This window comes from Micromonospora sp. WMMD1082, assembly GCF_029626175.1.
Taxonomy (GTDB): Bacteria; Actinomycetota; Actinomycetes; order Mycobacteriales; family Micromonosporaceae; genus Micromonospora.
Genome location: NZ_JARUBM010000002.1, coordinates 3069099 through 3126769, shown reverse-complemented (window position 1 = coordinate 3126769; position 57671 = coordinate 3069099). Strand labels below are relative to the sequence as shown.

Here is a 57671-nt window from a genome sequence, read left to right as displayed (position 1 = left end):
GCATGGTCCAGGCAGTCCGGGATCCGTTCGCTGCGGGCCTACCGGCCGCAGACCAGGGTCACCGCTGATGCGACACCGTCTGTTCGCGGTACTCGTACCCGCCAAGGCCACTGCGATCATCGACGCCCACCTGGCCCGGACGCTGATGCCCCTGTTGAGGGCGCACACCATCACCGGGTACCGGCTCGGCGGGCAGATGACCGGGGCGTGGGATCCCGGCTACGAGCCCACCGCCGACCCGAACAACTGGGCCGTGTGCCAGGCATGCGACGGCACCGCCAGCCACGACGGCGCCGCATGCCCCGACTGCGCCGACGCCGCCCCGAACGGACGGCGGCCGGGCACCGTAGCTGTCCTCGACCCCACGAGATGGGTGCGGCATCCCGGCGACATCGTGCGGCTGCCGCGGCTACTCGCGCCGGACTGGCGGTTTCCGCCAGGCAGCACACCGACCGCCTGGGTCGACCCCGCCGGCGTGGTATGGCTCCGGACGACCGACGAAGACGTACCCGCCGGAGAGGACACCGGCGCAACTCCGCCGCTCCTGCGGCAGGTACTTCGTGACCTGCGCAGCAGGCGCCGCGACGTAGAACCCGCACCACCCTCGCCACGGCGCAGACCTACCGCCGCCGACATGGCGGCGCCCTGGCGGCCCCCGCGGCACCCGCCGCGGGACCCGTTCAAGCCGTCGGCCTGGGCGGTGGCGGTGGTCGACGCCCACTGCTGACCACCCGCACCGTGAGGGCGCCGCCCGGCGCACACGCCGGCCGGCGCCCTCGACCACCCCGGCCGGCCAGGGCGGCCGCCTCTCAACTGGCCATCCGCTCCTGACGAGCAAGGCATCACCGCCTCGACGCAGCGGCGACGCCACCGGGGTGGCCCCGGCGCCGTGATCGCGGGTGCCCAGACCCCGCCGCACGCCGCCCACCACCGACCGTGGCGGGCGGCGTCGCACGCACCCACCCACTCGCCTCCAGCGATCGGGCACTGCCCCGCGTCGACACATCCACCGGGAGACACCATGAAGAGCCGCTCGCTGATACCCGTCGTCGTCGCCGTGGCCGCCGTGCCCGTGCTCTGCCTGGGTGGACTGGGCGGACTGCTCGGCGGCGCCGCCGCCGAAGCATGCCTGCCCTTCGACGCACCGCCGGCGACCCCCATCGCCTCACCGTCGACGCCGCCCCACGCCTGGCCGGCCACCGAACAGTGGACCGCAGAGCAGGTCACCAACGCGGCAGCGATCATCACCACCGGCGCCCAACTCGCCGTACCCGCCCGAGGCTGGGTCATCGCGGTCGCCACCGCCATGCAGGAAAGCAGCCTGCAGAACCTGGCCGGCGGGGACCGTGACTCCGTCGGGCTGTTCCAGCAGCGCCCCAGCCAAGGCTGGGGCAGCCCCGCCCAACTCCGGGATCCGATCTACGCCAGCACGAAGTTCTACCAGGCGCTGTTGCGCATCGACGGCTGGCAGGCGATGCCGCTGGCCGAGGCCGCTCAGGCCGTGCAGATCTCCGCCTACCCCGACGCCTACGCCAAGTGGGAGGGCCCCGCCACCGAACTCGTCACCGCGCTCGCCGAACCCACCGGCCTACCCACAGACGGGCTGGCCCGGTGCGGCGCGACCGGCCCGTGGACCCAACCCGTCCTCGCCCCGGTCGGCAGCGGATTCCGTACGCCCCAGCGGCCGAGCCACGACGGCGTCGACCTCAGCGTCCCCCGGGGCACCATCATCCGCGCCGCGTCCACCGGCATCGTCCGCACCGTCGCCTGCAACGCCGTCTACCAGAACAGCCGCGCCGACTGGGGCTGCCACCGCGACGGGCACCCCGACCTGACAGCCGGCTGCGGGTGGTACGTCGACATCGACCACGACGGCGGAGTCATGACCCGCTACTGCCACATGGACCAGCCCCCGAACGTCTCGGTCGGCCAACAGGTCACGGTCGGCCAGCCCATCGGCGTTGCCGGCTCCACCGGCCGCTCCAGCGGACCGCACCTGCACTTCGAAGTGCACGTCCACCCCAGCGGCCCGATTGACCCGGTGCCCTTCATGGCCGCACAGGCCGCGCCGCTGGGCGCGACCGGGCGTTCAGCAGCCGCATTCAACTAATCCGAATAAGCAGGCTAACCCAACAAAATCCGGAAAGGACAGCGATGGCATCGGAGAGCGATTCCCTAGACCGATACGACAATCCACTCCGATCCGTTCGCCGCGCTGGTGCGTGAACTCGTGAATCTGAGATGGCCCGTCCGCACAGATATGGATAACCGATACTTCGACGCCCCGACGGGCGCGCATCAATCAGACTCCGCGGCAACTCGCCGTCACCTCGCGAATTTTGAATGCCAGATCTGCCGACGGTGGAATCCGGTGGGGAATCAACTGGTCGCCCAACCTTCCAGCCGCGCCGCAGATCCATCTCCTCCACGCCGCAATCGACGACCTCGACGCACCGACCGGCACCGCGACCGTCGGGCGCAGGTCGGCGGCGGATCCGGCGGACGCGTTCATAGCTCACTACGTTCACTGCCGCCGACGAAATCAAAGTGGCCCGTCGTGACGTGCCGGAACTCACCGCCCGGACGCCATCGAATCGCGAGCGGACTCTTGTACACCAGCCGACCACGGCCCGCTACCTCCGACCACAAAAGGCAAGCTGTCCCGAATTGGAAAGAGTGGACATGTCAGATAGTCGCGATACGTGCCCTGCTACTGGGCACCCGAACAACGTCAAGCCCGGCCCACTCGTCGGCCGACGCCCGGTACCGTGGGTGACGCGCTGGTCAGGAGAGACCCTTCCCGACGAATCGATGCGTTTACTCCACAATCATGCCACTGGCAGAATTCGATACGCCATACCGCATTTGTCCGACCGCGACTCCAACGCCGTGCTGTGGCTGCGCGAGGGCAACGCCATCGGTGAGGGCGAACCACGGTGGTCGCAGATCCATAGCGGACGTCAGCGGCTGGCCATGCGTAGTCTCCGCTGTCAGGTATGCGGTGGCCAACTAGACCGAGGACGGCCGGCGCCCTGGCTGTTTCCCGCCTCGGAGATGCGGGCGCTGCGTGAATCCGAGGTGCGAGGGCTGCCGGTGGTGACGACCACACCGCCGTGCTGTCAGTCGTGCATTCCGATCGCCGCCAGGTTGTGTCCGCGCCTCATACGAGAGGGCTCAACCCCATGTCTGGTCATGTCGGTCATGCCGTGGGGCGCATTCGGCGACCTCTACACGCCCGGTGTGCGAGCACCCAGACACGCGGCTGTGCGATACGGCGACTCCCGGATAAGGAATCTGCTGGGCAAGCAGGCCCTGGTCGCGGTCGCTGGAATCGAAGAACTGTCACCAGCGTCCCGCCGGGGATCGTCGGGGAAACATCAATAGGACCGGCGCCGACGCCCCGCTGGCCCGCCGCATCGAGTAACCGGCTCGACGCGACAGCGTCCTTTCCCCACAGCCCCGCTTCCATATTTCCGTATGCCGATTCGGCTGATTGTCGGCCAACCGCCGACAGCTGTCCGACTTGCTCACGCAACACAGTCGCGCAACATCTCGTCAGGCAATCCCTGGAAGGAGCAACATGGCAATCACGGTGTCTACGCTTCGGCAGTTCACCGAAGCGCAAGGAAACTCCTGGCGCGCGTTGGCCAGTGCCTTGGAGGCCGCCTCGCCGGAGCCCGACGACTTAGCGGCTACCGTGGCGGAATTCGCCAGCGCCCAAGGGCAGATGTGGCTCGCGTTGGCGCAGGAGGCGGAACGCGACCTGCCGGTGCCCGAACGTGCCACCACCGGGCAGGTGGAGGTGCTGGTCGTTCCCGGCCGGCGTCAGCGACAGGTCCTTGAAATGCCGGAATTAGCCACCGAGGAGGGGATGACGGCGAAGGAGATAGCGGCAGCGACGACGTTCGGATACAACAACATCTACACGCTCCTCAACCTGCTGGAGCAGAGAGGTTTCCTTGAGAGACGCGCAGACATCTGGCCGAGACGGTGGCGTTTGGCTTCTCGCTTTCGCTCCGCACACTCGGTGTACGCGCGCCTTGCCTCGTGGCTACAGGCGGGTGAGTGGACGACCAGCAGCGACATCTCCGTCGCCATGCGCGGCGACACCGCGGCTGCTGCGGAAATCGGCCGTGTCGCGGCGACGTCGGCGACGTTTCCCCATCCCGAGCGAATCCTGTTAGACGGCGGCCGTATCAACCCGCGGTGGCGGCACGGCCCAGACGGTGGAATCCAACGGTGCCGGGAACTGCTGGAGCAGCAGGGCGTCCGGTTTGCTGGGGGGATCGCCGACCGCACCCAGCGTGTCCTGTGGGATGAACTGCGCCGCCGGGACGCAGAGCACCAAGACGGTGGGGCGGGCGTCTGAGTAGTCGAGCTGACCGGGAACCACCCTCAGCCGCCCGCTGCACACCGCGCTGCTGGCCTCGGGCGAGCCCACCTGCGCAGGCGCCGGGCGAAGGCCATCCCCAGCCATCGGATCGGACGTTAGCCCGCCCCGCTGAGCGCGACCGCACAGCCCCACCGCAACCGGACGGCATGGCGACCCTAGCCCGACCTCGGCCCGCATAACCCGCGCACCGGCGACGTGGCGCGCTGACCAACCGACACCGGACCTAACGCCGTGGCAGGGAGCGGGCGGCTCGCCTGCTTCCTCGCCGTCTCGCCCCGACGGCGACCGCGTTGGGCGGCACCTTTACCGCGGGCACCTGGTCAACGGACCCGCAGGTGACGGTGTGGTTCCTCGATAGCCGTCGCCGCCGTCTGGCTCAGCCTCGATGACCAGAGGCCGTAGCCACCACCGTCTCTTCCCGCATACCAGGTTGACGCGAGCGTCCCGGCCGGGACACCAGCACCGGTCGCCGTCGGTCGGGTGCCGGTCGATGTCGCTAACCCCTCCCACCCCGGCCGGGACCCGTGTCCGTTTCGCGCGCTACGCCGCGCAGGAAGGCCCGACATGTTCCCTAAACCGCCCTCTGGCGGCCCGATCCGGCTGCTGCCCGAGGCGAGGCGGTGACCGCCCATGGATGACACGTTTCTACAGCGGGCGGCCGGCGCCGCCGGCTACCGGTTCGTGCCGGAGCGGCTGCCGTACACCGCTGTCACGCAGCCCGAGCACGTCGCGCAGTGGATCGCCGCCGCCGGACGGTACGCCGCGACGAACGCGCTCCGCCGTCTCCTGGCCGACGCCATGCAGACCCTGCGGGATCGTCTCGCAAGAACCCCGCTGGCGCCGCTCACGGCAGACCTCGATGCGCTCGACACCGTTGCCCGTCTACTCATCGCCCTTGACGACGACTTCGACACCGCTATGCGTGATCTCGGCCGGCACGGTGCCGCACTCGCGGAGCTGGACCTGCCGGCGCTCGTCGACGACTCCGCCGTCACCTCCCGACCCGCCGCCATGGCGCAACGGCAGGAGACCCACGACCGTACGGACTCCACCCCAGCCCGTCGTGGCAAGCAACACGCAGGCAACCCGTTGCCCCCGAGCAGGCGCAGGCGCCGCCCTCGCCGCTAGGACACCGCGACAAGCCCAACGACCAGCCCACCTTCGAAGGCCACCCACCGCCTGAACCGGCGTCCGGGGTGGCCTGTGCGCATCCAAAGGGAGATCAAAGGACCATGACGCGTCGACTCTGGTGGTGGGTGGCAGACATCCACCCATTGGCCGAACACGCCGCCGCAGCACCTCAGAACTTCACGCCCGGCCTGACGGACCATAACGGCCGATGGGACCTACCCGCCCTGGTCTGGTCCCGCGACCGCGACGGAGACTGGCTGTCCTCCAACGGGCTGCCCACCTGGTACCACGCGGACGGCGCCGTGCACAGAGCACGGGCCGCAGGCTGGATCCACACCGCGACCGGCGCCACCGGCAACCCTCCGCCCCCGCACGACGGAGACCACATTTTGCCGCTGCACACGGTGCACCCCGACGGGCGGCGCGGCCTGCTCGACCTGCTGCGCTTCGCCCGTGAGCACAAGGTGCCGTGGCTGGGCGTGCACCCCGACGCAGCCCGGGACGATCCGCACAGGTACGTCTTGTCACCCACGCAGGGTGACGTGCTCCCACCCGACGCGACGTGGGTGCCGGTGACGGTCACCTGCGGCACGGTAGGCGGCGGCTCCTACCCCGCACTCGCCGCCCACGGCTACACCACCCGCGACGGCACACCGCTGTGCCGCTTTCCTCGGGAGGCGGTGACCCGCATGGCGCGCGACCTGGAGGCGCTGAGGTACGACTACCCGCCCGGCGAGCACCCCCTGCTGGGTGTCCTGGACGACTGCGTCATCGTGTACCGGGAGCAGGAAGACGATGACGAGAACCGGCGGTGGGTCGAGGAAGATCGGGTACCGGTCGACGCCGACGGCCACTTTCCCGTCGGCGCGCATCAGTGGCGGTGGATCGAGGTGGGTGCGCCGTCGGGTAACAGTGGTGGCGCCGCGGCGAGCCTGACCGAATCGCATGATCCAGCAGCCGCGCCGACGACCGTTTACCTGGCCGGGCCGATGACCGGATACCCCGACTTCAACCGCCAAGGGTTCGCGGTGGCCGCGCGGTACGCCCTCGCCCACGACTGGAAGGTCAGGAGCCCGCAGGACACCGACCCCACGCACACCGGGCCGTGCCCGGACGGCGAGCGGCAGACGACGGCCGGATCGCACCCGCACCCCTGCTGGGTGCGCGCCAGCCTCCGCAAGATGCTCGACTGCGACGGCGTGCTGCTCCTGCCTGGCTGGCAACAGTCCGCGGGTGCCCGGCTTGAGCGGGCAGTCGCCGAAGGGTGCGCGATGCCGATCGTCGAACTCGACGCAGGCGAGCTGGCGGCGTTCCAGGACCGGCAGCCCTAGCGCGGCAACTGCCCACTGCGCAGCGACCTCTGGGCGGCAGGGGTTCGCACGGCCCGCTCATCCCCAAGGTGAGCGGGCCGCGCACCCGTGGGACCGCCGGACGTGCGGTGGTGGCTGCCAGCTCGATTCGCGCCGTGGGGCGGGCAAGTATCCGCAGGCGGCTGTCCGTCACTTGCGCGGGCGGGTTCAGATCTCGCACAGGTGAGGCTCCGACCGACAACCCCGTCACCGACTTGATCTTTTCGCGGAGTCGAGCGTCCATTGCGATGGTCACCATCGCGTGGGCCGCAACGGCGGGCAGGACATGCTCCCAGGCCACGGGCCGGAAGCGGGCCGCGGGGTGGTGGCCGCCGAAACCTCGGTCGCTGAAAGGGGAGTCCGATGTTGCCCGCTACCCGTGCCGACGTGCCGCGGGATGTCACTGACGTCTCGCTGTGGCGCATGGCCATCCGCGTCGAAGCCGACCACCAACCGGACCCGCATCACCCTGGACGGTGCGTCAGCCTGCGCTGCGTCCACGACGAGTATCCGTGTCTGCCGCTGCGTGACGCGCAGCGCGCCCGACGGGCCGCGACCCGTGCTCCCCGCTTCACGCCCGGACGCGCCCGTGTTCCCGCCGCCGCACAGCGGTTCGTCGGCTGGTTCGCACCCGCGCGTCCGACAGCGCCGCCGGCACCACCGGTACATGCGCCGCGGCCTCGCCGGCAGCCACTGGCCGCATCCCGTCGAGCGGCCTGAGCACCGGCACACACCGAACATGATCGCCAGCGGCGTACCCCCGCCCGTTCCTCCGGTCTCCGTCCACCGCACCCGGCCTCGTCAGCAATGTCGGGGCGTCGACCCTAGACGCGACACCGCGATGCGGGGGCCGCTACCGGCTCCGCGATCGCGGCCGGCGCGGCCGTCACACACCCTGTCGCTGGATCCCTACCAAACGGTCCGACGTTCGTTTCCGTTCCGATCGCGCCGCCACCCCGTAGGCGACCCACCTGAACATCGCTTCCCGTGGCCGAGCACGGTTACGTGCGCTCTTTTCGACCGCTGCGGATTCACTTCATCAAAGGCATGCACAGCCACACCCGTCCCCGGCGCTTTCGTGGACGGCTCCTCGCCGTCGCCGCTGGAGCGTCAATTCACGCCAGGATCCATCGGTGTCCCCCAGCCCGCATACAGGACGGCACTCACCGCCATCAAAGAGATGATCATGACAGCCTCTGAACCTGCGTCGCCACCCTCCGAGCCGATCTTCATGGATCGCTACGACCTGCCCTACGTCGAGCGTCCCTGGGGTCTGATGTACCTGTCGCCCTGCTGCCTCGCCGCTGTCACCGTCTTCATCGACGACGGCGTCCTCTACTGCAAGAAGTGCTACGAACAGGTCGAGGAACGCTTGGCTGCTGTTCCCGAACCGCGCCAGCCAGCATCGCGCCCGCTGAAGAATGACGACCGCCAACACAAAACCGCCGCGCAGCTGGATTGACAGTTCCACTCGACAATGCCCTCTACACGATCCCGCGACAATGGGGGGCTGGTTCATTCGGTGGTCAAGGAATGGCACAGTAGCCCGGGCGTCAGTCGCAGGGGGACAACGAGTCCCGCGTCCAGCACGGTTGCCATCGGCCCCGCCCGCGGCCCGGACGATTTCACCGCGCTGGTGTTGCCCGATTGGATCCGACGCGCACCCGCGCCGCAGCGCCTCGCCGAGAATCGACGCGCTGCGAACCGCCCACGACCGCGGCGACCGGTGGCTGCATCTGCGCGTGGAGACCGACACCTACGAGATCCGGACCAGCCGCACAAAGTCTCACCAGCCCTGACACGCCTCGGCGCTGGCCCGCCGCCCGGTCTCAACGCAGCGGGGCCGGCGCCGTCTACGAAACACCTGCGACGGCACGACACATCACACCTCGTCGTCGCCCGATTGCCGATGCCCAGACCAGCGTTTCGACGCGCACGGTGCCTGCATCTGCCCAGCACACGGCCCCGACTCACAGCCGGGACGTCTCCGACTGGAGCGTGGGCCGTACCAGCAGTGCTCGCCGTGACCCGTCTCCCCCTGGTCCGGCGCTCTTCCGGGCCTGACTCATCCGAACCCCGGTACCTGATCGGCTGTCTCGCCGGTCGCGATCCCCGCGCGAGTTTCGGCAGTTCGACGGGGTGCCCGGGCTCACATCAACAGGAGGAATCACCGTGTACGACATCCCACCGATGGCTTCCGGCCCCGCCACGGCGCGAGTTTGGTTGCATCAGCCCGCCGGCGCCGGGCGGCGATGATGGCCCGCCTGCTACTGGCGGTCCTGGTCGGGCACACCGCCACTGTCGACAGCATCGACGCGCATCTGGCCGCCCCGATGCGCCCGCTGCTGGTCTCCCGCACCGTCGACAGCTACCGCTTCGGCGGTGGCTGCACCGGCGGGTGGGATCCCGGCTACGACCCCAGCCTCGACCCGCGCAACTGGCGCCCCTGCAGCAGCTGCGGCGGCAGCACCCGGCTCGGCGCCAGCCGATGCAGGGACTGCCACACGGCCATAGACGCCGGCCGCGACCTAGGCACCGTCCTGGAGTGGGACGTCACGCAGTGGGCGCCGCACCCCGGCGACATCGTGCCGCTGCCCCTGCTACTCGACCCCGGATGGCGCTACCCGACAGGCCACACCCCCGACGCCTGGGTCGACCTCGCCGGCATCGAGTGGCTCGGCACGACCGATGCGAAGCTCACCGGCACCGACACCGGCCAGACGCCGTCACGGCTGCGGCACGTCTTCGACGCCCTGTGCGCCGGGCGGCGTAACCCCGGGCCTGCACAGTCCCGGGCCGGATTCGACCCGACCCGGTGGGCGGTGGCGGTCGTCGATGCGCACCACTGACTACGCCCTGTACGCGCTGCAGCCGGGGGCGCTCGCGGTGTTCAGTGGGGACTGGCTCGGTTACCTGCCCGACAGGCGCAACCGCGTCGACGTCCGCTATTACGAGGGCTACCGCGGGGTGCTGCACGGGCGGTGGAACGGCGGGGCGGAGTTCACCGTCGACGCCGCCACCGCCCGCGCCATCGTCGCCACCTTCGCCGAGACCGCCGAGCACGTCAGCACCAGCTGGCGCACCGTGGCGTTCGACGGCGAGGTCCTGATCGTGCGGACTCCGTGGTCGCTGGGCGGTGGCGTCACGAGTTTGCCGCCGGCCGGCGGCCGGTACCGGATCGGCTGGGGCCTGCCCTGGTGCCCGGTCGACCCGTCCCGCTGCGACCGCATCGTCGGCCACCACGACACCTAGCCACGGCCTGCACTTGCGCAAGCCGCGCCTTCGCCGCGGAGCCTCGCCGCGCGGATCCGCCCAACCCTATCTGGCGCGGCCGGGTGGCGAAGCCATCCATCGCCCCCGGTCCGCGCCACCCACCTGCAGAAGGTGAGTCATGTCCGACAGCAGCACACCGCACCCCAGGACGCTCAGCATCAGCGGGTACCCCGCACCCTCTGGGCCCACATCGAGGCATACACCGCGCGTGGGCGCACGACCCGCCTGTGCACCCGCCGGCCCGGACCGGCCATAACTGGGCACGGCTGGGTGAGCGGTTCTCCCCGGCCGTGGACGCGCACCCATCCAGAGGCTCGCGGAGTGCATCTGAGCCCGCAGCCGCCGAGCCCTGCACCGCCCATCCGTTGGTGACGCTGCCAGCGACAGCGGCGCACCACCCGGCGGGTCCCCTTCCGATGGCTTGCCCGGGCCGCCCTGCGCCCCCGGCGAGCCGCAACCACCGACACCCTCACGTCCCTTGGAGTAGTCCATGAGCAATTTCCTGGTGGCGGTCCTGGTCCCCTCGACCGCCACCATCAAGACGATCGACACCTACCTGACCCGCCCGATGCGGATCCTCATGCCGTGGGCCGCCGACCGCTACCGCTTCGGCGGGGAGTTCACCGGGGCCTGGGATCCGGCCACCGACCCGGCCAACTGGCGGCCCTGTACCGCCTGCTCGGCGACCGGCCGGACCGCCGGTCGGCCGTGCGACGAGTGCGGCGACGCGCCGCGGCACGGCCGGCCCCCAGGCACCATCGTCGTCGGCTGGGACGAGTGGGCGGCCCACCCCGGCGACCTGGTGCCGCTGACGGCGCTACTCGACCCGAGCTGGCGCTTTCCGACCGGCTACCGCCCGCCCAGCGCCGCCGCCGACGTCCGCACCGGTGGCGCCTCGCCGGACCTGTGGGTCGACAACGCCGACATGCAATGGCTCAACCTCGATGTCACCCACGACGGCGCCCTCACCGGCAAACTGCCGGCCGACCTGCGGGACATCCTGCGCCGGCTGCGCTCCGGTGACCGTGTCGCCGACCAGGACCACAGCGGCGCGTTCGCCCCCAAGCACTGGCAGGTGGCGATCGTCGCCGGCCACATCGCCCCCGACGACGCCAGCCTCGACATGCCGACCGTCGGGTCCGTCGTGGCCGTCACCGACCCCGACCACACCGACGACGACGCGGCGCCCGACCAGCTGTACGTCGTCACCGACGACACCGACCGGCCCTACTACCTGCTCGCGCGGCTCGGCGGCGGCTACAGCCGCCTGATTCCCGGCTACGCCATCACCGAAGTCGACCCGGCGCGGGTCGCCCTCGCCGCCGTGCCCGACGGGACCCCGCCGTACCGGCGCAGCCAACGCCGCGAACCGCGGTAGCCGCACGGCCCCGCCCTTCCGGCCGCCGCCCGTCGCTGATCCTCGTGCTCCGGCCGCGCGCCGGCGCACGCCGTCGGCGACTTGCAGACCAAGCGCGGGGGAAGCGTTCATCAGTGCACACCTTCCTCAGACCCGTTGCCGTACAACAGAAGAGGAGCAACCCATAGTGGATACCAAGACCGCCAAGCCCGACCCGATCGAGGTGGTCGCCCAAACGTTGCGGACACGCGGTCAACTCACCGCCGCCGCGATCGCGGAAGAGACCGGGATGGCCTACTCGACCGTCACCCCGAAGCTGCGGGCACTCGAAGACGCCGTCCGCGCCGAGCGGGTCAAGATCAACGGCCGCACCTTCTGGCGGCTGACCACTGCCCCGGCACAGGCCCCAACCGCCGACAGCGGCGACACCGCCAGCGTGCCCGACGCAAACATCGACACGACCACGACCACCGAGCCGCCGCCCCCCGCCGAGGCCGCGCCGACAACAACCGATGACGGCACGTCCGATCCCGGTCACACCACCGACGCCGACCCGACGCCCACCCCGGACGCCGCCTCGCCGGCCGACACCCCGGACCGCGGACCCGACGCCCCGGCGGGCACGCCCGCCGCCAACCCGGCGCCGGACCCGGCGCCAGCGTCGGAGCCGACCGCGACGGCACCAGGCGACCAGGCAAGCGGCGACAGCGCCTCCGCTGCGCACCCCACCCCGGAGCCGGCGCCAGGCACCTCTGCGGCGGACGGCACGAACCGCCGGCCCTCAGGCGCGCTCGGCAGCACGGCCCTGCGCGTCATGCGCGCCAACCCGGACACCCCGTACAAGGTGACCGAGCTGGCCCGGCTGATCGACCGGGCCGACGCCGCCGACGGGCACACCTACCCCAAGGCCAGCCCCGGCGCGGTCGTGCTCGTCTGCGACCGGCTCGTCGGCCAGGGCTATGCCATCAAGGTCGTCGAGAAGCCCGCCACCTACCAGCTCGCGGCGACCCCGCCGGCCAACCCCTAACAACCACCGGCCCCGCCGAGGGGTCGCACGCGGGCCGCACCTTCCCTCTGCTGCACCGGTGCCCGGAGGCGGGCGTGAGGCGTCCAAACTTCGACGCCCGCCTCCGGTGCTCCTTGACAGGCAAGGAGCCCCAACAGTGTCTCCCACCCTTAGCCACCTCGCCGCCGGGCTCTGCGGCATCCTGGCCGCTCTCGCCCTACTCGGCCCGCACCTACACCGCCTGCGCCGCCGGTGGGCGGCGGCCGAACACGACGCCACCCACGACGCGCTGACCGGCCTGGCCAACCGCCGCGGTGTCCTCGCCCACCTGCGCGAGGCGACGCGCCGCACCGACCAGGTCGGCGTCATCCTGTTCGACCTCGACAAGTTCAAGGCCGTCAACGACACGTGCACCCACGCCGGTGGGGACGCCCTGCTACGGCAGATCGCCCGCCTGCTGCGGGCGCTGCCCGCGCCGGTGCGACTGGCCGCCCGGCTCGGCGGCGACGAGTTCGTCATCGTCGTCGACGGCGACGCCGACACCACCGGCGCCCTGGCCCACGAGATCTGGGTACTGCTCACCGGCGCACCGTTCACCGTCGCCGGCCACACAGTCGACATCGCCGCCAGCGTCGGCCACGTCAGCAGCCGACTCGGCTGGACCGCCCGCACGCTGCTGCACCACGCCGACCTGGCGATGTACGACGCGAAGAAGGCCGGAGGCGGTGTCGCCGCCTACCACGGCGTGCCCGCCCAGCGCGAGGTCGTCGACCGGCCCGCGCAGCGCTGCCGCGACCGCCGCCCCGACGACGTGGCACCACCCGACACCTGACCGGTGCCTGCGGACGTTCACGCCCCACGCATTGCACACGTGCGGGTGCTTGACCGACCGTGCGCCCCCTCACTGGGCGGCCCAGCTACCGCGCCACGCCGCCCCGTACACCGAGTTCCCTCGCCCCTACACCCCACGCTCGTCAACGTTCTGGAGACGCCCATGCTCACCGACATGCAGCAGCAGGCGATCGTCCGCTGCCTGACCTTCCTCGACGAAGGCGCCCACAGCGTCTACTGCGAGCCAGCGCCGAACCTTGTCGCCGTCCTCATCGAGCGGCCCCTTCCCGGACACCCAACCGCTCGGCACCTCGTGCCATATCCCGCCCCGGTCCCGCCCAAGGTCTGGGACGACCCCGACGGCCCGGTCGCCGCACTGCGCAAGGTCAGCAATGCCCTGCACGACCCAGTGATCCAGGCCATATTTGCCACCGTCACTGGCGATGTCCGGGCGCTGGCCTGGGTGTTCCTGCACACCGACACGATCATCGACGACGAACTCGGTCCGCAGCAGGTGCGTTACATCGACGCCGTGGACATCGACGACCGGACCTATGTCCTCACCCGGCTACCCGAGGAACCCGCCGGCGTCGTCACCGTCTACGCCTCCGGCGCGAGCGACGCCAGCGGCGCCGTCGAGATCCTGCGCTCCCTCGCCCGCATCCTGCGTACCCAGTGACCGGCGGGCGTGACGTCCGCCATGTCCGATCGGCGACGGCCGCACAGGAAGCAGCCGTGTTGCCGTGCGCACCACCCGCGCGATCACCGGTGAGTTGATCGCCCCCAACCCGCCCACGGGCGCCGCACCCGCGGCCAGAGCGGAAACCCCTGCGTACCCGCCGCGTCAGCGCGCCCCAGACCAGCAACCAGCGCCTTCGAGGAGAACACCGTGAACACCGGCAACCCAACCATCCAGAACCGAGCCGAACCCTCCGGATCGAGCACCACGGTCCCCGCGCCGGACCCCACCATCATCGACACGCTCGCCTACCCCATTTCCCCGGACTACGTGAAGTCGTGGACGCCGGTGCGGGCGCTGTGTGAACTCATCGCCAACGCCCTCGACGAGGACCCGCTCGCCCAGGTCGGCTGGGCCGACGGTGTTCTTACCATCACCGACGACGGCCCGGGCATCCCGGAGGAGGGTCTCATCCTCGGCTACTCCCTCAAAACCAAACAGCAGATCGGCCAGTTCGGCGAGGGTAAGAAACTCGCCGCGCTCGTGCTGGCCCGCAGCACCGAGATCGGTGCGGTGCGCTGCGAGACCGTCGGGTACGGCTTCACCCCGACGGTCGAGGCGCGTCGTCTGCTCGGTGGCCTGATCCCGTCGCGCTCCGCGCAGGGTCCCGAGGTTCTCGTCTACCACCTCTACCGCACCGACCGTGCCCGCGGCACGGTCTTCACCGTCGTATGCCCGCAGGCACTGGCTGAGGAGGCGATCGGACGATTCCGCGCCCTGGCCGAACCCGGCTACCGCCCGCCTGCCGCGCCGGGTGCCTGCGTGCTGGACGGTCCACTCGGCCGGGTGTGGATCGGGGGCGTGCTGGTCAGCACCGTCCCGGGTTTCCTGGCCTCCTACGACCTGCCGCTGACCGACAAGGCCCTGCAGAACCGCGACCGCACCGTCATCGAAGCCGGCGCGCTGCGCGACGCGGTCCGCGCGATCCTCGCCGCCAGCGAGGACCAGCAGGTCATCGACCGGTTCGCCCGCCACGTGCTGGCGGGCGGCCGGCTACGGGAGCAGGAGCAGTTCTTCGCCCAGGTCGTCGCGCCCCGGGCTCGTGCCGCGTGGCGGACCTGGGCGCGGGCCCATCTGCCCGCCCAGGCGTACTACACCACCTCCGGCAACGAGGAAGCGGCCCTCAACCTGGTCGACCTCGGCTACACCGAGGTCGCCGCCCGCGGCCTGGCCGACTACCAGCAGCGGCATGTCATGGGCCTGCTCGGCGTCGAGGTCGCCAAGGCGCGGCAGACCCGCCACTACGAGCGGACCCGAGGGAAGACCACCTGGGTGGCCCAGCGGTCCCTGAGTGAGCAGGAACGGACAGTACTGGCTGAGGCCAGCCAGCTGGTTCGCCGCGCGATCGGACCGTTCGCGCTGGACCGCATCCGGGTGTATTCCGACAGCGAGGAAGAGCCCTGCGCGCAGGGCTTCTACAGCCCACGCACCGGCGACGTGGCTATCCACCGCGACGCCCTCGCCGACCGGCACGAGACCCTCGCGACGCTGGTGCACGAGGCGGCGCACCGGATCGGGCACCGTGGTGGTGGCCGCTGGGTCGCCATCCACGACTACCGCGACCGCAGCCGCGGCTTCGAACGGCTGCTCACCGACGTCGCCGCGCTGCTGCTGGGCTACCTCGCCGACGGCGGCAACCTGCCCGACCTGGCCGACCAGCCCCACCCGGCACCGCAGGAGCGGCGTCGCGTGTCCGCCGCGGACGACCCCGCCGTCCCGGCCGTGCGCCGCGAACTGGCGCACCTGCTCACGGACCGGCTCCCGCACGCCCTGGCCACTGGCGGATTCACCAGCGAGAAGGACCTGGTGGCCTCCACCGCGGTCTACCCCGGCTACTGGCACACCCTGACCCATCCGAGGACCGCCGGCTACCGCAAGACGCAAGGCGGCGTTCCCTGGGACTACGACAAGGTGGCCCTCCTCGCCGAAGCCGCCGGCGTCCACCCGCCGGTCGTCTGGCTCGCCTACCACCTGTGCGAGGGCGCCATGCACGGCCGCAGCCGGTCCACGTGGGGTCAACCCGGGCCCTGGGCCAAGAAGATGCGCGACGCGGTCCACCGCGCCTGCACCGGCCTGGAAGCCCTCGGCGGCGGCTACGCGCAACAGATCCCCGCCCTGCAGGCCCTGGCGGCCGGGAAGACACCCGCCCCGACCGGTGACGACAGCTGGCAGGCCCCCGCCCGGGCCCTCGTGGCGCTGGAACGCCAGCGCCTCGGCCTCGACGACGAGGCATCAGCCTGACCGACATCAACGCCTACCCCCGACCAGATGTCGACGGCGCCATCGCCGCCGACCTGGCGCCCGGCCGGGTGCCGCACCTCCGGTGACCTGCACGACTACGTCGACGCCACCGACTACCCATCGCCGCCCAGGTCCTGCACGACGGCACACCAGCCGCCATCGGCATCATCGCCCGAGTCCAAGGCGATCATGCCGCCGACTGAGCGCACCCGGCCGCCCTACTGCCACCAACACCGATCCGCAGCACGACCACACCACCACCGGCGCCGACGGTGACACCCTTGCCAGCGCCCGCGCCGACGCGCTGCCCGCACGGCCACCAGGGCGCGCACGACGGCGAGAAGCTGCACCGCCACCGGCACAACGCCACCCACGCGTCGGACCGCTTCCTCATCCGCGTGCCCAACCCGCCCCGTTAACAGATACCGCAGCCCACGGTCGACCCGTACGGCGACCTCGGCGCCACGCGGCGATCCCGTAGCCGGCCGGAGGCGGCACGCCGCCCCCGCGCATCGGTGCGTCAACGGGTCCAGCGACGCGCGTCGAGCCACCTCCGCCGGATCCCGGCGTACCTCACCCAGCCCACATGGTGCACGCCGGATCGTCCGGCGGCACCGTCCTGCGTAGAAAGGAACTCCACCCCCATGACCGAAGCCATGCACGGCATCCAGCTGGTGATGGTGGCGGCCGCGGCGCGTACCGGCGCCGACGCCCGCCTCGTCGCCATCCGCGCGGTGCCCGCCACCAGCGGGCGGTCGACCACCATCACCGGCCTGCCCGCCGAGTCCGCCAGGACCACCCTCGACCGTGTTCACGCCGCCATCGTCAACTCCTCCGGCTGCGACTGGCCCCAGCAACCGGTCACCCTCAGCGTCGAACCCGCCGCCCTGCCCACCGGCGACAGCGGCCTCGACCTGGCGTTCGCCGTCGCGCTGCTCGCCGCCAGCGGCCAGATTCCCAACCGTCGGCACGCCGCCACGCTGTATCTCGGCGAACTCGGCCTGGACGGCGCCCTGCGCACGACGACCGGGGTGACGGACCGGCTCGCCGCCGCAGCGCATGCCGGCCTGCCCCACGCGATCTTCGCGCCCGGCAACCTCACCGAGGCGGCCCTCGCCACCACCAGCCAGGTGTCCGCCGCCCGTACCCTCACCGAACTGGTCGCCGGACTGCGCGGCGAAGCACCGCTGGTCACGCCGCAGGCGTGGCCCACGGCCCCGCCGATCGCCGACCTCGCCGACCTACCCGCCAGCCACACCCTGGCGCGGCGCGTCCTCGAGGTCGCCGCAGCCGGCGGGCACCACCTGCTCATGACCGGACCACCTGACCAGGGGACGCTGATGCTCGCCGAGCGGCTGCCCGGCCTGCTGCCGGACCTCGACCCCGCCACCGCCGCCGAGGTCGCCACCGCCCACCGCGCCGCCGGCACGCTGCCGCCGCACGCGCCGATGCGGCACCGGCCGCCCTGGCAGGCCCCGCACCACAGCATCAGCCCCGCCGCCCTCACAGGCTCCCGACGCCAGCCCGGCGTCGTCGGCCTGGCCCACGGCGGGGTGCTCTTCTGCGCCGACGCCGACCAACTCCCGTCGCCGGCCCGCTACCTGCTGGGGTCGGTTCTGGACGAACGGCGTGTCACCGTCGTCAGCGCCGACGCGACCGCCAGCTACCCGGCACGCGCGCAGCTGCTGCTCGCGACCCACCGCGGCGCGGCACCGATCACCGGACCCGGTCTTCCGTCACCGGCACACCGCCGGGCACTGCATCGGATGTCAGCGCTGCTCGATCGGATCCACATCCGGGCCGCGCTGCCGTCGATGCCCGAAGGCGGCGACCCGTCCGGTGGGGAGTCCACGGCGGTCGTCGCCGCACGCGTGGCAGCCGCCCGCGACGCCGCCGCGGCCCGGTGGGCCGGACAGCCCTGGGTCACCAACGCGGAGGCCACTCCGCAGGAACTTCAGCACGCCGTCGACGGCGTGCCCGCCAACCGGTTCGCACAGCTACGCAGGCTGCTCCAGCTGGGGGCGGTATCGACGCGCGGCGGCGTGCACGTGCTCCGGCTGGCCTTCACGATCGCCGACCTCGCCGGCCACCGCCGGCCGACCGCCGATGACGTGGACGAGGCGATCCGACTGCACACGGGACAGGAGGCGTGATGAACGACCTCGGCCCAAACCGGCGAGCGCGGGCCTACCTGTCCTGGCTGTTCGAACCCACCGACCCCTACCCACGCGACCTGCTCGTCGGCGCCAACCCCGTCACCGCTCTGCAACGACTGGCCGACGCGAACCTCACCGCGACCCAGCTGCGCGCCGAGGTCCGCAGCACCCCCCACCACCTGCTGTGGGACACGTTCGTCGAGGCGATCACGAAAGCACACCGCGCGGGCATCCGCGTCGTCGTCCCCGAGGACGACGAGTGGCCCACCGATGTCGCTGACCTCGCCGCCAGCCCGCCGCGCACGGACGGCGAGCAGATCCCGGGCCTGCTGTGCCTGTGGGTACGCGGCCACAGGCCGATAGCCGACACGCTGCGCCGCTCGCTCACCGTCACCGGCGCCAGGGCCGCCACCGACTACGGCGCGCACGTGGCCGCTCAACTCGGCCACGACCTGACCGGCGCGGGCTGGACCGTCGTCAATGCTGGCGCGTTCGGGATCGACTCCGCCGCGCTCCGCGGCACGCTGGCCCACGAGGGCACACCGGTGGTGGTGCAACCCGGAGGGCTGGATAGCCTCCACCCCGCCAGCAACAGCATGCTCTTCGACCGGGTCGCCGAGACCGGGCTGCAGATCAGTGCCTGGCCACCCGGCGCGCTGCCGAACCGTACCCGACCGGCCGCCAACGCGAACCTGCTCGCGCAGCTAACACGCGGCACCGTGATCGTCGAGGCCGCCCTCGCCAGCCGAGCCCTACGCCCGCTGCACCGGGCGATCAGCCTCGGCCGCCCAGCGATGCTCGTCCCCGGACCGGTCACCTCGAGCATGTCCGCAGGCTGCCACGACGCTCTGCGCCACTGGCCGCAAGCCCGGCTCGTCACCGGCGCCGCGGACATCATCAACGAGCTCGACATCGCCACGCGGCCCGGGACCAGCCGCGACGGCTGACAGGAGTAACCACGCCAGCTCCGAGAAACCCCGCGCCGACAGCAGAACCGCGTCGGAGGGCCCAAGGAGGTACCCGCTGCCCGCACTCACCGGCGACCACGCCCGACCGTTGCCGCATCCGACAGTCCGACACAGCGGGTGACCTGGGCGGTACGGCCACGAACCCGTACGCGAACCAGTCTGCTACTCGCCGTCTCTAAGATCGTCAATCACCGCGATGCGCAGGCCCGCCGCGCCGTCGTCCGCTCGCAGAGCCGACCTGGTAACTCGGCAGTGACGACGGCGTGGCGGCCCGCGCACACCTCGCTGCGGTCATCCGAGCGGTGATCCGCCGCGACCCGGCCCTGGAGCCCTACCTCTCGCCGACCCGCCCGGAGTGCGGGCAGATACCGCAGCCGCAGGACGACGACCACACCGCGCGGGGAGCCACCGTGGTGATCGGCTGCGAGGGCTACTAGCTGATCAACCCGAACGTGGGCAGGATCCACCGCCCGAACTGGCAGCCGCAGGACTAGCCCAACCACCGCCCAGCACCACACGCCGCCTCCGGCACCTCGCCGCCGGACTACGAACGCGCGCCGGCTTGGCATCCCGCAACCAGCAACGACTTGCGTGTCGCGGAAAGTCGAGCATCGATCTGTCCTGGCCACCACCCAGGCCGAGGCCGTCGGGACCGTCTCCCTGCTCGAACCCGGCCCCGCGCACCAGCCGGGTGGCGACCACCGCAGACCGTGCCGACCGCCGCGAAAGGGCCTCCGTCATGCACGCCCCCCGCTCGCATCCCTCTACCCGCCTGCCAGTCCCCGCCGGCGCCGATGACGTCCTGCTGTGGCGGCTGGCCGCCGACGTCACCGCCACACACCAACCCGGCCACGACGGCCGCTGCACCAGCCCGCTCAGCGCCGACACGCCCACCTGCCCCTGCCCGCCCGCCCTCACCGCGCAGCAGGCGGCACACACCGCCCGACGCCGCACGCCGAGCGCGCGAGGCCGCGCCACGGGACCGCCCGCGCGGGTATCCGGCCGGGCGCCGCTGATCGACCACGCGGCGGCCGTCGGGCAGCCGGTCACCGCCGCGCCGTCCGCGTCCACGCCGGAGGCCAACCCACCATCGTCCGCCTCTGACCGCACACCAGCCCCAACCTCTTAGCGCCGCCCCACACCGCTCCACCGGCGGCGCACCCCGCGCCGCCGGACACCACCTGCCCGGAGGTGGCCCGATGAGCTTCCACACCGGAATGTCCCTGGCCAGCTGCAGACACGCCTTCGCTCTCCGCATCCGACTGGCCGGGATCGCGCAGGCGACGCACACCTACCTGCACACGCCGCTCGCCGATCTAGTCATCCCCGCGCTGCTCGAACGTGACGACATGTCGACGCTTGTCGGCTGCGCCGCCGTCTCGGTCGACCGCGCAACCACGACCGAGTGGGCGCACGGCGATCGGTTCCTGCTCACCCCGCCGGTGACCGCGATCGCCCCCGGGCAGCCGCACCGACGCGACAATCCACGCCGGCCACTCGCCACGCGCGCCCGTGCCGGTGTGCCTGCGCTGCTCCGCGATGTGGACCGGCGGCAGAGCCGCGGTGGCAGGACATGAGCGCGACCGCCACCACGATGCCGAACGCCCACGGGTGGCAGGTATCCGCTGTTGAGGCGGCGTCGGCCGCGCTGCAATCCGGCGGCCGCGGGCAGATCATCGCCGCCTGCGGGACCGGCAAGACCATCACGGCGGCGCACGTGGCGCTGCAGACGTGCCCGGCCGACGGCACCATCGTCGTGGCGTGCCCGACAGTCGCGCTTGTTGCGCAGGTCATGCAGGTGTGGGACGGGGCCTGCGACCGCGTGCTGGCCGTGTGCGGCGATGATGGAACATCCGAGCCAGAAGTCGCCGGCGCGGACCTGCCGGCCGTCGTCACCACCGACCCCGATGTGATCGCCTCCTGGCTCATCGAAAGGCCCCGGGGGCGGCGGTTGATCGTCACCACGCACCGCTCCGCCGGGCTCCTCGGACAGGCGATGCGCCGCGTCGGCCGGGTCGCCGACATCCTCGTCGTCGACGAGGCCCACCACACCGCCGGCCGCGACGACAAGCACTCCGCCCTGCTGCATGACGACACGACGCTGCCGGCCCGCCGTCGGCTCTACCTGACCGCCACCCCACGGCTCGGCGACACCGCCGACGACACCGCCGCGCTATCGATGGACGACCCGGCGGTGTTCGGACCGGTCCTCTACCGCTATCCGTTCGCCCAGGCCATCGCCGACAAGTGGCTCGATGACTACCGCATCGCCATCGTGGCGGTTACCCGCGCCGAGTTGCTGCCCCTGCTTCGCCGCCTCACCGGCCCCGGCCGGCCACGCGCGACGAACGGCACCGAGGCCGCCGACGGGCCGCTGCGTACCGCCATGGTCGTCGCCGCCATGGCGCGCGCCGCCGCCGAGTTCGATCTGCAGCGCACCATCGTCTACCACCCGCGCATCGCCACGTCCCGTGCCTTCGCCGAGGCGATGCCAGACATCCTCGCCGCGCTAGCCACCACCACGGAGCCGGCCCGGCCGGTGACCTGCCACCACGTCGACGGCCGCCACGACGGCACCTACCGCCGCGAGGTGCTGGCCGACCTGGCCGATCCGCCGGGCGGCGGCTGGACGGTCGTCTCCAACGCCCGAATCCTCGGCGAAGGCATCGACATCCCCGCCGTGGACAGCGTCGTGTTCGCCCGCCCCAAGACGTCACCCATCGACATCATTCAGACCATCGGCAGGGCACTGCGCCGTAACCCGGCCGGCAGCGGAGTCGCGACCATCCTCGTACCGGTCCTGGCAGCCGATCAACCCGACGCCGCCACCCAAGCCGACCTGGTCGGTTATGACACCATCTGGGAGGTGGTGCGTGGGCTGCGCGCCCACGACGAGACCCTGGCCGCAGCGCTCGACCTGCAACGCCAGTCCGGCACGGCCGACCGATGGACGCTCCCGGACAACATCGTGGTGCGGGTTCCCGACGGCTACGACGTCGAGCAGTACCTACAGCACCTCACGATCCGACTGGTCACCGCCACCACCTCGCCGTGGTGGGGAGGCTACGGCGCCGCCGTCGCCTACCACGCCGCTTTCGGCCACCTCGGCGTCGCCGTCGACTACGTCACCGACAGCGGCTACGCCCTCGGCCGGTGGCTGGCTCACCAGCGCGAGGCCCGTCGCAAGGGACTCTTGGCCGCTGCCCGCATCGCCGCGTTGGACTCCCTCGGCATGCAATGGGATCCGCGGGGCGTCCGCTGGCAGGTCGGGCTCGCCCACGCGATCGCCTTCCGCGAGCGGGAAGGCCACCTCAGGGTCTCCCCCGAATACATCGCTCCCGACGGATATCCGCTCGGCCAGTGGATCCGCACGCAACGCAAGACGTATCACGCCGGCCGGCCCGACCCCGACCGTACTGCCATCCTCGAGGCGCTCGGCATCGAATGGTCCCCGTACGAGGAGATGTGGCGACGCGGCATCACCGCCGCCACCGCCTACCATGCCCGCCACGGCCACCTGCGGGTCCCCGGCGGGCACGTCGAAGCAGACGGCTACCGCCTCGGCCAGTTCATCATCGCCCAACGCATGCTCTACAAACGCGGCACTCTCGCCCCCGACCGCATCGCCGCACTCGAAGCACTCGGCATCATCTGGGGCTACCGCGAACAGCGATTCAACCTCGGCCTAGCCGCCGCCGCCCACTACCACCGCGCCCACGGCAACCTGATCGTCTCCAACGGGTACAAGACCGCCGACGGCTACCCCCTCGGCCCTTGGCTGAAGACACAACGCGCCAAACTTCGGGCCGGCCAACTCGCGCCCGACCGGATCCGCGCGCTCGACGAGATCAGCCCGACCTGGCGCATTGGCCAGTAACTCCCGCCATGGTCGACCTCAACAACGCGCCTCAGATCGACGAGCGGCGAGGTCACCGCCTCCTCGACCGGATCGTAGGCAGACCCGCAGCGTCGCCCGACAGCCCGCCACCGGTGACATACGCAGCAGCCCGGCCATCGGGGTACCGCACGAGCTGCGAGGCGGACCCGCACCACGAACGAGCACTGCCTTCGGGCCTCACGCCTGGACGCCCCCGCTGCCCGACGACGGCACACCACCGCCAGCCCAACCAATAAGTCAATACCTCACCAGCCTGCTGAAGGAGCACCCGTGGGTACCAATTGCCTCGTCGGGATCCTTGATCCCAAACAGCCTGATACTGTCCGTGTCCGCTACGTCCACGTCGACGGTTCGCCCGACTACATCCTGCCGACGCTGGACTGGATCTGGTCACACACCTACTTACACGACACCACGGCCCTGGTCGACGGGCTGCTCGCCCACCAGTGGTCGTACCTGGGCGGCGACGTCACGACGGACACCGCCATCACATTCACCGGCGAACAGCCCGTACCCGGCATCGGCATGGCCAGCGAATTCGACGCCGGCAGCCAGGTGCAGGTTCTGCCCTTACCAACAGCGGTCGACGGTGTCAGCTGGGTCTACGTCATCGATCCCGAACACGCGACGGTCACCGTCCACGGCCCGGGCGACCCCAGCCGGCCGCTCACCCGGCACCACCTCACCGACCCCGCACAGCAAACGTCCTACACCGAGGAGCCTCGACCGGCCGACCTGGTCACGGCGGCGCGCGGCGCAGGCGACACGCACGGCCGGTCCCTCGCCGACACCTGGGCACAGCACGCCCTCGACGGCCCCCGCGCGCAGGCTCGCATCGCGGCGATGCGGATCCTGACCGGCGCCCCCGACGCCCTGCAGGCCCTGCCCGATACCGAACCCACCCCCGATCTGCGGATCTCGGCACCGGCGAAACTCGCCCGCGTGTTCGATTCGCCGGCCTGGTCACGGCTGACCCCCACCCGCCGATCCGAGGTCATCGACGCGTGGCGGGCCGCCGCTTCCGCCGCGCTGGCCGACCGGGTCGTCGAGCACTGCCGCAACCTGCTCGGCGCTACCGACAGTGCCGGCCGGAATCTGTCGCATCTGCATCCGGACCAGTTGCGCATCGGCGGCGTCGGCGTGTTCGCCGGAGATTGGTCCTATCCCACCGACCCCTCCGGTGAGGTGCCCCTGCCGGTCGGGTTCGTCGGCGTCCTGACCGGCACCTGGAACGGGTACGCCGTGTTCACCTGCTCTCGCCAGGTGGCCGAGGCGATCGTCGCCGACCAGCAGGTACAGCGCGAGCGCCACCGCGCGTGGCTGATCGACCTGGGCCGAGGCCCGGCCGACGCCGACGGTCACGTGGCCGAGGTGTTCGCCACGATGCGATTCGACGGCGACACCATCGTGGTCGACGAGTCAGCGGTCAGCGGTGACCCCGACGCGGTGACCCGGATCGAACCGGACCAGGACGGTCAATACGTGATGATGGGCGGCTCGTGGGCCTGGCAGGCGCTCGACCCGCACGACTGCGAGCACGTCGTCGGAGTCCTGCCCGCCCCGAGCGCCCAGCAGCGGTTCGTCGACCTGCCTCACACCGGCCTGCGGGCTCCGCATGACCGGCTACACGTCACCGACCTGCAGGCCGCTCCCGGTGTCCCGTCGACGTCCGTGGTCACCTTGGCTCTGGACGACGCGCCGGTCGCCGAGGCCCTCACCAGCGCCGACGGCTCCCACCTGTCTCGGCTCAGTGCCGCGTTCGACCACAACGACTGGGCCGCCTATCTCACCGGCTGCCGCCAGCACGGCCAGCCGGTGTCCGAGACGCAGGTCCTGGACGCCCTGATCACCGAGTTCCAAGTCGGGCAGGCGGCACGCCGGGCCGCCGCCGACCGCGCCGTGCTGACCCGGCTGCTCGACGCCGACGGCACCATCCTGCGGCTACTCCCGGTGTGGCCCGCCCCGCGCGGACACTTGGCGCGCAGCCAGCTCGGTCAGCGGCTGCGGCTGGAGAACCCGCACCCGCGGGACCACCTGTGGCAGTGGTGGAACGGCACGGCATGGCGGCCCCTGGCCAGCAACAGCGGCATGCACACCGTCACCGAGCGGAAGCCCAACCCGGGGCAGTTTCTCGCCTTCGTCATCGCTGACTCGCTGTACGAGCGCTTCGACCGCGGCGAACTGATCGAGCAGGCGGCCGGCGATGGGATCCCCCTCGACCCACAGATGACTGACGACCAGATCCGCGCACTGCTGCGCGCCGTGCTCCGTGAACTCGCCCGGGAGATCGGGCTGCCGGTCGACGGCCTGCCGACGCTGACCGCCGCCCAAGGCCTCGAACTGGGCCGCATCGCCGCTGGCGGCGCCCTCACCGACAGCCCGGCCACCACCGACCATCCCACGCCGTCCGGCCCCGACCAGCCGCCCACCCACTGACCCCCTCACCAGGAGCGCACCCGGGATCGGCATCGAACGACTCACCGACCAGTACACCGACGAACGGATCACACTCGAGGTGCTCGCTGCGCGGCACCGCAGGGGCGCATCGCCACCGCGTTGGCCGACGCCCTGATCCGCGCCGCGGCAGCGGATCGACACCACAGAAAGGGAACTTGGCCAGATCGTCGCCGCGATCGACCACGCCACCGCGGCGGGCGCCCCGCAACCTCACCGCTGACCCCGCCGAGCACGTCCCCAGCCTCAACGCGCTCGGCGAACTGCAGCCGCGCGGATCCCGTTGCGATGCGCTCATCACGGTCCGCGCCACCGGCATCGACCACCTCAAGCAACTGGTGTGGCTATGGCGGCACCTGGCCCCGGCAGCCACGCACCGACCGGTCCCTGACGCCACTCCGGCCGTCCCGCCCGTAACCGGCGGATCCCCGGCCAGCCGCATCGCCCACCACCCGTTTGTGCGCACCGTGCTGGCCGAACCCGGCCAGCACGGTGCGCGCCCAGCCCAAGGGAAGACCACCATGGCCACCGATCGGCTTTCCCGCCGCGCTAGCACCAGCAGGTTCGAGGTGCACAACGTCGGCAACACCATGCTCACCGTCGGCCCCCGCCATCATCCGCCCCTGTCCGACGATCTCGTGCTGGCCGTCGGGCACCGCAGCTACTTCCAATCCTCGTCCCGGTCGGTGCTGCTGACACGGGCACAGGTCCGTGAACTGCTCGACTGGCTGAACGCCTGGTACGAACACGGCTGGGACGGTGTCCCCCGCGAAGAGGGGCCCACCACCGCCGACGTCGTCGAGCACTACCACGACATCGCCATCCGAGAGCGGATCCGCGCCGACCACGAACGTATCGACGCCCACCGGCTGCTGCACGCCGCGATCGCGCTGATCCCCGCCGGCTACCGCAGCCAGGACCTCGACGAGGTCGCCCTCGCCGAAGGGCGCGCCTGGATGCGGCTGCAGAAGGAAAACGACCACCTCGAAGGCATCCGCCGAGCTCTCGTCCAGGGCCTCTGGGAAATCGAGCAGTCGACCACACCGTCGGCGGACGCGCTGCGCAACGCCGCCACACGCCTGCTGAAGGCCAACAAGCCCTTCTCGGGCGAGGTCAGCGACGCCGAGGCCGCCGACACCCCACTGCACCGTCACCCACGGCTGGTCACCGCAGCCGACCTGCTCCCGCCGCGGTGCTGAACCCCGAGAACAACGCCACACCGCCGGTCGATCGGACGCGGTCCACGCCCGGGACTTTCCGAGGCATGACCGCCTCCCCCCGGCCCCATTACACGACGAGAGGAACACCCCTTGTCCGAACCGGCACTCGTCGGCGCGATCACCGCCGACGGCACGTTCACCGCCCGTTACCTGCACTGGGCGGGCCATCCCAGCGACACGGTGGCCGCCCTGCGCGTCATCTGGGCGGACCACTTCGGCCGCGACACCACCGCCACGGTGGACTGCCTGCTCAGCCGCGACTGGCACAGCCTGTGCCCGACCTGCCGGCACCGCCGGCCACCCGCGGCCACCGTCGCCGTCGCCGGTGTCGGGCACGCGCTGGCCACGCAGCAGCTGGTCGCCCGCGGTCCAGTGGTGCGTGGCCACGTCGCCACCGCCGCACGGCACCACGACACAGAATGGATGTACCTCATCGACGCCGCCGCGCACACGATCCGGGTGTACGAGGCCACCGTCCATGACCGCTGGCTACCGCACAGCCTGCACCCGCTGGACTGAACTCGGCGCAGGCTACCGGCTGGCATAGGTGTGCGCCGCGAACACCGATCCGGCCGCTGCCCGTGGTACCGCCGTCCTCGCACCCGCCGACGCCGGCGCGTCTGGCCGGTCGCCCCCAGCCACTGCCCCATGATCACCACCGGTGGTGTGTCACACCATCGCCGGCCCCGGTGCTGCCGGCCCGACTCGGTGGTTCCGGGACCGCCGACCAACCGGTGTCGACGCTCACCGCCGAGCAGGGCGCCGCCGCGGGCGCCCGACTTCTCGGCGGCCGGGCACCAGCCCACCTGAGCACTGCTGTCTGTTCCCTCACTCACTGCCGTGTGTGGCGGCGCCCCGCACGCCGGGCGCGGATCCGTGCTGCCCGCAGGGCAGCCCGCAATGCGCGCGGCGGCGGGGCGGCCCCGCGACACCCCTCGTCGGGAAGGAAACCAATGCCATCCACTGCCGCCCTGTCCTGCCCCGAATGCGGGCGACCGGCCATCGGCCGGCCCGCCGGCACTACCCGACCCCGGCGCGGCACGATGCCCGCGTTCCTGCACGCCGACGGCCGGCCGCTGTGCTCCACCACCCTCCTCGGCCAGCCGACGCGAGCCTGGCCGGTCGACCCGGCCGCCACGGCGGCACCCACCGTGGCGGGCCTGCTGGCCCGGCCGGTGCGGCACCCCTGCCGCACGACCGGCACCGCGATCGGGGTGACCCTGCTCGCCGGTGGGCCGGTCATCGCCGACGCTCGCGGGCTGATCGACTGCGCCGCCACCGGCGGCTGCGGATGGCGCACCGGCGGCCCGGACCCGGCCGGGACACTGATCGCGGTGCCCGCCGGGCGGGGCTGCTGGCTCGACGCCGCCACCGTCCAACACCACGTCGTCGCCCTGGCGGGCGCCGGTCACCTGCTGCCGTACCAGGTCAGCGGTCTCGTTCCCGGCTACCTCGACCCGGACCGCTGCCGCGCCCTGGCCGCCTGGCTGCACCGGCACACCACCAGCCAGCCCGCCCCGGACCCGGCCCGCCGGCCCGTAGTTGGCTCCGCCGTCGCCACCGGCTACGCCAGCCGCTGTTTGGCCTGGGTCGCAGACCACGGCGGCGCCCGCGTCCTGCGCACCGGCCCCACGTCGGCCGACACCCGGATGCGTGCCGGCAGCGGGCATCCCGACTCACCGGTGTCGGCGCCGCCGGTACTCACCGACCTCGTCGCGACCGGCAGCCGCGACGGGGCGAACGCCGCCGACTGGTGGGCCCAGGACACGGTCGGTGGTCGCAGCACCGGTGACGTGACCACAAAGGCCCGCACGCTGCTCGCCGGCATCGACGACGGCGACCCGCGCGTCCTGGACCTGCTGCCCCGGCTACCCGAACCCACCATGGAGGACGCCGGTGAGCTCTACCGCGAGGCCACCGGCGCGCACGCGCCCCGGTGGGAAGACCTCGACCCCCTCCGACGGCAGGAGGCGATCGCCGTGTACCGCGACGCCTACGACACCGCCGCCGAGCAGCGCGCCGCCACGCACTGCCGTACCGCCGCCGAGTTGGCCGCCTAGCCACCACTCGACCGTCGAGCCGGTGCCCGCATGACCAGGACCGGCGTCACGACCGCCGCCCCTCGGCCCAGCCGCGCTGCGGCACGTTCGCAAAGCCCCCAACCAGCCTTGGAGGACCTCGCATGCTGACTCCCGCCACCCCCACTCTGATCGCCCACGTGCTCGGGCCCGTCCTGGGGCCGGACACCGATCCGCAGACCCTGCGCCGCCGCCACAGCGAGGGCAGCGCCGAAGGGCACCTGGTCGGTCTTGTCCTGGACGCCGCACGGCGGCTGTCGACCCTCGAGCACAGCCTGCGCCAGCGGGTCGGATCCGCCGCCGGCATCCTCAGCCGCGTCACCGCCACGCTCGACACCGGCGCGGCCGGTAACCCCAACGGCGAACTCCAGTCCACCGGAAGGGACCTCGACCTGCTCGCGGCCCGGCACGCCGACGCGCACCACTGGCTCATCGAAACCCTGCACGCCTACCGCGACACCATCGCCCCGCAGTAGCGCACGACCAGCCGCTACCGCCCCAGGGCACCGCGTCGTGCCGGCAGACGGCGTCGGACCTGCTCGCGAGGATCGCCCGCACCGGCGCGACCGGACAGGCGCGGCTGGCCGCGCTGGCCGCCGACGGCACGCGCCGGTGGGAGGTGACCTGCACGGCGGCCACGCCACCGCAGGTGCAGATCCTGCTGCTCTACGCCGTCCTGCTCGCCGACGCGCGCGACGAGCAGGAGGTGCTGCGGTCGATGGCCGACGCGCTGCGCGTCGACCTGGGCACCGAGGCACCCGAACCGGCGGGACCACCGGCCGGCTAGCAGCCCGCGCCTGAGGGTCCCGCGCATCCGGGGGCGCCCGAGCCGAGGGGGATCGGGGCGCCCCACCCCGCCCGCATCCGATCGCACGCGCCGGCGACCGCACCGCCACGGCCCGTGATCCGCGCTGCCCACATCAGACGGCACACGATGCCGTCCCTCCCGTTAGGAGTGATCACTTGAGCATCCATCTCGACAGCACCGGCATGGCCACCCACGGCCGGCTGCAGCCAGACACCGCCGTAGCCATCACCACAGTGCTGCGCGACATCGAGGCCGCCACGCACCGGTACGGCTGGGACCAGCAGCCGGTCCTGTTCGGCCTGTTCGATCACGTCACGGCCGACGGCACCGCCGCGGTCGAGGCCGACCCCAGCATCGCCGAGCCCGACGTGTGGAGCACGCCCGACCCGCACCGCCACGGCATGACGCTGCCAGTGCCGGTCGTCCTGCACCGCCTCGCCACCGACCTGACCAGCCCGGCCGCCCGCCGCTGGTGGGACGCCTGGCTGCACGCGCACGGGCGCACGTGCATCGGCATCGGCATGGCCTTCGAGGCGTGGACCGCGCCGATAAGGCCCGGCTACCGGTACGGCGACCTGGCCAAGGCCCCGACCGGGCTACGGCGCGAAGTCCGCGTCGTGGCCGCCGTGGACACCGACCTTCATTTGCACCGGGTCATCCGAGTGCGCGGGGCGAGCACCCCACGGGTGGCGCCCCGCGTGCCCCTGCCCGCCCGCAGCCGCCACCGCAGCATCGTCACCGGGCTGCACCGGCTCGCCCGCATCGCCCGCAGCCTCTAACACGCCGTACCCCAGCGGCGCCCCGCGAGGCGGCGCACGCGACGGCGCAGCACCACCCACCGTCCATATCCCCTGTACACAGCGGGTGCACCGCCCAGCCCTCACGTCGGGCTCGGCACTGCCACCCCGTCTCCGCCCGCGCGGTCGTTTCGTCCCACCGCCCGCGCACCCGGAGACGGGTGCGCGGGCCCTGTCTCGACAGGAGGCACCCCTTGATGAACCCCACATCACCGCGGCCGGTCACCCCCGGGCCCACACCCCGCCCCCACGCCTGCCACCGGCCCCGGTCGCCGGATCGGCCACCTGTACCCGCGGGTCGCGCAATACCTGGCCGACAACCCCGACAGCATGCTCAAGGTCGGAGACATCACCCGGGCGATCGGCGCGCCCTCCTCGGTCGCGGTGCACGAGGCGCTCAAGAAGATGGCCGCCGCCGGCTACGCCAGCCACCAGACCAACCCCACTTCGCATCGACGACCGCGCGGTCATCGCCGTGCCCACAGCCCGTTCATCGATTCACGAGGAGACATCCCCCGTGGGAATACCTCGGACCCGACGTCACTGCGGACACGCGGCCGGCTGGCCCGGCTGATGCACCTGGCCCGCACTCTGTGACACCCCGCCCGGGCCGGACTCCGGCCCGACACCACTCCAGACCCGACCGCGCCGCCGAACTGGTCGGCGCCCGATCTGAGCACCGCTCTACGTAGCCGAGTACGGCTACGCGCGCTCTTCCCGCCCGCTGTGGCGCACCACTGCCGCCGCGCGCCCCGGGAAGGGCGCGCGGCGGCTTCATCTCGCCAAGGAGCATCCATGTCGCACTCGACATACCTTCCGATCCGCCAGCCGCTGACCGGCCACACCCTGCCGGAACTGGGCGGATACGACTTGATCACCTCCGGGACCGCGGGTATCGGTTGCACGCTGACCGCCGCCATCGTCGGAGGTACCCGATGACCTCACCCGCTCGTCCCGCCAAGCCGAAGGCCAAGCCCCGCCCCATGTTCGGGCCGGTCCTGACCCTGCTCGCGGCCGAGCCGCACCGCGCCTTCTCCATCGGCGACCTCCGCAAGGAACTACCGGGCCGGTCCTCCGGGGCGATCGGCTCCGTCCTGAACCGCCTCGTCGACCGCAAGTGGGCCACCATGTCCGGCGGGTCACCGCGCCGGTACACCATCACCGCCGACGGCATCGACGCGTACAAGGCCGGGGCCGGCGCCAGCCGCGCCCCCTCGACCGCCACCCCCACGTCCCCGGTATCACCCGCGCCGGCACCCACCCCGACCGGGCCGATTCCCCCGCGTCCCGGCGCTGTCATGCGCCCCAACGGCGTCTGGTACCTGCCCCGCCAGCTCGACGACAGCACCGACGTCGAGGTGCTGCGCCGGCTGCGCCGCGACAACATCACGGTCCTGCTCTACGGGCCACCCGGTACCGGCAAGACCTCGCTGATCGAGGCCGCCTACGCCGACGCGATCACCGTCGCCGGCCACGGCGACACCGCAGTCGAGGACCTCGTAGGCAATTACGTCCCGCTGCCTGACGGCGGCTTCGAGTTCGCCTACGGGCCGCTCGTCGTCGCCATGCGCGACGGACGCGCCCTGTTCATCGACGACGCCACGTTGATCCCACCCCGCGTGCTCGCGGCCCTGTACCCGGCGATGGACGGCCGAGCCACCATCACCATCGCCGCCCACCACAACGAGGTCGTGACCGCCGTCGACGGGTTCTACGTCTGCGCCGGCCACAATCCCGGCGTGCACGGAGCGATCCTCACCGAAGCCCTCGCCTCCCGGTTCTCCGTGCACATCGAGGTCACCACCGACTTCCAGCTCGCCCGGTCCCTCGGCGTACCGAACGGGGCCATCGACGCGGCCATCGCCCTCAACAAGCGGATGCGCAAGCACGAGATCGACTGGGCGCCCCAGTTGCGCGAGCTGCTGGCGTTCAAACGCGTCGCCGCGAGCCTCGGCCTCGACGCCGCCGTGTCCAACCTCGCCGCGATCGCCCCCGAACCCGACCGGCAAGCGGTCATCGAAGCCCTCCAGCGGGCCTACCGCACCACGACCATCACCCCGCTCACCCTCGGCAAGCAGAAGTAAGGCGGCCGTCATGACCAGCGTTTCCGCGCACCTGAGCACCTCCGGCACCACCCCGACGCCAACCTCGTCGCCCTGGACTCCGTGGTCGGCGGCCTGGACCAAGCACGCCGCTCGGCTCACCGGCCGGACGGACGCCTCCGTCACCGTCACCCCCGCCAGCCACGGCGGCCCGAAGGGGTTCAGCTACCCGGCAACCGCCGAGATCCAGATCGACGCCGACCTCATCGGCGACCCGGAGATCGCCGACCCCCGGCGGCTCGGACACCGGTCGAAGGTCCCCGTCGCCTACGGCGTCCTGCTGCACGAGGTCGCCCACGTCATCTACTCGCACTGGGACCCACCGCCCACCGTGCCGCCCGTCGTCCGGGAAGCCGCCCTCATGCTCGAAGAATCCCGGATCGAAGGCCACTACCGCACGGCCCGACCCCGCGACCGCCGGTGGCTACGCCACGCCATGACCAGCCTCATCGTCCCCGACGACACACCCACCGACACGACATGGAGCGCCGCCTACGCCGCCGGACTGCTCCTCGCCCGAGTCGACGCGAAAATCCTCAACCCCGCCGACGTCCGCGAGCCACGACGCGCCATCACCAAGGTCCTCGGCCGCAAGCTCCTCAAGGGCCTCCGCGCTATCTGGCAGGAAGCCCAGACGGTCGGCGACACCGACACCGACCGCATGATCGACCTCGGCGAACGCTGGTGCCGCCTCCTGGGCATCGACCCCACCATCAACCCGGCACTCCCCGCCGACGACGCGACCACCAACGCGATCGCGGCGGCCATCGCCGCCGCTATCGACGCCATCCTCAACGAACCCGCCGACACCCCCGAACACACCGGACCCCGCGACGACGTGCCCGGCATCCACGTCGACACCGACACGCCGATCACCTGGACCGAACGCGCCCCCCGCGACGCCGAACGCCAGGCCGCCAACCGGCTCACCGCCCTACTACGCCGCGCCCGCCACCGGGAACCCGCCCGCACCACGGAGGCCAGCAGCGCACCGCCCGGACGGCTACGCACCCGCGCCGCCGTCGCCCTCGCCGCCCAACGAGCGGCCGGCGCCATCCCCACCGCCCAGCCCTGGCGCCGCGCCGTACGACGCCCTGTCCCCGACCCCGAGCTGACCGTCGGCATCCTCATCGACGCCTCCGGCTCGATGGACGCCTTCGCCGCCCCCATGTCCTCCGCCGCGTGGATCGTCGCCCAAGCCAGCACCCGCGCCGGAGCCACCAGCGCCACCCTGGCCTACGGCGACCGGGTCACCGTGCTCATCCCACCCGGCCGCCGCCCCACCAAAGTCCGCGACATGCAAGCCGACGCCGGAATGGAACGCTTCGTCGAAGCCTGCGCCGAAGCCGACCGACTCCTCCACCTGTCCACCCCCGGCACCGCGCGCCTGCTCGTCGTCGTCTCCGACGGCCACTACGTCAACCCGGAACAGAGCCAGGCCACCATCAACCGACTCCACAACACCGGCTGCGCCATCCTCTGGCTCGCACCCGACAACAAACACTGGTCGTCCAAGGTCTACGACAACACCACCACCATCACCGTTGACGACCCCACCACCTGCATCAATCTCATCGGGCAAGCGGCGATTGAGGCGCTGACCAGGGCCTGAGCCCGCGCCCCGGGGCCTGTCTCTCTAACGGCACCTCTCTTGTCAACCCGCCGGCAGCAGAGAGGTCTCCCCGTTAGATCCACACTCCCTGGCGCGGTCGTTGTGGGTGTGGGCGGGGTACGGTGGGGTCCTCGCGACGAGGTTCGGCGCTCTGGTCGGTTGCGGGCCGCGGGCCCGGCCAGTGGCGGGTGTCCACGGTCGAGGGCCGGTCCTGCGGCACTGTCAGATCGGCTGGGTCGGACGGCGCGCGTCCCCGCGCTGCCGGCGACGGTGAGGACTCTTGCTCGAGGAGCGAGGCGGGGCCGCCGTCCCCATCTGATCGTGTGCGCGTCGGCCGTAGGCGCCCGCGGCGCGGTGCGGGGCGCTCGGTCCGGCTCGCGATGCGTGTTGGCGCGAGGTCGGTGGCGATGAGTTGGGTGAGTCCGTCGTAGTCGGCGGTGGCTGCCAGGCGGGCGGCGATCTCGTTGAGGTCGTAGACGTGTTCGGCGATCGTGGCGGTGGTCGGGTCAACGGCTGCCTTGATCTTGCGGCGCAGGACCTTGGCGATGGCGGCGTCGCGGTGTTCACGGCGCAGAGTGGTCACGTCGAGTCCTTGCTCACGGGCCGGTGGCGTCTGCTGCCGACTGATGTCGGCATCGACTTGACCCGACGCGTTGGCATGCGCGTGGATCATATCGGCGCCGTGCGCGCCTTCAACAAGCTTCCACCACTCGCGACTGGAGTTCACCCATGCCTTTGGTTCGCATCGATGATGCCGTGATGGCGCGTCTGCGTGGACACGGACGCTTCGGCGACACCTACAACGACATCCTGCGTAGCCTGCTAGGGCTACCCCGCGCCGAGGGTGTGTCCGCCACCGCGGACACCTCCATACCCGGCGCGTTGATGCCCCTCATCGCCGCCGGAATGCTCACCGTGGGGGAAACCGTCACGTGGTACCGCAGCCGGCGCGGCGAGGTGCACACCGCGACCGTCGATGACGCCGGCCGCCTGGTCACCGCCGAAGGCGCCATCTTCTTCACCCCAGACACCTGCGCCAGCTCGATCGCAGGCTACCCATGTAAGGGCTGGCCTACCTGGCGGACTGCGGCCGGGGCCAGCCTGCAGCAACTGCGCGTTCGGGCGGCCGCCGCGACCGCAACCGGCCGCTCCAGCAGCACCACAACCACCCGCTGAGCCTACCCTCAGTTCGTGTTCCGGCCCCGGCCCGTCGTATCCGGAGGCGAACCCGTACCGCTGGCGCCCCTGTCCCACCCACCCGCCCACCCGCCGAGGACCGCACCGGGACCGTTCACACCGGCGGCGACGGCTGCCCCGCGAACCGATACGAGTAACCGGCCGGCCGTCGGCGCTGGCTTCACCGCCGCGCCGACGACCCGGCCATCCCGGAAAGGCAACCCACGACATGCACGTAGACCCTGCGTCACCGGTCGTCGCCGTCGATGTCGACGGCGTACTCATCCCCGACGCCGCAGAGGCGTCCGAGCAACTGGGCTACCGACCACACCAGTACGACGGACCCAATCCGGCCGGCGAGCACGTCACCGGCACCGTCTGGCTGCACCCCGAACACGGTCCCTGGCTGCGGGAACTCACCAGCCGCGGCGCCATGCTGGTATGGAACACCAGCTGGGGACCACTGGCCGCGAGCTGGATCGCCCGGCACCTGGGCCTACCCGAAGACCTGACCGTCATCGAACACCGCTACCCCGGCATCGCCTGGGGCCATCAACGGAAACTGTTCGACCTATACGCCTGGACCGGCCAACGGCCCACCGCCGTGCTCGACGACGAACACGGAGGAAAGGACCCCTACGACGCCGAACGGCGCACCGCCGAGGGCATCCCCACGCTGCTGGTACCCGTCAACGGCTACACCGGCCTGCGCCGGCACGACATCGACCAGGTGCACGCCTGGCTCGACGCCCTGCCGCCGACACCGCCCGCGCCGATGACCACCGATCCGTTCAACCCGATCCGATGACCCGAGCCTCTCTGCGAGGCGGAACCCGACGTTCGGGCCGCCTGCGGTCCGCGACCGGTCCCGCCCCGCTCGTCAGGGCAAGCAACGCAGGGCATCACCTCAGCCGCGACTGAACAGAATCGAGGAGTGACACGCCATGGGAATCGACGACGTCGAGCGTCGGCAGCAGGAACTTATCGATCGGTACGGGTGGGCAGTCACTGCCGTCGTCCCGACCGAAGACGACCCCGGGAGCCCCGTTCGCCTACACCGTCGGGCTCACCGCGCACGGCTACCCGGAATTCATCGTCGCCGGCCTAGACCCCGGCACATCGCAGGCGCTGCTTAACGACCTCGCCACGCGGGTCTTCGACCGTGCGGAACGGTTCACGTCAGGTCAGCGCATCAGCGATCTCCTGGCGGGTTACGACGCCGTCATCGTTGAGGGATCCGCCACAGAGGCACTACTTCCCGGCGCCGTGTTCGCCCGGTACGGCAGGAATACCGTTCGCCTGCAACAGGTGGTGTGGCCCGACCAGCACGGTCGCTTTCCTTGGGAGCCTGGCTACGCCCCTGAACGGCATGTCCAGCCGATACTCGAACATTCGTAGCGATTGCGTAGTGGAGAGGCGCGGCGGTCGCGGAGGTGACTTCGGTGGCGTGACCGGCGATGGGGCAGACCGGGCGCGGACTTCTGCGACCCGCACGGTAGGCGTTCGCCGCGGTGGACGTCGGCCGACGGTGTGCACGGCGACGGGTGCTCTACCTCCGGGTGAGTGCAGCGCGCTACCGCCGGCTGCCTGTTCTGGTGGCGGGTCGCCAGCTCGGGGGTAGGTAGCGGCGCACGGTCCGTTCGGTCTTGCCGACTCTGCGCGCGAGTTCGTCGAGCTCCATGCGGGGATCGCGGCCGAGCCAGTACGCAACGGCAGCTGCTGTCTTGCGAGGAATCTGTGATGGGTCACCGCGGTCGGTGGGGAGATGGGTGTCGTTGGCGTCGCTGTTGGCGTTTGCGTGAGTGTCGTGTTGGCTGTCTCCGGTGGGGGTACGGCCGTTGTCTGCCTGGGCGGACCGTACGGTTGAGTCCTCGCGGCGGGGTTCGGCGCTGTGGTCGGGTGGGGGCGGCGGGAGCGACCGGTTGCGGGTGTCCACGGTCGAAGATCGGTTCCGCGGCACTGTCAGGTCGGCCGAGTCGGAGGGGGCCTGTCGCCGCGCTTCCGGTGCCGGCGGTGAGGACTCTTGGTCGAGGAGCGAGGTGGAGCCGCCGTCGCCGTCCAATCGCGTGGTGCGCGTCGGCCGCAGGCGTCTGCGGCGCGGTCCGGGGCGGTCCGTACGGCTCGCGATGCGTGTTGGCGCGAGGTCGGTGGCGATGAGTTGGGTGAGTCCGTCGTAGTCGGCGGTGGCTGCCAGGCGGGCGGCGATCTCGTTGAGGTCGTAGACGTGTTCGGCGATCGTGGCGGTGGTCGGGTCAACGGCTGCCTTGATCTTGCGGCGCAGGATCTTGGCGATGGCGGCGTCGCGGTGTTCACGGCGCAGTTCGGCGCGGGCGGCGTGGAATGAGTCGTAGAGCCCGAGGGTGCGGTCGGCCCTGGCCAAGGATCGGGCGCGTCGGGTGGTCCGGGGATGCCGGATCCAGTGGTCGAGGAGTTCGTACGCGGGTGTGGTGGCGGGCAGCGCGCCGGTGGCACGGAGGCGGTCTCGTCGCATGTTCTCGGCGTGGATGAGCCACACGAGGTAGCCGAGGGTGGACATGCCCGCGAAGAATCCGGCGGCGAGGACGTCGTCGTGGGACAGCCAGTTCAACGTCACGGCGGCCGCGGCGACGGCGGCCGACAGGATGCGGGAGCCGAGGGAACGTTCACCGAGGCGGCGTCGGACGTCCGCGTTGGTCATCACCACGACGCCGCCCAGTTCCAGTGTGGCGACGGCGGGGATCGCGATGAGCAGGTGGACGTCGAGTTTCTGGGTCGCGCCGATGACTTGCCCGGTCAGGGCCACCAGGAGTACGACCACGTAGAAGAGTGCCCGCATCCGAGCGGCTTGCCGGACCGCGTGCGCCAGCTGCGGGTCGAGTGCGCCGGCAGCGGGGGTGAGGTTCGCGCGGGCGGATGCGCCCGGGCAGGTGGGGGCCGGTGAGTGCGGCGAAGTCGATGCGGGTCCGGTAGGGCGGCCGAGCCCCCCGGGCGTGGTCACGTCGAGTCCTTGCTCACGGGCCGGTGGCGGCCGAGCTGGTTGACCAGGCTGCGGGCGATGCTGGTGGTGTCGTCGCTGACCTCGGTGTCGATGCCGTCGAGGGCACGGGCGAGTTGACGGTGTAGGTCACGGATGGCGGTGGCGTCGCCGAGCGCCGCGTGTACGCGCATCGCCGCCTGGTACAGCGGTTCGGCGTAGGGGTGGTGGCTGATGGCCGTGGTGAGCACGGTGAGGGCGTCGGCGGGGTGGTCGGCCAGCGCGTCGGCGAGGGCGAGGGCGGCGTCGGCGGCCTGCCGTTGGACGGCTTCGCGGTACGGTTCGATCCACTCGTAGTCCTTGCCCCGGGCGAGCGGGCCTTGGTAGGTGTCGACAGCGCGGCGCAGCGCGGCGATCCGGTCGGCGGGGGTCGCGGCGCGGTTGGCGTGGTCGAGGGCGTCGCTCATCCGCCAGAGGTCCACGTCGACGGTGTCGCGGTGCAGGGTGTAGCGCTGGTCGGGGTGGGACAGGTAGGTGGCGGTGCCGCCGGTGCGTTTGAGCACGCGCCGCAGGTTGTAGACGTAGGTGTGCAGCCGGTGCGGTGCCTTGCTGGTCGTGGCTTCGGGCAGGAGGTCGTCCAGGATCGATTCCCGGCTGACGGTGCCGCCCCGCACGGCCAGGTAGACGAGCAGTTCGAGGGACTTGCCGCGCAGGGGCTGCGTCGTGTCGACGTCGATGATGCGGGCGTCGCCGAGAATCTGGACCTTGACCTGGTCGGCTATGTCGTGCGGGTCGGTGCCGTCGCGGGGGGCAGAGGTGTCCTCGCGGTCGGCGCGGTCGTGGTCGGTGTCGTGGCCGGGCGCTGACGCGGCGCTGTCGCTTACGTCGATGGTCGGCTCGACGGTGGGCGTGGGTCGGTGGTCGCCGGGTGCGGCCAGTTCTGCTGAAGGGGTGGCCTTTTCGTCGTTGTGGGCCGCCGCGGGGTCGGGGCCCGCCGCGGGGTCGCCAGGCGTGGTGGTGTCGGGCAGTGGGGGGCGTTCGGTGGGGGCCGGTGGCTGTGGCTCGCCGGTGTGGGACTCGGCGAGGACGCGGAGCAGGTCGGCGGCTTCGGTCGGGTCGATGACGGTGAGGCGGCCGATGTCGGCGGGGTGGCGTCCGTGCCGGTGCGCGTCGCTGTCGGCCGGGCGGGTGGATCCGTCGCCTGCGACGGTGACGGTGTCCCCGTCGGGCCAGGCGCCGAGCAGGATGCCGTGGATGTCGAGTCGTTGCCCCTGGGTGAGCACCGCGGCGATGCGTGCGCGTTCGTGTGCGGCGGTGGTGTCGGTGATGAGGACGATCGGCGGGAGGGGCTCGGCCATGGGGTCCGCGTCGCGCAGGGCGCTGACGGTGTCGACTTCGTGGTCGAAGCAGACTCGGGTGCGGTGCAGGGTTTGCTCCTCCAGCAGCGTCAGGGCGTCGGTGAGCCCGCCGGTGACGGTCAGCCGGGGGGTGTCCGGCACCCCAACGGCGGCGGCGCCCAGCAGGGTGGCCAGGGTGCCGGCGGGGATCACGACGTGCCCGCGGCTGTTGGGTTCGTCCAATCCACCTGCGGCGAGAGCGGATACCAGGAAGCCTCGGGCCGCGGCGTCGGCACCGGGGCCGATCAGTCCCAACCCGGCGGGTGGCCACACCTCGATCAGCGGGCTGGACAGGGCGGGCGTGACCGGCTGCGGCACGCCCGCGTCGACGGCGGTCCCGTCGTCGTCGGGGTCCGGCTCGTCCGGCCTGGGCTCGATGGGGAGCGTGTCCAGCGGGGTGTCGGGGCTCGTCCGAGGAGTCGGTGGCGGACTTCGGTGCAAGCCACGACGGATCCGGGTGATCACCCCCGGCATGGGGGCGACGCTCGGGTCCTCCAGGCGTAGCCGGGGGGTGGGCTTGGCAGGGACGTAGCGGCGACGGCGATGCGCCCAGACCAGCGCGACGGCCGCGAGGATCGCGGCGACGAGTCCGAGGTCGAGCCAGCTGCCGGTGCCCAGTGGCACCCCGGGCGACGTTTCCGGTGGGGGTGTGGGTGTCTGGTGTTCGGCCGGTGAGTCCCCGGTGGAGGTGTCCGTCGTCGGTGGTGGGCCTGCCGGTGTGGCAGCGACGTCGGCCGGCGCGGCAGGCTCCACCACACCGTCGTCATCGTCTGATAGCGGTGGCGTGCTGGGGCTGGCGGGAGGACTCGGGGCCAGAGGTTCGGACGGCGGCTGGTCGGCAGGTGGTGGCGGCGCTGGTGTGGGCGGATCGGGTGCCGGCTGGTCGGGCCGGGTCGCGCCGGAGCCGGCCGGCGGCGTCGCGTCGTCGGGAAGTTCCAGGGTCCAGCCCGGGTAGATCAGGTGTGGGTTGGTGAGCGTGCCGCCGACGTCGCGGAAGTGGGTGCCTCGGTTCAGGGCGAAGATCTCCGGCCACCGGTTGGCATCACCCAGCCACTGCCGCGCGATGCCCGACAAGGTGTCGCCGCGGGTGACCTGGCAGGTGTAGCGCTGCCCGGCCGACACCAGCGTCACATGCCCGGCCACCAGCTGCATCGGATCGTGCGTGCCGCGCCGGGTCTCCGCCAGGGCTGATGTCTCACGGTCCGGCCGGTGAGGATGCGTGATTGCGGGTCGGGTCGTGGTGCTCGACGCGCTGTCCGCCGCGTTGGCCGTGGCGGCCACGGCCGGGACCGTCCCGCCCGCCGGCTGGATGAAGGTGGGGGCCGCCTGGGCGGCGGTGGCGAGTACACCGCCGGTGATGGCGGCGACCAGGAGCGCGGCGAGCCCTCGGGCGGGGGCGATGGCGCGCGGTTGTGGCAGGCGGATGCCCGCGACAGCTTCGGTGACCTCGGCGACCAGGGACCAGATGAAGGCCGCCCAGGCCAGCCACAGCAGGCAGGCGATGGCGTTGCCGATCATGGTGTCGGTCAGCGGTGAGGTCAGGGTGGTGGCGAAGTCCTGCCAGGTGGGGACCTGGTGGGGTAGCGGCCAGCCGACGTAGCGGATGAGTGCGTAGGGCACGCCGGCGGTGAGCAGGGCCACGAACGCGAGGCCGGCCAGCCGGCGGGCCGTGGCGGCGAGGAATGTGGACACTGCTGCTCCCGGTGGTGCAGGTCGGGTCGGTCTCAGTCGGGCGCGGTGACGCCGGTCAGGGGTGTCGCGGTCGCGGTCGCGGAGACCGGCAGGCCCGTGATGCCGACGAGGTGCAGCAGCTGGGTCTGCCGGGTGCCGGTGATGGTCACGGTGACGGTGGTGGTCGACGCGGTGGCGGTGATCTGCCCGTCGACGCCGGTCTGGGCGGCGAAGGCGCGTGCCGCGGCGGCGGCCCGCGCGGGGTGTAGTCCGATCGCTGCGGTGGCGCGGTACGCGGCGAGGTCGATCTCGCGGGCGCCGGCCCGGGCGGCCGCCTGCGCGATGTCGCGCAGGCGAACCTTGTCGGCCATCGCGGCGCCGAGGTCGAGCACGAGGCCGGCGAGGACCAGGACGATGACGACGCCGACGACCGTCCACGGGGTGATCTGCCCGTGGTCGTCGTGACAGGCCTGTCGGGCTCGGGCACCCCGAGGCCGCGTGGCGCCGGTCCTGGCCCGCTGACCGGCATCGCGGGCCGGTCGATGCGCCCCAGCGACGCGGGCGATGTCGGTGCCGGGCCGCCGCCGGTGGTCGGCGGGGCGCGCAGTGCCCGGCTCCGGTGCGGCTCCGGCGCCCTCGGTCAGGCCCACGGCGGGCAGGAAGCGTCGCGGATCCCGACGACGTTTCGGCATTCCTGAACCCGCGAGGACCCGCTGGTCGACGTCGCGGTAGGTGTCCAGGGGTTGGTGGGAGGTGGCGCGGATGGTGACGGAGCCGGGCAGGCCGAGCCCGACCAGGTCGTCGAGGCGCACGGTGCAGGCAACGGCGGCGCTGACCTGCCCGCCCGGGGTGAAGGTGCCGGGGTCGACCGTGACGGTGGATGGCTGGCAGGTGATGCCTCGTCGAGCGAGGGCGCTGGTGGCGGCGGCGGCGCCGTCGATGGTGGCGGCGGCGGGTGTGCGGGCCAGGGACGCCTGGCGGGCGGCGGTGCCGGCGGCGGAGTTGACGTCGATGGCCGCGGACGCCAGCCGCAGGCAGGCGACGATGGCCAGAGCGGCGAGAACCATCAGCGGCACGTAGCCGAGCGCCAACTCGACGCTGATCGAGCCGCGGTCGCCGGCCCATCCTGGCCGCCGCGCACCGGCGTGCGGGCGGTGACCGGCCGGAGGCGCGCTCATCGCGGGTCCTGTTCGACCGCGGTGCCGCCGCGGGGCAGGGCGAGCGCCCGGAACCTCTCGGTGGGGGCGCTGACGTCGGTGCTCACCCGCAGGCGCAGGAACGGCACGACCGCGGGTGCCCGCCCGGACACCGCGACGCTGGCGATGTCGGCGGTGCGGGTCACTGACACCTGCGGGTCGGTGACGAGGCCGGCGGCGACGTGGTCCAGGACAGCGACCGCGTCGGCGTGACCGCCGGCGGCGGTGCCGTCGAGCGTCCTGGTCGTCTGCAGGGCGTGGTTGGCGGCGTGCTGCACGCCGAGTTGGGCGAGCGCCCAGACGGCGAGTTGCACGCCGACGAGGACGAGCAGCATCAGCAACGGCGCGGTCAGGACCACCTCGGTGGTAACCGACCCGCGGTCGTCGCGGGTCTGGCGGGCGGGGTGGCCGTCGCGCTGGCGCGGCGCTAGAGGGTGATGCCCGTAACCTTGCCGATGATCTTCGACTCGAAGATGGCGTAGACGGCGAGGACCAGGGAGACCAGCAGGGCGATCCACAGGACCTTCTCGCTGGTTTCGCTGCCCCGGTCGCCGGAGCCGCGCAGACGACGGATCCGGGCGGCGACGGTGAGGTGGACGAGGGTCAATCTGGCCAGCACCGCTGCTCGGGCCAGCACCGCTGCTCGGGTACATGCGAGTCTCCTCTGGCTGCCGCTGTCGCGGTACGGTCTACCGCCGGTCGGTGGTCGGTGGTCGGGGGCCGCGGTGCCGGGCGGGCGCCGGACGGTGGGCTCGCCGCCGCCCATCCGCGCGGGCCGTTCACCCCGGCGGGCAGCGCGGGGTTGTCCGCGCTCGCCGGCGGCAGCGCCACGGCATCGCTCCTGTGGGTACGGTGCGACGGTGTCGGGCAGGCCCCGCGTCGCGCGCTGTTCGTCGCGGGTACCGGCGCGGTGGGCGTGTCTGGTCCGGGTGGCGTACCGGTCTGCGCTCCTGCCGGCGGCAACGTCGACGGCGTCGGCGCGCGCGGCCGGGGATGGGACGGGTGCCGGTGACTGCCGGCCGCGCCTGGGCGCGGGACCGTGGCGGACCGGGGTGTGTGTGGCGCCGGCGCGAGAGCGGGCGGGCTCCGGTGGTGTCATTGCTGTGCGTCTCCCCTCGGTTGCGGTGTGGCAGCACGTCGGTTCCGCGTCGACGCGCTCGTCAGAGCGCGTCGATCACCGCGACTGCCGGGTAGAGCAGGAACAGCAGGTAGGCGGCGGCCAGCAGCATCACTGGCATGGACATCCGTTCGGTGGCGGCGTTGGCCTTCGCTTCGAGGGCGGTGCCCTGGTGGGCGCGTAGGGTCGCGGCGCGGATGGTCAGCGATGCGCGGATGCGGGCGCCTTCGGTGCCGGCGAGACCCAGCGCCGCGGCGACCTCTTCGAGTTCGATCACACCGGTGTCGGCGCCGAGCTGACCCAGTTCCTGCCACGGGGGTACGCGCAGCAGCCGTGCGGTGTCCACGGCGCGGCGCAGCCGCTGCGCGGCCCAGCCCCGGGCGTCGGCGCAGGCGTCGTCGAGGGCTTGTTCGAGCCCGGCGCCACCGGCGAGGGAGATGACGACCAGGTCGAGCACCGCGGACAGGGCGTAGCGCATCTCGTCGCGGCGCCGCTGCGCTTCGGCGCGGACGGTGGACTCCGCCAGCCACCACCCGCCCCCGGCGCCTACCAGGGATGCCCACACCGGCGTGCCGGCGGCGAAGCTGACCCCACCGGTGGCCAGCACCGCCATCGCGACCGGTGGCAGCAGCAGGCCGGCGAGGATGGCCAGCATCTGGTCGGCCAGGTGTAGCGCGGCGGGCCGCTCGAGCACCGCCAGGTCGGCGCGCATCCGCTGGCCGGGCAGGCCGAGCGCGCGCAGCGGCGCGGACAGCAGCCGGGCGCGCGCCGGTGCCGGCGGCGGGGCCGGAGCGGGTGCCCGACGCAGAGCGTCGAGGGCCTGGGCGAGGCTGGGTCGGGCCGGCATCAAGCCGGTGGCGACCAGGACCAGTCCAAGGCCGGCGGCCAGTCCGCAGGCGAGCACCATGCTCATGACGCCCGCCCCGGGCTGCCGAGCACGCGTGGGGGTTGGGGAAGCCGGGAGGCGCGGGCCAACCACCAGAACCCGCCGGCGAACACCCCACCGACCAGCAGGAGCACCAACTGCCCGGTGACGCTGTGGTAGGGGGCGAGGAAACCGCGGTTGAGCAGGATCAGTCCGGCGACCATGGCGATGCTGGTACCGGTGATGACGCGGGCGGCGGTGCGGGTCGCGGCGCGTTTGGTGGCGATGCGCATCCGGATGGCCGCGAGGTCGCGGGCGGTGGCGGCCAGGCTCGTCAAACTGTCGGTCAGCTGTCCGCCGTGGTGGCCGGCGGCCTGGGTCAGGGCGCGGACCACCAGGTCGGCGACGGGATCGGCGAGGTCGGCGGCGAGGGCGTGCAGGGCGTCGGGCAGCCGCGCCCCGCCGCGCACGGCCTGGGCCAGCGCGGTGACCTGCGCCCGGATCGGCGCCGGCGTGACCGCGGCGGTGGCGGTGATCGCCTGCTCCAGTCCCGCGGCGGAGGAGAGGGTGTCGCGCAGCAGTTCCGCCCAGGCGGCGACGGCCTCGATGCGGGCCAGCGCGCGGACCTGGTCACGGTCGGGGCCGAGGATGCGAGGCAGCGCCCACACGGCGGCGCCGCCGAGCAGCGCGGCGACGGGCCAGCGGGTCAGCGTCGCCGCGGCGAGTCCCGCGGCGACGGCGGCCAGCAGCCGGGTGCGCTGCGCCCGTGTCCACCCGGTCCGTCGCCGGCCGCCGGGGGTGCCCGGTGCGCGGCGGCGTAGGCCGTCGGCGATCAGGGCCAGACCGGCGGCGCAGCCGACACCGAGCAGGATCGGCGACAGGTCCACGGCTCACCACCGATCCGCGGCGAGACGGTCGAGGTCCAGGCCGGCGGCGGTGAGGTCGTCGAGGGTGTCGGCGCGCAGTGGTGCGGCCGGCACGGCCCGCCGGTCCGGACCGGGGCGGTAGATCTCGTTGGAGGTCACCTGCGTGCCGTCGGTCTCCAGCACCTGCCGAATCGAGGACAACACACGGGTGCCGTCGGTGGCGACGTCGAGGTGCAGCACGAAGTCGACCGCTTGACCGATGAGCACGTTCGCGGCGTCGAAGGTCAGCTGCATCGGCGCCTGCATCACGTACATCGCCAGGCGGGACAGGGCCTGTTTGCTGGAGGAGGCGTGGATGGTGCACATCGACCCGTCGTTGCCCTGCGACATGGCCAGCAGCATGGGCACGGCCTCGGCGCCGCGGGACTCACCGACGATGACCCGGTCCGGGCGCATCCGCAGCCCCCACTTGACCATGGTCGTCATGTCGATGCCGCCGACGCCCTCGAGGTTGGGTTCGCGCTGCTGCAGCGCCGGGGTGTTCGGGTGGGCGTCGGTGTTCTCGTCGAGGCCGACCTCGAAGGCGTCCTCGACGGTGACAATCCGTTCGTGGGCGCCGATCGCCCCGGCGGCGGCGCGCAGCAGGGTGGTCTTGCCCACGCCGGTGCCGCCGCAGATGACCAGGTTCTTGCGGGCCCGCACCATCGCGGCGATGAGGTCGCGCAGCCCGGGGGTGAGTTCACCGCGCTGGACGAGGTCGTCGAGCGTGACGTGCTGCAACACGTTGCGGCGGATCGCCAGGGTGGGCCGCTTGGACACCGCCATCACCGCGAACAGCCGGTGCCCGCCGGAAAGCCGCAGCGACAGGCTCGGTGATCCGCGGTCGAAGCGTCGCTCTTCCTGGCCGCTGCGCGCCGCCGCGACCCGCACCAGTTCGATCAGCTCGTCGTCGGAGGCGGCGATCGGCGGCACCCGGACCATGACCCCGCCGGTGGTGCGGATCCACACGTTGTCGCAGCCGTTGGCGAAGACATCCTCGACGTTCGGGTCGTCGAGCCACCGTTGCAGGCCACCCAGGCCGGTGAAGGTGTGCTGCAGCTCCCGGGCCAGCGCCGCCTCCGCCTTCGCGGTCAGCGGAACACCGCCGTCGGTGATCGTGTCGCGGGCGTGCGCCACGAGTTCCTCGGCGATGAACCGGGCGATCAGCGCGTCGGGTGGCGGATCGGACGCGGTGGTGGTGTGCGCGGCGAGCCGGCCGCTGATCCGCGACCGCAGCCGCGCCACCAACTCCGGCGCCACCGCCTCCGGCCTCGCCGGTGCGGGCGGAACACCCGCGGGGCCGGTCACCGGGCGACCTCCAGCCTCGGGCGGGCCGGCTGCGGCGGGTCCGCGAGGGTGGTGGCCAGGGTACGCAGCGCCTGCGCCAGGCGGGTCCGCGCCCACCCGGGTCCGGCCATCCGCCCGCTCAGCCCGGCCGCGCCCCACCGGTCGCGGGGCAGGTGGGCCCATACCGGCGCACCGCACTGGCCGCTGATGTCCTGCGGCGTGAAGGATGTCTTGCCGGTCACGACCAGGCCGACGGTGCCGGTGTGCACCCTGGCGCGGAGCCCGGCCAGCCGGTGCGCGACGTGGTCGAGGTGCTCGGTGTCACCGACGGTGAGGACCACCAGCGCGTCCGCGGCGGACAGCAGGCCATACGCCGGGCTGCCCGGGTAGAGGCGGCCGGCGTCGACGAGCACCACCGGCGCCAGCGCGGCGACCGCCGCCGGCCGGTCGGCGAGCACCGACACCGCTCCCGCGGCCGCGTCGGCGGCCACGACGGCGTGCACACCCAGCGGCAGGATCTGCACGAACGGCGCCACCGCGCCCGCCGGCAGGCCATGACGGGCCGCCGCGGCCAACGCGGCCAACCCCGGCTCCTGCCGCAGCCCGAACCGCGCGGCGACCACGCCGCCGCACGGGTCGGCCTCCACCAGCAGCCCGGGTCGCTTCGGCCACAGCCCGGCCAGACCCAGCGCCGCCGTGGACACCCCGGGCGCGCCGGACACCGACGCGAGGACCACCAACATCGTCCGCACCTCCTGCGTCTCTCACTAGCCCGTTCTCATTGGCCGGCGTTGAGTTGGACCAGCGCCACCTCGCCGGTCGCCGAGGCGACCGCCTCCGCGTCGCGGTCGGCCAGCAGCAGCGTCACCACCTGCCCGCCGGTATGCACCGTGTCCGCGATCGACACGACCGCGCCCACCGCCCGCGGCGCCCCGCCCTGACCGCCGGGCGGGGCCGGCTGCTCACCGCCGGCACCGTTGGCGGTCACGACCACCGCGACCCGCGCCCCGGCGGTCAGGCCGGCGGGGGCGCGTCCCTCCGGGACCGGCACCGCGATCACCGCCTGCCCGGCCGGCGGCCACGCCGCAGGACCGACCTGCGAGGACACCAGCAGGCTGCCGGCGGCCAGCGGCACCGCGGCGCTGTGCCCCACCACCTGGTCGCGGCGCTCGGCGGCGACCAGGGCCAGGCCCTGCGGGTTCGGCACCCGCACCACCCGCACGTCGGCGGCAGCGATCACCTCACCCGCCGATATCGGCCGGGCCACCGCCAGGTACTGGTGCGCGGCATTGCGCCGCAGATCGACCTGCCAGAACGTGGCCACCGTCGCCAGCACCAGCAGCACCCCGGCGGCCACCCGCTGGCCGCTGCGGCGCCCGGCCGGCCGCGCCGACGGCGTCGAGGCGTCCGCGCCGGCCGCGCTCGTGACCGCACGCGTGGCCACGCTCACCGGACACGCTCCACGACGGCCTGCGACTGCCCGACCGGCACCGCGCGGGTTGATGTCGTCGTCAGCGGGTCGAGCGTGCCCCCCTGACCGCCGGGCCCGGACCAGGTCACCGACCAGGTGACCGTCGCCCGCAGCCCGAACGTGCCGGTGCGCGCGGAAGCCGAGGAGCGGGTGTAGGTGTGCCCGCAGGGCGAGCTGGCCCGCGGGTCGATCGTCGGCGTCCACGGCCGGCCCGGACCCCGGCAGGTCAGGCCCGTGCTGCCGTCGCCGAAGGACCACCGCACCCGGGTGGGCGTCGCCGTCGCGGTCACCGTCACCCCGGGCACCGACGCCGACGCCGACCGCACCGACCAGGTCACCCGATCCACCCACAACCACACCGGCACCCGGACCAGCACGAACGGCACGGTGTCGGGGTTGGTGCGGATCTGCGGGGCGGGCAGGACCAGGCGCGAGCGCGCGGTCTGCGCCAGCGCGGCCGGGTTCAGCCCGGGCGCCTCGTCGAGCCACACCGGCGTGGCCTGCGACCCGATGCCGTCGCGCAGGCAGGTGCGCGCGTACCAGCCGCCCTGCGGGCCCGACCCGGCAGGTGGCGGCCGGTCACCGGGCACCGGCGCCCAGTAGCAGTCGCTCTGCTCATCCGCGTCGTCGCTGTCGTGCGCGCCGCCGCTGCCCCCGGTCGGTCCGCCGGTGGGCCCGGCGGGGCCACCGGGGGCTTCGGCGGTCAGCTCGCACTCGGGTGCGGCGGGGCTGCGCGTGCAGTCGACATGGCCGATACCGTCGTCGGCCCGGGCGGGCGACACCATCACCCCGACGGCCACGGCCACGACGGCGGCGACGATCCCCACCCGGGGCGCGGGCCTCAGCATGTGCCGACCGCCTGCACCCCGAAGCTGGACACCTTCCAGCCGTCCCCGTCACGGGTGACCGTCGCCCGGACCGCCCGTCGACCACCCGGGATGTCGTCGACCAACGCGCCGGCCGCGGTGTAGGTGAGGAACTCGGTGGTGTCCAGGCAATCGGTCACCGTCGCCGCGGCCGGCAGCGTCGCCGGTGTGGTCACGAGGACCTGCGGGTCCGACCGGTAGGCGCCCTTGATGACGTTGCCGTCCTCCCGCAGTCTGGTCAGCCCGGTCTGCAACGTCGACAGGGCTCTGCCGGTGGCGTACCGCGGCAGGTCCGGATACTGCGCGTCCGCGGTCACGCCGGCTTCGGCGTACGCCTGCCACATGCCCCGGTAGGCCCGCAACGCCGCCTCGTCGGCGCTGACACCCGGCTCCACCACCGGGGGCGCCGGGGGACGGCTCGCCGGCGGATCCTGCGCGGCGCCGCCCCCGCCGCATCCGCCGAGACCGGCCGCCAGGCACACGCCTACGGCCAACCCGACGAACCGGCCACGAGCCCGACGAATCCTTTTGATGATCATGCTGATCGTGTCTCCTCGCGACGGCGAGCCGACCGCTCTCGCGGTTCCTGGACATCGACTTGTCTGACCCGTTTGGACGCCGCCGACGGCCGGCGGACGGGCATCTCCCGGGCGCGGCTGGCACTACCGCTCAGCTCGCCCGGCGCCACGCCACACTTCGCAGAATCTGCACCACAGTGCGGCATCGGAACGGACCGAGCAAAGCACACCCCGACGTAGACAGTCAACTACAGTTCGAAAACTTCGTACTGTAGTTCGCCTACCTGAAGGGTCGGCGCGGCGCCCGAGGCCTGGGCGCGCAGTGTCCCGGTAGGGCGCCGGCGTGACGCCGGGTGGGCAGGGATGGCCGCGTCGAGCGGCGGGTGGGGGGCGATGTGGACGCGACGTTGTGGTGGGGCAGCGCGGTGAGCGGTGCGTTGGCGGGAGCGGTGCTGCCGGCGGCCTACCTGCGCGCCGTGGCACGCCTGCGCGCCGGGAACGCCCCGCGCGCCCGTCGCCTCCGCTGGCACGCGCTGGCCTCCGGCGGCGGCGCCGTCGTGCTGGCCTCCGGATCGGTGGCGCTCGCCGGGCGTCTGCATGAGCGGCCAGGCGGCGTGCCGTTGGTGGCGGCGTGGCTCATCCTCATTGACCTCGGGCTGCTGCTCGCCGCCGTGGACGCCGCGACGCACCGGCTTCCCACGCCGCTCGTCGGGGCCATGGCGCTGACACTGGGGGCGTTTCTCGCGGGCGACGCGTTCGCAACCGGGCACTGGCAGACGCTGGTGACGGCGCTGCTCGCGGCCAGCGCGGTGGGCGGCGCGTACCTCGTGCTGGCCGCGGGCGGCAGCATGATCGGCGCGGGCGATGTGCGGTTCGCGACGGTCCTTGCCGCGTCGCTGGGCACACTCGGCTGGCCTGCGGTGGTGTGGGGCGGCCTGCTGCCCTACCTGCTCGCCGGGCCCGAAGCGCTGGCCCGTCTCGCGTTACGGCGCCAATCCGAGCTGGCCTTCGGCCCCTATCTGCTTGCCGGCGCCCTGCTCGCGGCGGCGTTCGCGCAGTCCTGACCCGCCGGCATGCCCGACCGCCCCTTCCCGGCGGTGCGCCAGCGCGAGAGGGTTCTACTGGTCGGGCGGCGAGGGCCGGGAAGCGCGTTCCTTGAGTGCCTCCAACTCTTGGTAGTCCCGGATCGTGGCAGCGATCTTTCGCCGGTTTTCGGGGCTGAGGTCTTGAATCGTCCGGGCCAGGACCCGCGCTTCGCGGGCCTTCAAGGTGGGTTCGTCCCCCTCACCGAGGAGGAAGCCGGGGGGGACGCCGAAGTGCTCGGCAAGGCCAATCAGGGTGGTGGCCTTGGGGTTGATCTTCTCCCCGCGCCGCAAGTTGCGCAGCCCGCCCTCGGTGATGGGGTAGCCGCGGGCGATGAGCGCGCGGGCGACCTCGCTCTCGGTGTAGGGCTCCGCCCCCTCGCGCTCCCCGCTGAACAGGTACTCCAACCGGGACTGGATCACTAGCAACCGGGACTGGATCACCTGCGAGGTGTGATCGTCAGCGTGGTCGGCAGGTGTCGAAGCCACAAGATCCTCCGTACTGCACTACGAAAACTACGAACTACAGTTGACCGCCAGGGGGATGTCGTGTTTAGCTCTCGTCATCGCCCCAGCAACTGTAGTACGAAAGTTTCGAACTACAGTTAGGTGGAGCGTAGCGGATCGGGGACCTGCCCGCGAGGTGCGCCCCGGTCGGCGGGCGACGGGACCAAAGGGGGGAACCGTCGCCGCTCGGGCACTTGTCATCCGGCCGCCACCACGCGGCGGCATCGCCTGGCCTGGCCGCGTCCCGTGACGCTGTCGCTGCCGCGTGACCAGCCGCCTCACGGCGGGTCTCGGCGGCTCACCGGATGGCCACGGTGCCCCGTTCGCCGCGGCGACCGTTGGCTCGTGAGGTCGCGGCGGCGAGCGGCGGGGGCCGGCGGGTGCGCCGTCGGTCCCCGCCGTTTCACCGACCACACCACGGGGTGCCCCAATGGCCGCGTGCGGGCTGCCCGCCGGGTCGGTGCGACAGCGACGGTGCGAGGCCGAGGAGTTGAGGCCGTGATCAGGCAAGAGGGACGCGAGGCGACCGCCGGGGTCCGGTCACCGCGGCGGCGGATGCCAGCCGCGGGCGCACCGAGGCGATGGAGCAGTGTGAAAAGCGGTGGCTTCGACTTGCCGCTGGCGTCGGCCAGCAGCAGTCTGCGCAAGCTGCGCGGCGACATCGACGAGCTCATCCTGGCGGCGGCGCGCCAGCCGAGCCCGTCGCGGCGTGCGGCGTTGGTGGCGATGCATCACCAGCTGCGGTTGCTCGGTCAGCGCGTCAACGCCGCACTCGGTGCGACCCACCACCCTGGGCCTACCAACGGCGCACCGCAGGACTGAGGCCCGCTGCCGCGAGCCGACCACGCGGCCGACGCGAGGCCGGGGCGCGTGGCGCTGCGGCGCGCCCCGCGTCGATCGCCGCCGCAGGCTCCCTTCCAGATCTCAGGCGGGCTCCGACCGCGGCGTCGCTGCGTGATGGGGCGGGCGGACAGGTGCCACCGGCTGTCGCCGCGCCATGCCCGCGCCGATGCTCCAGCAGACACCGGAAGAACGGGGATGACCATGTGTTTCGCAGCCCATGATTGTCAATCACGTGACGCGACGCCGGCACTGTCGGGCCGGCGCCCCGGCCGGGGAGGCCGTGGTGGCGTTGCGACCGTCCACCGTCCCCACCACCGAGGCAGGTCGTGGTGAGCGCCACCGTCCGCCGGCCGGCGGGCATCTACCGCCCGCCCGTCGGCGGACACCGGGCCCGTCGGGTAGAGCCCGACCTGCTGGCATGTCTGTGCCGCAGTGCGAACGTCGTGCGCGCGTACCTGGAACGCACCGTGTTGCGCGAGACGGGGCTGACGTGGACCTCCTACGACGTGCTGGAGCTCGTGTGCGCCGGCGAGGTGGCCGAGCCGGCGGACATCGCCCGGCAGGCCGGCGTCGCCCGAGCGACACTGACCTCCGCGCTCGCGCAGCTCAGCGACCGCGGTCTGGTGCGTCGCGAGCTGCACGAGCATGACCTGCGACGGGTGGTGATACGGCCGACGCAGCAAGGATCGTCACTGGCGGGCATGTTGCGACGGCAGGTCGCCGTGCGACAGGCGCAGTTGCTGCGCGACGCCGCCATGCCGCCACCGGATGTCGTCGCTGTGCTCAGGGCGTTGGCTGACCAGTTCCGCGCTGGCGCCGGCCCGGCTGACACGGAGCCCGCGCGGTGAGCGCCGGGATCGGCACGGCGCGTGGCGCGGCGTTGTGCGTCGGCGCCGTCCTGGGGCCGGGAGTGTTGGTCCTGCCGGCGATGGCGGTGCGGGTTGCCGGCCCGGCGTCGCTGTTGGCGTGGGCGGCGCTGCTGTGCGTGTCCGCGCAGATCGCCACGTCCTTCGCCGCGCTCGGTACCCGCTACCCCGACTCCGGCGGTGTGGCCGCGTTCACCCGGCGGGCGTTCGGCCACCGCGCCGCGGCCGTCGTCGGGTGCTGGCTGTTCGCCGCGGTACCGGCAGGGGTCGTCGCGGGAGCTATCGCAGGCGCCCGCTACACCGCCGCCGCGTTGCACGCTTCGGCGAGACCGGCCCTGGTGTTCGCGGCGGTGCTGCTGGCCCTGGTGTATCTGGCGAACCTGGTGGGGCTGCGCCTGTCCGCCCGGCTGCAGCTGGTCCTCACCGGGGTGCTGGTCGGGCTACTCGTCGCGGTGGTCGTGGTGGCAGGGCCACGCGTCAGTCTCGATCGGATCACCCCGTTCGCGCCACACGGTGTCGCGGGGATCGGTAGCGCCGTCGCCGTGCTGTTCGTGGCGATCTGCGGCTGGGAGGTCACCGCCAACCTGTCCGCGGAGTTCACCGACCCGCGGCAGGTCCGCAGGGCGGCCATGGTGAGCCTCGCGATCATCGTCGTGCTCTACACCGGACTGGCCTGGTGCACCGTCGGCGTGCTCGGCGGCGAGGCGGGCGACACGATGGTGCCGCTGATGCGCCTGCTCGCCCCTACCGGACGGCCGTGGGCCGCCGTCGTGGTCGCGGTGGCAGCGGTGCTGTTCACCGTCGCGGCCAGTGTCACCTTCGTCGCCGCGGGCGCGCGTGCCGGTGTCAGCCTGGCCCGTCACCACGTCCTGCCCGCCCGCCTCGCGGTGACACGCGACGGCGAGCCCCGGCGCGGCGTCGCGGTCCAGGCCGCCGCCGCGACGCTCGTCGCGGTCGCCGCCGCAGCGGCGCCGCGCCTGATCACCGTGGAAACCTTGATGCGGACCTTCGCCGCGCTGCTGGCCTGCGTCACCCTGGTCGGTCTCGCCGCGGCGGCGCGTCTGCTGCCCACACCCCGCCAGCGGGTCAACGCCGCGCTCGCCGCGCTCACCGTCGCCGCGGTCGCCGCCCTGTCCGGCCCGTTCCTGCTCGCCCCCGCCGCCGTGGCCATCGCCGCCGGAACCCGTCGACGCCGCACACCGCCACCCGACCCACCGCCACCTCGCGGCGGGAGCGAGGCCGGACGGGACGCCGCGAGCACCCTTCACCCGCGCCCCACCGCGATGGCGGCGAGACCGCGATGAGCACACCCTCCCGGTCGCCCGAAGAGGGGTCTACCGCCGGCACCGTCGGTCGTGGTCCGGGATGGCGATGGGGGGCACTGTACGGGCCGGCGGTGTACGGGGTTAGTGCCGCCGCCGTCGCCCTACCCGCGAGTGAGAGACACCTTCCCAGCGACAGCGCAGTGCTGATCTGGATCCTCACCGCCTACGCCGTCGGCGTCGGGGTCGGCGCGCTGGCAGGCGGACGCCTGGCAGATCTATGGGGCAGCCGGCCGGTCCTGGCCACCGCGGCGGCTCTGCTGACCGTAGGGGCCCTGGTCTGCCTCATCGCCTCCACCCTGGCCGTCGTCGTCGCCGGCCGCGTCCTGCTGGCTGCCGGCTCCGGAGCGGCGATGGCCGCCGCGCTCACCGCGACCGCAGGGCTGCCCGCCGCCCGCCGCCCCACTGCCCTGGCGGCGTTCGGCGCCTGCCTCGCCGGGTTCTCCGCCACCGCCCCACTAGCGGGCGCGGCGGCGGCGCACTGGTCCTGGCGCGTAGCGCTGGTCCTGCCGGTACTGTCGGTCGTCGCCGTGCCGGCCTGCTGGCCGATGACCTACCGCCTGCCGCGACGCACCCCGGTGGACTGGCCCGGCGCGGCTCTGGTCACGGCTTGCGCCGCGGGGCTCCTACTGATCGCGCACACCGCCGCTGGGCAGCCCGGCGTCGCCACCATCATGATCACCGCCGCCACAGCGGCCCTCGCCGTCGGCGTGGCAGTGCGCGCCCGCCGACGCCGCGACGGGTTCCTGCCGCGCGGAGTCCTCTCCGCCTCCTGGTTCCGGTACGCCGCCGCCACCGGAGCATGCGTCTACGGGGGCCTGTTCGGCCTCCTCTACGCCATACCCCACCTGCTGACCCGGCAGGGCCACAGCACGATGGACATCGGTCTGCTCCTGCTGCCCGGCGCGGTCGTCGGTGCGCTGCTGACACGGGCCACCGTGCGCGCGGCCCGACGCGTGCGGCAGGGGCGGGTGTTAGCGGTCGTCAGCCTCCTGCTGACCGCCGCGCTGTGCTACGCCGCCACCGACCAACGGCCCTGGGCACTCGCGACCGCCAGTACCGCGGCGTTCACCGCGGCGGCCGTGGCGCAGACGCTGCTCAGCGGGTACGCCACCACCCGCGCTGGAGCCGCCCGCGGCGGCGCCATCGGCCTGCTCACGCTCGTCACCTTCCTCGGCGGCGCCTGCGGTGCCGCAGTCTGCGCCGCCCAGTGGCACACCGCAGGACCCGCTGTCGCCCTGACCGTGGCCGCTGTCCTGCCGGCCGTAGGCACCATCACGGCACTGCGGCTGCCCCATGACTCACGGCTTCTGACCCGAACCGGTGCCGTGCACGCGGCGCCGATACGGCGGGCATGATCCCCACCAGCCGATAGATCCTCAGAGCCGACGCATTACAACGATCAACGTGCAACGACGACGCACCTAGCCGTTCTCTCCGGGGCGTCCACCTGCTGGCCCGGCAGCGCCGCAGCATGATGCGCATGGGCGCGCCCGTCCTACCCGGCACGGTCGTCGGCGCGCTGCTGGCGTCAGCGCCGCGCGCGCGGCCAACCGCCTCACGCCGGGTCGCGTGCTGGCCACCGTGTCCCGGCTGCTGAGCGCCTACGTCACCACTCGCGTCGATGACGCCGTCCGCAGCGGCGCGGTCGGCCTGTTCACCCTCACGACCCTCCTCGGCGGCAGTCCGCACCAGCCAGTGGCACCCCGGCGGCCGTCGCGCTGCCCGGCGAGATCCTCGACCAAGACGGCCACGGCGCGTTCACCGACGGCGGGTTCTCGGCACGGCGACGGCAGTCGATCAGCTGTCGCTGCGGCGATCCCCGGTCAGGGCAGGGCCAGACCGCCTGCGCCCCCTGTCCGCCAACGGCGGACAGGGGGCGTCTTCTGGCGTTCGTGGGCCCCGGGAGCCACGGTGGACACGCGATCTCGAAGCGAAACAGGCCCATGAGTGTGGGCCCGGGCCGGCGGGAGGCCGCACCCTTCGCTCACCTGCGGCCACCCCGCGCAACGCGCGAAAAAGTGGTATAGCGCGCATTTGCCCAGCAATGCGACTCATGGACCTTGGTGAATTCCTTTCATCGGGATATCTTCCCCGCAGGGTTAACTTAGAGAAACGAGGATGTCGCTATGCGTAAGGGAGTGGAGTGGGATTGACGCGAACCAGTGGTCAGACGCGCGTCTGACTTCTGGTAAGTGAGCTGCTACGGTGAATGGGGCTGGGGCGGGAACGGGGCTTAGACCACGGGGGACTCATCGATGCCGCTCCAGCGCGACAGGGTGCCGCTCGTTCTGCTGACTGCCTCTGGCGTGGTCGTGGCGGTGGCATGCCTTGGGTGGGCGATCACTCATCTCGGTTCGCCCACGCCGCAGCAGCAGGTGTACCTGTGGATGGGTGCGGCGCTGATGGCCATGGGCGCGGCGTTCTCGGTGCCGCTGCCGCCTCGCCTGTCGGTGCGGGTCACGTTGACGCCGACGGCGTGCCTGGTGTGCGCCTCGGTGCTGCCGGCGCCGTGGGTGGTGGTGTGCGCCGCGATCGGTGTCGGTGCCGCCAGGTTACTGGTGAGACGCCCGCTGTCGTGGCACCGGGCCGCCCACAACACGAGCATGGATGTCATCGCCGCGGCGCTGGCCGCGGGGGTGATGGCCAGCTTCGGCGTCCGGCCGGTCGCCGGCGAGCCGGCGTGGACCACGGCGCCGTACTCGCGCCACCTGCTCGCGTTTGTCGTTGCGGCGGTCGTGGTGGTGGTGTGCGAGGAGTTGGTGACAGCGGCGGCGGTGACGTTGTCGACCAGACGTCCGCTGCTTGTCGTGCTGCGTGGGCTGTGGCTGACGCGTCTGTGCGTCGCGGTGGCCGAGATCAGCGTGGCCGGCGCGGCGGTGCTCGTCACGGGACTCGACATGCGCGCGCTCGCCGCGCTGCCGTTGGTGATGCTCGTCCTGCATCTGGCGCTCACCTATCGGCTGCGCGTCGCGGAGGAGCGGCGGGTGTGGGAGCGCCTGGCCGCGCTCAGTGACGCCCTGGCCTCGCGGGACCTGGACGTGGTGGTACAGACCGCGGCGGCCGGCGCGGTGGATCTGTTCGGCGCCGCGGCGGCGGATGTCGAGTTCGCCGAGGGAGTGCGGCTGGTACGCGCCGTCCGGCGCGGCGGTGGCGCCGAGCTGGTGTACGACGGACCCGCCGCGGACGCCCCCGACGTCGCCGACGCACGACACG

Annotated in this window: 54 protein-coding genes and 1 pseudogene (2 of these 55 cut by a window edge); 41 read left to right on the top strand and 14 right to left on the bottom strand. The window is 72.5% G+C overall.

Annotation, left to right across the window (positions count from 1 at the left end):
* From O7615_RS14360 to O7615_RS14210, 31 genes are all read left to right on the top strand, one after another.
* Positions 1-68: the final stretch of an Lsr2 family protein gene (locus tag O7615_RS14360; RefSeq protein WP_278178035.1), read on the top strand. It extends 274 nt beyond the left edge of the window; only the last 68 of its 342 coding nucleotides appear in the window; its start codon lies off the left edge, out of view; its stop codon occupies positions 66-68.
* On the top strand, positions 68-727 hold the full coding sequence (locus tag O7615_RS14355) for a hypothetical protein (protein WP_278178034.1): 660 nt from the start codon (positions 68-70) through the stop codon (positions 725-727). Before O7615_RS14360 ends, O7615_RS14355 begins: the two co-directional genes overlap by 1 nt.
* A 294-nt stretch (positions 728-1021) precedes the next feature.
* The gene (locus O7615_RS14350; RefSeq protein WP_278178032.1) at positions 1022-2110 is read left to right on the top strand and encodes a M23 family metallopeptidase; all 1089 of its coding nucleotides are present in this window, start codon (positions 1022-1024) and stop codon (positions 2108-2110) included.
* 1470 nt (positions 2111-3580) lie between these two features.
* Positions 3581-4369 carry a hypothetical protein gene (locus tag O7615_RS14345; protein ID WP_278178030.1) on the top strand — a complete coding sequence of 263 codons (789 nt, stop codon included), beginning with the start codon at positions 3581-3583 and terminating at the stop codon, positions 4367-4369.
* A 654-nt stretch (positions 4370-5023) separates the two neighbouring features.
* Positions 5024-5521, top strand: coding sequence for a hypothetical protein (locus O7615_RS14340; RefSeq protein ID WP_278178029.1), 498 nt, complete (start codon positions 5024-5026; stop codon positions 5519-5521).
* Positions 5522-5625: 104 nt separating this feature from the next.
* Positions 5626-6855, top strand: coding sequence for a DUF4406 domain-containing protein (locus O7615_RS14335; protein WP_278178028.1), 1230 nt, complete (start codon positions 5626-5628; stop codon positions 6853-6855).
* A gap of 1096 nt (positions 6856-7951) precedes the next feature.
* The gene (locus O7615_RS14330; protein ID WP_278178027.1) at positions 7952-8335 is read left to right on the top strand and encodes a hypothetical protein; all 384 of its coding nucleotides are present in this window, start codon (positions 7952-7954) and stop codon (positions 8333-8335) included.
* A 793-nt stretch (positions 8336-9128) separates the two neighbouring features.
* Positions 9129-9722, top strand: coding sequence for a hypothetical protein (locus O7615_RS14325; RefSeq protein ID WP_278178026.1), 594 nt, complete (start codon positions 9129-9131; stop codon positions 9720-9722).
* Positions 9709-10125, top strand: coding sequence for a hypothetical protein (locus O7615_RS14320; RefSeq protein WP_278178025.1), 417 nt, complete (start codon positions 9709-9711; stop codon positions 10123-10125). The genes O7615_RS14325 and O7615_RS14320 overlap by 14 nt, the downstream gene beginning before the upstream one ends.
* Positions 10126-10636: 511 nt before the next feature.
* On the top strand, positions 10637-11524 hold the full coding sequence (locus O7615_RS14315; protein ID WP_278178024.1) for a hypothetical protein: 888 nt from the start codon (positions 10637-10639) through the stop codon (positions 11522-11524).
* Between the two features lie 166 nt (positions 11525-11690).
* Positions 11691-12530, top strand: coding sequence for a hypothetical protein (locus O7615_RS14310; RefSeq protein ID WP_278178023.1), 840 nt, complete (start codon positions 11691-11693; stop codon positions 12528-12530).
* 136 nt (positions 12531-12666) lie between these two features.
* Positions 12667-13341: a GGDEF domain-containing protein gene (locus O7615_RS14305; RefSeq protein WP_278178022.1), complete on the top strand. Its 675-nt coding sequence runs from the start codon at positions 12667-12669 to the stop codon at positions 13339-13341.
* A gap of 162 nt (positions 13342-13503) precedes the next feature.
* Positions 13504-14019: a hypothetical protein gene (locus O7615_RS14300; protein WP_278178021.1), complete on the top strand. Its 516-nt coding sequence runs from the start codon at positions 13504-13506 to the stop codon at positions 14017-14019.
* Between the two features lie 210 nt (positions 14020-14229).
* Positions 14230-16320, top strand: coding sequence for a hypothetical protein (locus O7615_RS14295; protein ID WP_278178020.1), 2091 nt, complete (start codon positions 14230-14232; stop codon positions 16318-16320).
* Between the two features lie 281 nt (positions 16321-16601).
* Positions 16602-16739: a hypothetical protein gene (locus O7615_RS14290; RefSeq protein WP_278178019.1), complete on the top strand. Its 138-nt coding sequence runs from the start codon at positions 16602-16604 to the stop codon at positions 16737-16739.
* A 225-nt stretch (positions 16740-16964) separates the two neighbouring features.
* A complete protein-coding gene (locus tag O7615_RS14285; protein ID WP_278178018.1) occupies positions 16965-18473 on the top strand; it encodes an ATP-binding protein in 1509 nt (502 codons plus the stop codon).
* Positions 18473-19423 carry a DNA-processing protein DprA gene (locus O7615_RS14280; RefSeq protein WP_278178017.1) on the top strand — a complete coding sequence of 317 codons (951 nt, stop codon included), beginning with the start codon at positions 18473-18475 and terminating at the stop codon, positions 19421-19423. The genes O7615_RS14285 and O7615_RS14280 overlap by 1 nt, the downstream gene beginning before the upstream one ends.
* 284 nt (positions 19424-19707) lie before the next feature.
* Positions 19708-19881, top strand: a complete 174-nt coding sequence (locus O7615_RS14275) for a hypothetical protein (protein WP_278178015.1) — start codon at positions 19708-19710, stop codon at positions 19879-19881.
* Between the two features lie 762 nt (positions 19882-20643).
* On the top strand, positions 20644-21021 hold the full coding sequence (locus tag O7615_RS14270) for a hypothetical protein (protein ID WP_278178014.1): 378 nt from the start codon (positions 20644-20646) through the stop codon (positions 21019-21021).
* Positions 21018-23321, top strand: a complete 2304-nt coding sequence (locus tag O7615_RS14265; RefSeq protein WP_278178013.1) for a DEAD/DEAH box helicase — start codon at positions 21018-21020, stop codon at positions 23319-23321. Before O7615_RS14270 ends, O7615_RS14265 begins: the two co-directional genes overlap by 4 nt.
* A gap of 291 nt (positions 23322-23612) precedes the next feature.
* Complete coding sequence (locus tag O7615_RS14260; RefSeq protein WP_278178012.1) at positions 23613-25778, top strand: hypothetical protein; 2166 nt, start codon at positions 23613-23615, stop codon at positions 25776-25778.
* Between the two features lie 539 nt (positions 25779-26317).
* Positions 26318-26995, top strand: coding sequence for a hypothetical protein (locus tag O7615_RS14255; protein WP_278178011.1), 678 nt, complete (start codon positions 26318-26320; stop codon positions 26993-26995).
* Positions 26996-27106: 111 nt separating this feature from the next.
* Entirely contained in the window at positions 27107-27535 is a 429-nt protein-coding gene (locus O7615_RS14250; protein ID WP_278178010.1) for a hypothetical protein, read from the top strand.
* A 434-nt stretch (positions 27536-27969) separates the two neighbouring features.
* Positions 27970-29076 carry a hypothetical protein gene (locus O7615_RS14245; RefSeq protein ID WP_278178009.1) on the top strand — a complete coding sequence of 369 codons (1107 nt, stop codon included), beginning with the start codon at positions 27970-27972 and terminating at the stop codon, positions 29074-29076.
* Between the two features lie 122 nt (positions 29077-29198).
* Entirely contained in the window at positions 29199-29570 is a 372-nt protein-coding gene (locus tag O7615_RS14240) for a hypothetical protein (protein ID WP_278178008.1), read from the top strand.
* A gap of 143 nt (positions 29571-29713) precedes the next feature.
* Positions 29714-29881 carry a hypothetical protein gene (locus tag O7615_RS14235; protein ID WP_278178006.1) on the top strand — a complete coding sequence of 56 codons (168 nt, stop codon included), beginning with the start codon at positions 29714-29716 and terminating at the stop codon, positions 29879-29881.
* 176 nt (positions 29882-30057) lie between these two features.
* A complete protein-coding gene (locus tag O7615_RS14230; RefSeq protein WP_278178005.1) occupies positions 30058-30681 on the top strand; it encodes a hypothetical protein in 624 nt (207 codons plus the stop codon).
* Between the two features lie 348 nt (positions 30682-31029).
* Complete coding sequence (locus tag O7615_RS14225; protein ID WP_278178004.1) at positions 31030-31296, top strand: hypothetical protein; 267 nt, start codon at positions 31030-31032, stop codon at positions 31294-31296.
* 198 nt (positions 31297-31494) lie between these two features.
* Entirely contained in the window at positions 31495-31638 is a 144-nt protein-coding gene (locus tag O7615_RS14220; RefSeq protein ID WP_278178003.1) for a hypothetical protein, read from the top strand.
* Positions 31639-31682: 44 nt separating this feature from the next.
* Positions 31683-32783 carry an AAA family ATPase gene (locus tag O7615_RS14215; protein ID WP_278182105.1) on the top strand — a complete coding sequence of 367 codons (1101 nt, stop codon included), beginning with the start codon at positions 31683-31685 and terminating at the stop codon, positions 32781-32783.
* A gap of 10 nt (positions 32784-32793) precedes the next feature.
* Positions 32794-34413 carry a VWA domain-containing protein gene (locus tag O7615_RS14210; RefSeq protein ID WP_278178002.1) on the top strand — a complete coding sequence of 540 codons (1620 nt, stop codon included), beginning with the start codon at positions 32794-32796 and terminating at the stop codon, positions 34411-34413.
* A 73-nt stretch (positions 34414-34486) separates the two neighbouring features.
* Here the strand turns inward: O7615_RS14210 and O7615_RS14205 are convergent, their stop codons facing one another.
* Entirely contained in the window at positions 34487-35140 is a 654-nt protein-coding gene (locus tag O7615_RS14205; protein WP_278178001.1) for a hypothetical protein, read from the bottom strand.
* A 2-nt stretch (positions 35141-35142) separates the two neighbouring features.
* Here O7615_RS14205 and O7615_RS14200 point away from each other — a divergent pair, with 2 nt between their 5' ends.
* The 3 genes from O7615_RS14200 (at position 35143) to O7615_RS14190 (ending at position 36987) form a co-directional block, all read left to right on the top strand.
* The gene (locus tag O7615_RS14200) at positions 35143-35589 is read left to right on the top strand and encodes a hypothetical protein (protein ID WP_278178000.1); all 447 of its coding nucleotides are present in this window, start codon (positions 35143-35145) and stop codon (positions 35587-35589) included.
* Between the two features lie 229 nt (positions 35590-35818).
* On the top strand, positions 35819-36397 hold the full coding sequence (locus O7615_RS14195) for an HAD domain-containing protein (protein ID WP_278177999.1): 579 nt from the start codon (positions 35819-35821) through the stop codon (positions 36395-36397).
* Between the two features lie 179 nt (positions 36398-36576).
* On the top strand, positions 36577-36987 hold the full coding sequence (locus O7615_RS14190) for a DUF4262 domain-containing protein (protein WP_347405127.1): 411 nt from the start codon (positions 36577-36579) through the stop codon (positions 36985-36987).
* Positions 36988-37162: 175 nt separating this feature from the next.
* Here O7615_RS14190 and O7615_RS14185 read toward each other — a convergent pair whose 3' ends face one another.
* The 5 genes and pseudogenes from O7615_RS14185 to O7615_RS14165 all read right to left on the bottom strand — a co-directional run bounded on the left by O7615_RS14185 (position 37163) and on the right by O7615_RS14165 (position 43440).
* Positions 37163-38566, bottom strand: a complete 1404-nt coding sequence (locus tag O7615_RS14185) for a hypothetical protein (RefSeq protein ID WP_278177998.1) — start codon at positions 38564-38566, stop codon at positions 37163-37165.
* Positions 38563-41631 (bottom strand): BTAD domain-containing putative transcriptional regulator, encoded by a 3069-nt coding sequence (locus O7615_RS14180; protein ID WP_278177997.1) that lies wholly within the window; start codon positions 41629-41631, stop codon positions 38563-38565. The genes O7615_RS14185 and O7615_RS14180 overlap by 4 nt, the downstream gene beginning before the upstream one ends.
* Before the next feature lie 32 nt (positions 41632-41663).
* Positions 41664-42056, bottom strand: coding sequence for a pilus assembly protein TadG-related protein (locus O7615_RS14175; protein ID WP_278182103.1), 393 nt, complete (start codon positions 42054-42056; stop codon positions 41664-41666).
* Between the two features lie 728 nt (positions 42057-42784).
* Positions 42785-43189, bottom strand: a pseudogene (locus tag O7615_RS14170) (TadE/TadG family type IV pilus assembly protein); the annotation flags it as partial.
* 44 nt (positions 43190-43233) lie between these two features.
* On the bottom strand, positions 43234-43440 hold the full coding sequence (locus O7615_RS14165) for a hypothetical protein (RefSeq protein ID WP_278182102.1): 207 nt from the start codon (positions 43438-43440) through the stop codon (positions 43234-43236).
* A gap of 75 nt (positions 43441-43515) precedes the next feature.
* Between O7615_RS14165 and O7615_RS14160 the strand changes: the two genes are divergently transcribed.
* Entirely contained in the window at positions 43516-43818 is a 303-nt protein-coding gene (locus O7615_RS14160) for a hypothetical protein (RefSeq protein ID WP_278177996.1), read from the top strand.
* Positions 43819-43966: 148 nt separating this feature from the next.
* Here the strand turns inward: O7615_RS14160 and O7615_RS14155 are convergent, their stop codons facing one another.
* From O7615_RS14155 to O7615_RS14125, 7 genes are read right to left on the bottom strand one after another with little or no spacing between them, the layout of a single operon-like run.
* Entirely contained in the window at positions 43967-44836 is an 870-nt protein-coding gene (locus tag O7615_RS14155; protein WP_278177994.1) for a type II secretion system F family protein, read from the bottom strand.
* A complete protein-coding gene (locus O7615_RS14150; protein ID WP_278177993.1) occupies positions 44833-45675 on the bottom strand; it encodes a type II secretion system F family protein in 843 nt (280 codons plus the stop codon). Before O7615_RS14150 ends, O7615_RS14155 begins: the two co-directional genes overlap by 4 nt.
* Positions 45676-45678: 3 nt before the next feature.
* Positions 45679-47001 (bottom strand): ATPase, T2SS/T4P/T4SS family, encoded by a 1323-nt coding sequence (locus O7615_RS14145; protein ID WP_278177992.1) that lies wholly within the window; start codon positions 46999-47001, stop codon positions 45679-45681.
* Positions 46998-47723 (bottom strand): hypothetical protein, encoded by a 726-nt coding sequence (locus O7615_RS14140; protein WP_278177991.1) that lies wholly within the window; start codon positions 47721-47723, stop codon positions 46998-47000. Before O7615_RS14140 ends, O7615_RS14145 begins: the two co-directional genes overlap by 4 nt.
* A 35-nt stretch (positions 47724-47758) precedes the next feature.
* Positions 47759-48430 (bottom strand): SAF domain-containing protein, encoded by a 672-nt coding sequence (locus O7615_RS14135; protein ID WP_278177988.1) that lies wholly within the window; start codon positions 48428-48430, stop codon positions 47759-47761.
* On the bottom strand, positions 48427-49299 hold the full coding sequence (locus tag O7615_RS14130; RefSeq protein ID WP_278177987.1) for a hypothetical protein: 873 nt from the start codon (positions 49297-49299) through the stop codon (positions 48427-48429). Before O7615_RS14130 ends, O7615_RS14135 begins: the two co-directional genes overlap by 4 nt.
* Positions 49293-49856 carry a hypothetical protein gene (locus tag O7615_RS14125; protein WP_278177986.1) on the bottom strand — a complete coding sequence of 188 codons (564 nt, stop codon included), beginning with the start codon at positions 49854-49856 and terminating at the stop codon, positions 49293-49295. Before O7615_RS14125 ends, O7615_RS14130 begins: the two co-directional genes overlap by 7 nt.
* Before the next feature lie 374 nt (positions 49857-50230).
* On the opposite strand from O7615_RS14125, the gene O7615_RS14120 reads away from it, so the two are divergent.
* Complete coding sequence (locus O7615_RS14120; RefSeq protein ID WP_278177984.1) at positions 50231-50899, top strand: peptidase A24; 669 nt, start codon at positions 50231-50233, stop codon at positions 50897-50899.
* 54 nt (positions 50900-50953) lie between these two features.
* Here the strand turns inward: O7615_RS14120 and O7615_RS14115 are convergent, their stop codons facing one another.
* The gene (locus O7615_RS14115; protein WP_278177982.1) at positions 50954-51406 is read right to left on the bottom strand and encodes a hypothetical protein; all 453 of its coding nucleotides are present in this window, start codon (positions 51404-51406) and stop codon (positions 50954-50956) included.
* Between the two features lie 609 nt (positions 51407-52015).
* Between O7615_RS14115 and O7615_RS14110 the strand changes: the two genes are divergently transcribed.
* The 5 genes from O7615_RS14110 to O7615_RS14090 all read left to right on the top strand — a co-directional run.
* Positions 52016-52246, top strand: a complete 231-nt coding sequence (locus O7615_RS14110) for a hypothetical protein (protein WP_278177981.1) — start codon at positions 52016-52018, stop codon at positions 52244-52246.
* 350 nt (positions 52247-52596) lie between these two features.
* The gene (locus tag O7615_RS14105) at positions 52597-53115 is read left to right on the top strand and encodes a MarR family transcriptional regulator (protein ID WP_278177979.1); all 519 of its coding nucleotides are present in this window, start codon (positions 52597-52599) and stop codon (positions 53113-53115) included.
* On the top strand, positions 53112-54437 hold the full coding sequence (locus O7615_RS14100) for an APC family permease (RefSeq protein ID WP_278177978.1): 1326 nt from the start codon (positions 53112-53114) through the stop codon (positions 54435-54437). The genes O7615_RS14105 and O7615_RS14100 overlap by 4 nt, the downstream gene beginning before the upstream one ends.
* Positions 54438-54529: 92 nt before the next feature.
* Complete coding sequence (locus tag O7615_RS14095) at positions 54530-55813, top strand: MFS transporter (protein ID WP_278177976.1); 1284 nt, start codon at positions 54530-54532, stop codon at positions 55811-55813.
* A gap of 963 nt (positions 55814-56776) precedes the next feature.
* Positions 56777-57671: the 5' portion of an EAL domain-containing protein gene (locus tag O7615_RS14090; protein WP_278177975.1), read on the top strand. 1493 nt of this gene lie beyond the right edge of the window; the window shows 895 of its 2388 coding nt (coding positions 1-895); it begins with the start codon at positions 56777-56779; its stop codon lies beyond the right edge, outside the window.

Excerpts from the sequence above, each read along its gene's own strand:
- O7615_RS14355 (WP_278178034.1), top strand. The coding sequence starts at position 68 with ATGCGACACCGTCTGTTCGCGGTACTCGTACCCGCCAAGGCCACTGCG.
- O7615_RS14350 (WP_278178032.1), top strand. The coding sequence starts at position 1,022 with ATGAAGAGCCGCTCGCTGATACCCGTCGTCGTCGCCGTGGCCGCCGTG.
- O7615_RS14345 (WP_278178030.1), top strand. The coding sequence starts at position 3,581 with ATGGCAATCACGGTGTCTACGCTTCGGCAGTTCACCGAAGCGCAAGGA.
- O7615_RS14340 (WP_278178029.1), top strand. The coding sequence starts at position 5,024 with ATGGATGACACGTTTCTACAGCGGGCGGCCGGCGCCGCCGGCTACCGG.
- O7615_RS14335 (WP_278178028.1), top strand. The coding sequence starts at position 5,626 with ATGACGCGTCGACTCTGGTGGTGGGTGGCAGACATCCACCCATTGGCC.
- O7615_RS14325 (WP_278178026.1), top strand. The coding sequence starts at position 9,129 with ATGGCCCGCCTGCTACTGGCGGTCCTGGTCGGGCACACCGCCACTGTC.
- O7615_RS14320 (WP_278178025.1), top strand. The coding sequence starts at position 9,709 with ATGCGCACCACTGACTACGCCCTGTACGCGCTGCAGCCGGGGGCGCTC.
- O7615_RS14315 (WP_278178024.1), top strand. The coding sequence starts at position 10,637 with ATGAGCAATTTCCTGGTGGCGGTCCTGGTCCCCTCGACCGCCACCATC.
- O7615_RS14300 (WP_278178021.1), top strand. The coding sequence starts at position 13,504 with ATGCTCACCGACATGCAGCAGCAGGCGATCGTCCGCTGCCTGACCTTC.
- O7615_RS14285 (WP_278178018.1), top strand. The coding sequence starts at position 16,965 with ATGACCGAAGCCATGCACGGCATCCAGCTGGTGATGGTGGCGGCCGCG.
- O7615_RS14280 (WP_278178017.1), top strand. The coding sequence starts at position 18,473 with ATGAACGACCTCGGCCCAAACCGGCGAGCGCGGGCCTACCTGTCCTGG.
- O7615_RS14270 (WP_278178014.1), top strand. The coding sequence starts at position 20,644 with ATGAGCTTCCACACCGGAATGTCCCTGGCCAGCTGCAGACACGCCTTC.
- O7615_RS14265 (WP_278178013.1), top strand. The coding sequence starts at position 21,018 with ATGAGCGCGACCGCCACCACGATGCCGAACGCCCACGGGTGGCAGGTA.
- O7615_RS14255 (WP_278178011.1), top strand. The coding sequence starts at position 26,318 with ATGGCCACCGATCGGCTTTCCCGCCGCGCTAGCACCAGCAGGTTCGAG.
- O7615_RS14245 (WP_278178009.1), top strand. The coding sequence starts at position 27,970 with ATGCCATCCACTGCCGCCCTGTCCTGCCCCGAATGCGGGCGACCGGCC.
- O7615_RS14240 (WP_278178008.1), top strand. The coding sequence starts at position 29,199 with ATGCTGACTCCCGCCACCCCCACTCTGATCGCCCACGTGCTCGGGCCC.
- O7615_RS14225 (WP_278178004.1), top strand. The coding sequence starts at position 31,030 with ATGCTCAAGGTCGGAGACATCACCCGGGCGATCGGCGCGCCCTCCTCG.
- O7615_RS14220 (WP_278178003.1), top strand. The coding sequence starts at position 31,495 with ATGTCGCACTCGACATACCTTCCGATCCGCCAGCCGCTGACCGGCCAC.
- O7615_RS14215 (WP_278182105.1), top strand. The coding sequence starts at position 31,683 with ATGTTCGGGCCGGTCCTGACCCTGCTCGCGGCCGAGCCGCACCGCGCC.
- O7615_RS14210 (WP_278178002.1), top strand. The coding sequence starts at position 32,794 with ATGACCAGCGTTTCCGCGCACCTGAGCACCTCCGGCACCACCCCGACG.
- O7615_RS14200 (WP_278178000.1), top strand. The coding sequence starts at position 35,143 with ATGCCTTTGGTTCGCATCGATGATGCCGTGATGGCGCGTCTGCGTGGA.
- O7615_RS14195 (WP_278177999.1), top strand. The coding sequence starts at position 35,819 with ATGCACGTAGACCCTGCGTCACCGGTCGTCGCCGTCGATGTCGACGGC.
- O7615_RS14155 (WP_278177994.1), bottom strand. The coding sequence starts at position 44,836 with ATGAGCATGGTGCTCGCCTGCGGACTGGCCGCCGGCCTTGGACTGGTC.
- O7615_RS14140 (WP_278177991.1), bottom strand. The coding sequence starts at position 47,723 with ATGTTGGTGGTCCTCGCGTCGGTGTCCGGCGCGCCCGGGGTGTCCACG.
- O7615_RS14130 (WP_278177987.1), bottom strand. The coding sequence starts at position 49,299 with ATGCTGAGGCCCGCGCCCCGGGTGGGGATCGTCGCCGCCGTCGTGGCC.
- O7615_RS14125 (WP_278177986.1), bottom strand. The coding sequence starts at position 49,856 with ATGATCATCAAAAGGATTCGTCGGGCTCGTGGCCGGTTCGTCGGGTTG.